We start from the raw sequence: 56,681 nt of genomic DNA on the forward strand, positions 1-56,681 counted from the left end.
ACGAACGGCACGCCGGTGGCCTTCGCCGCCGCATAGGCGCTCCAGGCCGGCGCGCGGGACCGGGCATGGACAAGGTGAACGCCCTCATTCCGGATGATGCGCTTCAGCCTGCCTTCATTGAGCTTCAGCACGACCGGGTTCTTGGATTTGGCATCCATACGAAAGAGCTCGCCGCCCAGTTTTTCGAACTCGTCCTCCAACCGCCCGCCGCGGCTGGCCAGCAGCGCCCGGCCGCCCGCTTCCACGATGGCTTCGGTCACTTCCAGCACGGTGCGTTCCACACCGCCTGCGGACAATTCGGGGGCGACCTGCAGGATGGTCTTGCCGGTCAGATCGGGAAAAGGTTCCAAGTCGCGTGCCACCCATTCGCTTGACAGGCGAGAGAGATGGCGGAACGGACAGGTTATGACAACCGAACATTTCATCTCCCCTCACGGCAGACAGCTGGCCTACCGCCGCTTCGCCCCTGCCCGCAGCGATCTCACCTATGTGTGGCTGTGCGGGTTCAAGTCCGACATTACCGGGTCCAAGGTCATGTGCCTTGAGCAATGGGCGAAAGAGAATGGCCACGGCTTCCTCGCCTTCGATTATTCCGGCCATGGCGAATCAGGCGGCGCCTTCGAGGACGGTACGATTTCCCGATGGCGCGAGGACGCCCTCGACGCCATCGATGCGCTGACGGACGGCCCGCTGGTGCTTGTCGGCTCCAGCATGGGCGGCTGGATGGCCCTGCTCTCAGGTCTCGCCCGGCGCGAGCGCCTTGCCGGCATGGTGCTGATCGCGCCGGCGCCGGATTTCACCGAAAAGCTGATGTGGCCGGAATTCACGCCGCGCCAGCAGGAAGAAATCATGGAGCACGGCCTCACCCTGCGCCCGTCTGACTATGGCGACCCCTATCCGATTACCAAAGCGCTGATCGAGGACGGCCGCGACTGGCAGCTGCTGGACGCGCCCATCGACCTCGAATGCCCTGTACGCATCCTGCAGGGGGCCGAAGATCCGGACGTCCCCTGGCGTCACGCCTTCCGGCTGGTCGAGGCGATGAGCTCGAAAGATCTCGTCTTCACCCTGATCAAGGATGGCGACCACCGCCTCTCCCGCGACCAGGACATTGCCCGCCTTTTGGCCACCTGCTCGGAAATCGCTGGTATTGCAGGCGCCTAGGCGCCCATCCGGTCCAGCCACCACTGGTTCATCTGCCAGATCGACTTCTCCAGCGGCGACAGCGGCCCGGCGCGGGATAGCGGCGCGTTGAGGCCTGCCCAGACAAGATCGTTCGCGGCAATGTCTTCCTCATGCACGCCCCGGATGGAGGCTTCGGCCCCGTCCACAATGGCGGCATAGTCATCGAGGCCCTGCATCCAGTCCGGGAAGCAGAGATGGATCTTGAGGTCCAGCCGGTCTGCCGCCAGCGGGGTCATCTGGTACCAGGCCATGAACGGGCCCTGGACGGCCAGCAGCAGGCCCGGAAAGGCATTGGCGGCGATCAGGTCACGCAGCTGCCAGTCTTCGAGCCCCGGCACCGGTGGCTGGGGCGTGTCCCGGTCCGCCGCCGGCATGTGCAGGATGGACCAGGGCTGGCCCGTATCCGGCACTTGCGAGTCGCGGGCATGGTAGCCCGGCTCCAGCGTCTTCGAATGGGCCGCGATGTGGTGGTAGGCTTCCATGAAATTCTCGGCCAGCACCTTCCAGTTCCAGCCATGCGAATAATCCAGCGTGCGCGCCACAAAGAAGCTGCCGAGATTGTAGTTCGCGAAATAGTCCGCAAACCCGCTGACCTGCGGGGCGAAGGCCGGCGCGTCGGCGTCCAGCGTCGCCATGACGAAGCCTTCCCAGATCTCGGAGCGGATCTCGCGCAGGCCGTGGGCCACCGGATCGAACTCCTCTGCGCCCTCCATCAGCGGCGCGCGGACGAGACTGCCTTTCGTGTCATAGGACCAGGCGTGGTAGGGACAGGTGAACAGTTTGCGGCAGCCCTGCCCTTCCGCCACCAGCGCGGCCCGGTGACGGCAGACACGCGACAGCACCCGCACGGCGCCGTCCTCACCGCGCACCACCATCACCGGCTCGCCGCCGAGGTCTGCCGAGAGATAATCCCCTGCCCCCGGCACCTGGTCGACCCGCGCCAGCGGCAGCCAGCTGCGCGCCAGCACACGCGCCTTTTCGACATGCCAGAGGCCTGGATCCGTATAAGCGACCGGCGGCAGGGTATAAGCTTGCGCCAACGGCCTTCGGCTCGCAGCGACGGCGGCGGGGGAAAGAAATTCCTGAGTCATACGTCACCCTCACGAAAGATGACGCAGGCGTCAAGTTTTGAATCGCCTGAATCTGGTCAGTGCCCGCCGGCCCCGCCCATATCGCGTTGCTCCAGCCGGACGAGCCGGGCCAGCATGCCGCGCGCGGCAATCGCGGGCGCGGTGGTGCGGACTTCATCGGTCATCGCCTGCATGCGGTAGCGGGTCGTCAGCAGATGGCCGTCGGTGCTGTAACTGCCTTTATAGGTCTCGCCATTGATCTCGATTTCGACCGGTGTCGGGGTCGCCATGAGGTTCCTCCATTTTTATGGCGGAAAGACTTCTTGTGTCCTTTCCTGCCACAAAGTCTAACATGGACGCCGCCATGACCCAATTACTGATCGTTTATCATTCCCGCACAGGTGGCACGCGCCAGATGGCCGAAGCCGCCCTGGCCGCCGCACAGGAAGAGGCAGACGCCGTGCTGATGCGCGCGGAGGAAGCCAGCCCCGAAGACCTGATGGCCGCAGACGGATACCTCTTCGCCGGGCCGGAAAACCTCGCCGCGCTCTCCGGCGCGATGAAGGAATTCTTCGACCGCTGCTATTATCCCGTCCTCGGACGGATCGAGGGCCGCTCCTACGCCCTGATGATCTGCGCAGGTTCGGACGGCGAAGGCGCCGCACGCCAGGCGGCCCGCATCGCCAAAGGTTGGCGCCTGCGCGAGGTCCAGCCACCCCTGATCGTGAACACCAGCGCTCAGACGCCGGAAGAGATTCTCGCAGAGAAAACCATCCCGGAGGCAGAGCTGGAGAAGTGCCGCGACCTCGGCGCCGCGCTCGGCGCCGGACTGAAGATGGGGGTGTTCTGAAGATGGGCGTGTTCTGAAGCCCCAGCCTCAGAACGACACTTCCACGCCCATCAGGAACTCGAACGGCTTGCCGGGCCGGAGACCCGCCGGGTCGATCGAGGCGACATAGACTTCGTCGAACAGGTTCTCGGCCTTGGCCCGCAACCGGATACGGTCGGCCAGGTCCACCCAGACAGCCATGTCGGCCACCCAGCGCGCTTCGATCAGTTCGCGCTCCGGGATGCTGCCCTGCCCGGCACGTGCCCGTGCGTCGGAGACATAATTGCCCGACAGGCTCGCGCCCCAGCGATCCGTTTCAAGGCCGGCGCTCAGCGTCAGCTGCTGGTCGGCGATGTAAGGCAGCTCATCTCCGGCGGCGACATCGCCCCAGGGCTCATAATCGCTCTCGAAGCTCGTCTGGAATTCGGCATCGGTCAGCGTGTAGACGAGGCTGACCGGAATGGAGAGATCCGTGTCCAGAACAGCGGCGGCATCCCAGCTGGCCGTCAGTTCCAGCCCCTGAACGTCGACTTCGCCGCCATTGAACTGGTCACCCACCGTACAGCCGCCGCCGGACGAGGCCGTGCACGTGCCCAGCAGGTTCGAATAGTCGTTGAAATAGGCAATCGCTTCCAGTTCGAACTCGCCGCGCGAGTAACGCCCGCCGAACTCCCAGTTCACGCTTTCTTCGACATCGGCGTTCGTGGTGCCGGGGCTGGCGATGGCGAAGCCGCGATGCACGCCGGCCAGCAGCGTCGTCGTCCCGCTGATCTCGTAAAGCGCGCTGAGGCCCGGCACGACCACCGTGTCGGAAAGCTCCCTCACCTGCGTCGGCCCTGCGGCGCGGGTCGGGTCGCTGGTCGCATAGTCTTCACGCGTCAGTTCGTAATCCTCGAACCGCGCCCCGCCCGTAACGGAGAGCCGCCCGATCGTGAACTTGTCCTGCACGAACAGGGCCAGCGCCTCGCCGGAGGAGATGCGGTTTGCCTGGCTGCCAGCCGCGCCTGCCGTGGTCAGGATCAGCTGCCCGCCCTCAAGGCGATAGGCATCCTCTTCCTGGAACCGGTCTTCCTCGTCCTGATGGACGCGGGCACCGATGGTCAGCTCATGATCCACGCCGCCAAAGGCCGTCTTCCAGTTCAGCACCGACTGGACGCCCTCGCTGTAGTAGGCCCGCCGGTTGGCCCGGTAGACGATGGAATCGTCGAGGCTCACAATGCCCACAGCGAGGTCATACTCCGCCGCATAGGTGACCGGATCGGTCAGCACGCTGGAGATGGAGACATCCCCGCTCGCGCCGGTGCCATCGGCATTGATGCCCTGCAGCTTGTACCAGTTGCGCGCGAAATCGTGATGATAGGCAATCGTCGTCAGGCTGAGGTCCGGCGTGAGGTCGATCCGGTGGGTCAGCTGGAACAGCTCGTTCTCGCCATTGAACACATCGTCCGTGCTCGCATCGTAGCGCCGGTAAGGATCGGCGCGGAAATCATCCAGCGTCAGGCCGAAATAGGTCTCGTTCGAGGTCTCTTCCCGCGTCTGGTATTTCAGCTCCACGCTCTGCGGCATCGGCCCATCGGCCTTGTAGGCGCCGAGCTTCAGGACAAGGTCGTCCGCGTCGAAGCCGGTCGGGCGGCCATTGTCCAGCCGCTTGAAGCCGTCCGTCTCGTCGGTGAACACTTCGACAAGGCCGCCCAGCTGCCAGCCAGCCGCTGCGTCCGTCTTGCCGCCCAGCCAGAGGTGCGCGCGCTGGCGGTCATTCGTGCCGAACATCACCTGTCCGTAGCCAGACGGCGCATCCGGCACGGGCGTCGAGAACATGTTGATCGCCCCGCCTGTGGTGCGCGGGCCGTAGAGGATCGCCGCCGGGCCCTTGGTCACCTCGATGGCGCTCATCCGGGCGATGGTCGGGAAGTAATAGGCCGATGGCGAGGCATAGGGTGCCGGCGAGATCGGCACGCCATCTTCCATCAGTGCCACGCGCGACGAGCGGTCAGAGCCGGAGCCGCGCAGGCCGATATTCGGGCGCAGGCCATAGCCGTCCTCTTCCTGGATGTTCACGCCCGGCACGGCGCGCAGGATGCGCAGCACGTCACTCTGGGCCTGCACCGACAGGTCGGCATCCGTCAGGAACGAGACCGAACCCGCCACTTCCAGCGCCGCCTCGGACGAGCCCGTGACCACGACCGTCGACAACAGGCGATAGGGGTCGTCCCCTTCTGCCGCTTCCGGCGCCTCTGCCCCGGCCGAAAGGGCCAGCACAGCCGCCGACGCCATCAGGAAACTGCTCTTCAAACCGCTCACGCTGCCCTCGCTCCGCTTATTTTCTATTCAGGTCGCGGCTGTTTATTGGAGACAGTTTGAGAATGCAAGTGCGACCTATTTGCAAAAATTGCGAGGAGTCCTGCTCATCCCCCGGCCACCCGCCAGGAGCAGAACGTCAAAGCAAAGGGGGCGCGGTCACCCGCCCAGCGGCTTCATGTAGGTGGCAAGGTCGAAATAGTCGCGCCAGACGGCGATCTTGCCGTCCTTCATCTCGAAGACGCCGCAACAGGGCAGGTCGATCTGCTTGCCATGCGCGACGGTACGGTCGAGGCGCTCGGCGATCACCGTGTTCCCGGCGGACATCAGCGTGAGGACATCCCAGACCGTCTCGCTCCAGCCATTGATGAAGCCACCGATAAATATGCGCAGCGCCTCATGCCCCTGCACCGGGCCCGTCGGCATGTTGTGATAGATGCCGTCCTCGGCAAAGAAGCCCACCAGCTCCTCCACATCCAGCCGCGACCAGGCCGCGATAAACTCCCGGATCACCTGTTCATTGCCCATGGCGTGCCTCCCTGTTTTTATGGCTGTGAAATCGCCAGATTAATGCGCGCGACTATTCAACTGCATAAATTTCAGCGCAATATTCTCGCACCTCTGGCGAAGCGGTCGCCTCGGTTTTGCGCAATAACTCTAAGAATTGTTCGGCTGTATTAAGAGAATAAACTCTCTGGCTCAGCCCAAGTTCCTCTGAAAGTGGTGCTTCAGATAAGAAGGTGGCGCATTCTTTGTCGATGAACATCGCATCGACATAAGGTCCATATGCCGAGATGGCTCTGATATCATTCAACATACCAGGATTTGGCGCCCTTTTCTGACCCGCCGCCATCTTCCGTGCTATCGCTGCGAACAAGTAGGACGAAATCTTGTGATGAGGCAGAAGTCTATTGCCCTCCCAGTCCAAAAAGGAAACCAACCGTTCCAAAACTTGATCCGTATTGCAATCGATCAACTCATGCTCGAAATACCTCTGCAACTGGAATACAGACATTCTTGCCGCTGTGTCGCTAGCCGTCACCATCGCTTCCTTATGAACGGGACCGAAACTAGACAATTCCACTTCAAGAACGTCTTCGAATGAAGGCCGCTCAGCGGCCCACCGTTCTGCAAGCTTTGCCAAACTCTGGTAACCGGCATCGCGATCATCCCTGATCGCCTCTGCGAGATCGCTAAAGTCTGCGTTCACCGTGATGTGCAAATCCGGTAGCCAAACATTTCTGTCTCGTTTCAGAACTTCGTCTACTGAGAAATCCAAATCGGGCACGCCTTGATCATTCATGAAAGCTTTGGCGAATTGAAATATCTGTGCGCTTTCCACTTCCCGAGAGTTCACTAGTGCAGCGTCTCCCAACATTTCGGTAAAGAGCCGAAGTTCGGTAGGATTGCGGGACACGATGGTCTCCATGGAGTGAACATCACTCATTGGGAAGATTGCTTGCTGCAGGTGAACGCATCTTTCGATCAGTCGAAATGCTTCCTTCCAAAAATCTTCATAAGGCAAATTGGGACGTCTTTGATCGTTCTTGATCAAGAATAGCTCGCTCAGCGCAAACTGGTCCAAATAGATCACTTTCTTATCGACGTTCGGAAGCGCCTCCCGTTGCTTGTACCGACATGCCGTACAACGTCGCACTAGTGTGCTCCCACCAACTGATAGAATCCCGAGGGAATCAGAAGCAGAACAATTTGGGCAATCAAGGAATGGTGCTCGTTCAAACATCGATACTACTCTGCTGCGGTAACACGTTACTTTCAAATCCTTGTTGGACAATCATCTATTGTTGCCACCCAAAAAACCTTGCAATCTTACCCATTATTGCGGGAGGGCACCCCACAGATGACGTGGACTGAAATCGCGGGCTTCGTCACCGGCGCGCTATGCGTGTGGCTGGTGGTGAAGCGAAACATCTGGAATTTCCCGGTCGGAATCGCGAACTATATTTTCTTCTTTGTGCTGTTCATTGGTGCTGGCCTCTACGCCGATGCCGGGCTGCAAGTGGTATATTTCGGACTGGCACTTTATGGCTGGTATTCCTGGCTGCGCGGGGGCGAGGACCACACCGCGCTGAAAGTGCACAATCCGACGCTGCCGCAATTCCTCGCCTGCCTTGCCGCCGTGGGCGCGATCTGGGCGGCCATCCAGTTCGGCCTCCACCGCTACACAGACTCTACTGTCGCCGGGTGGGACGCGATCACCACGGCGCTCAGCCTCGTCGCGCAGTTCATGCTGTCGCGGAAATGGATCGCCAACTGGTGGCTATGGATCGCAGCGGACCTGATCTACATCCCGCTCTATGCCGTGAAGGGCCTGTGGCTGACCGCCGGGCTCTACGGCATCTTCCTCACCATGTGCATAGTGGGCCTGATGGAGTGGCGCACCGCGCGGGCCAAGATGCTGGCGGCGGAAAATCCCGCCACCTGATCAGTCCGCCTCCCCCGCCAGAATCGCGGCGAGGCCTTCGCGGTAGGTGGGGTAGTTCGGGTGCCAGTTCAGGGCGGCCTTGGTGCGGGCGTTGGAGATGCGTTTGCACTCGGCATAGAAGCTGCGCGCCATGGGGCTGAGGTCTGCCTCGTCGAAGGGCACATCCGGCAGCGGGTCCATGCCGAGCAGGTCCGCAGCGTGGGCGATCACGTCCTGCGGCGGGGCGGGTTCGTCGTCGCAGAGATGGAACACGCCGCCTGCCCGCGCGGCCGCCTCCGGGCGCTGGTGCAGGGCGAGGAGGCCGCTCGCGATATCTTCCACATGCACGCGGGAGAAGACCTGCCCCGGCTTCACGATGCGCCGGGCCGTGCCGTCGCGCAGCCGGTCGAAGGCGGAACGGCCCGGGCCATAGATGCCCGGCAGGCGCACAATGCTCACCCGGCCGCCGGTCGCCGCGCGCCACTGGTCCTCGGCGAGGGCGCGGGCTTTCGCGCGGCGGCTCTGCGGGTGGGTTGCGCTCCACTCGAACGCCCAGCCGCCGCCAAGATCGCCATAGACGCCGGTGGTCGACAAATAGGTCACGGTGAGGTCATGGCTTAGTCCGGTATGGTCATGATCCGGTCCGGTATGGTCATGGCCTGGTCCGGTATGCACATGGCGTAACACGGGGCAGCCGGCCTCATCGGGCGGGATGGTGACCAGCAGCGCGGCCCCGGCGGGCACCTCCAGCGGGCCCTCGCCCGCCCACACGCGGGCATCGATGCCATCAGCCCGCAGCGCCTCGGCCTTCGCCTCGCTGCGCACGGTGCCGGCCACAGGCCCCGGCCAGATCCGCGCCAGATGTGTGGCACTATAGCCAAGCCCGGCGATAAAAAGCACAGATGGCTGAACTGTCATTTGCCTCGCCCGATCCCTTTGTATCTATGGGGTTTGTTACAGGTTCCGGAGTGTCCGATCCATGCCCCTTCTCACCGCGGCCGCCGTCTCGCTCGTCCTGCTGCAATCGGCCGGAGAGCGCATCGCCGCGCAAGAACAGGCCCGGCTGGAGGCCTGCCTCGCCAAGATCGAGACCGACCCCGACGACGCCTATGAAGACGGCCTCGCCTGGCTCTATCAGGGCAACCGTCTCGGCGCGCGCCAGTGCACGGCCATGGCCCTCATCGCGCTCGGCCACCAGGCGGAAGGTGCAGAACGGCTGAAAAACCTCGCAAATTCAACGGATGGCGGCACGCTTGAGCAGCGCGCGGCCTATCTCTCGCAGGCCGGAAATGCGTGGATCGAGGCCGAAGACCCGGACTCCGCCCTGCAAGCCTTCGACGGCGCCCTGAAGATCGCGCCCGATGCGCCGGAACTGCTGCTGGACCGGGCCTCGGCGCACATGCTGCTGGAAAACTATGACAAGGCCATCGAAGACCTCGACGCCGTCCTGCTGCGTGTGCCGGGCCATGGCGAGGCCTACCAGATGCGCGGCGCCGCCTGGCTCGCCAAGGGCGATCCGGACAAGGCCATGGCCGACGTGAACGCCGCGATGGAAGCCGATCCGGAAGACATCAACACGCTGGTCCTGCGCGGACAGGTGCGTGAGGCGCTGCGCCTGCAGGCCGATGCCGGCGGCCCGATCGAGCGGCTGGAGACCGACTAGGCCTCAGCCGACGCGCTGGCCGTTTTCGTCGACCAGCAGCTCGCCATCTTCCTTGTAGAACGGACCCGGTGGCAGGGTTTCCAGCAGGTCCAGCACTGCCTCGCTCGGCCGGCAGAGGCGTACGCCCTTCGGGCTGCACACAATCGGCCGGTTCACGAGCACCGGGTGTTCCAGCATCGCCTCGAAGATCGCCTCTTCGCTGACCCCCGGTTCCAGCAGGCCAAGCTCTTTGGCGGGGGACTTTGTTTCCCGCAGGGCGCTGCGCGGCGTGAGACCCGCCGCCGCGAAGAGCCCGAGCAGCTGCGGCCGCGTCCAGCCTTCCATCAGATATTCGATCACCACGGGCGTCTCACCGCTCGCCTCGATCATGGCCAGCACGTTCCGTGATGTGCCGCAGTCCGGATTGTGATGAATGACGATCATGGCGCGGCGGCCTCCCCTTCTGCAGTCACGAAAGCAGATCGCGTTCGGTTGGCGAACGCGACCAGCGACAGCATGACCGGCACTTCGACCAGCACGCCCACCACGGTCGCCAGCGCCGCGCCGGAGTTCAGCCCGAACAGGCTGATCGCGACGGCGACGGCCAGTTCAAAGAAATTCGATGTCCCGATCAGGGCGCAGGGCGCGGCGATCCGGTGCGGCACTTTCCAGGCCCAGGCTGCCGCATAGGCCAGTGCAAAGATCCCATAGGACTGGATCAGGATCGGCACGGCGATCAGCGCAATCACGGCAGGCCGTGCCAGGATCGTGCCGCTCTGGAAGCCAAACAGCAGGATCACGGTTGCCAGCAATCCGATCACCGAGAGCGGTTTGATCCGGTGCGTGAAGCCCGTCACAGCTTCCTCCCCGCCCTGCCGGGACAGGGCGTTGCGCGTGAGAACTCCGGCGATCAATGGAATGACGACATAGAGCGCTACCGATAGGAGCAACGTTTCCCACGGCACGCTGATCTCCGTCACGCCCAGCAGGAAGGCCACGATCGGGGCGAAGGCAAACACCATCACCGCATCGTTCACGCTGACCTGTACAAGCGTGTAGTTCGGATCACCGCGCGTCAGCTGCGACCAGACGAAGACCATCGCCGTACACGGCGCGGCGCCCAGCAGGATCAGGCCCGCAATATAGCCTTCCGCGTCCGCAGCCGGAATGAAGCCTGCGAAAATATGGCGGAAGAACAAGACACCCAGCATGGCCATGGTGAAGGGCTTGATCAGCCAGTTCACCACCAGCGTAATGATCAGCCCTTTCGGCCGCTCGCCAACCCGGCGCATAGCCGAGAAATCGATCCCGATCATCATGGGCCAGACCATCGCCCAGATCAGGATGGCGACGGCGAAGTTGACATTGGCATATTCCAGCGACGCCAGCGCCGAGAACGCGCCGGGCATCACGGCGCCCAGGCCGATCCCCGCAAGGATGCAGAGACCGACCCAGACCGACAGGTATTTCTCAAACGCCCCCATGACCTCAGCCGCAGCAGCCGGAGGATTTCGGTTCGGCGATCGCAGGCGCACAGCAGGCACCGGCAACGGCCATACCTGTCGGCGTCGAAGCGAGGCGTCCGTCATTCAGTTCCGCCCCCCCGCCATAGACAGCGCTGTCTCCGGTCGTGTGGAAGACTTCCCACGGCACGCCAGCGGGGTCAGAGACCCAGCTCTTCTCCGACTGGGCATAGCAGCAGACCGTCTCCCCCTCTTCCAGGACAGGGGCATCGGCGCGCTTCAGGCGGTCATAGACTTCGGCGAGTTCACCCGAGTCCTCTGCCTGAATGCCGAGATGCTCCACGCCGGGTGCTGCCCCGCGGGCACTGATGGCGAGGTTCACGCGCGGATCGTCCAGCATCCATTTCGCATAGTCGTCCTTCACCACGCTTGGCGAGGCGTCGAACAGGGTGGAATAGAAGTCGATCGAGCGTTGGAGATCATCCACCGCGATATGTACATGGAGACGTTTCATGAGGTTTCCTTTCCGGTGAAATGTCAGCAACAGGCAGATTGCGCGGCCGCCATGACCGGGCTGCAGACCTCTTCCCGGCCCTGGCAGCAGTCCTCCATCAGGAACACGATCAGTCCGCTGATGGCGTCATAGTTGGCGGTGTAAATGATGGACCGGCCCTGCCGGTTGCCTTCGACGAGGCCCGCATTCGACAGAATATTGAGCTGTGATGACAGCGTGTTCGGCGGCACACCAAGGGCCGCCGCGATGTCCCCGGCGGGCAGGCCGTCATGCCCGGCTTTTACCAGAAGACGGAACACAGCCAGCCGGTTTTCCTGGGCCAGCGCGGATAACTGCGAAAGGGCAAGTTTTGATTCCATATTTCCACGATACTGGAAATATGGAATTCGTCAACACCCTTCCGAGTTCGCACTCACTTTTTGATTTTTAACGGTAGCGCTTCTGCAGCATCGACCAGACGGCACGCAGGCCGCAGGCTGCCGCGCCTTCCGGCCGGCCATATTTGCCTTTACGCCAGGCCCAGACGTCGAAATGCGCCCAGCTCTTTGCATCGACAAACTGCTTCAGGAAGAGGCCCGCGGTGATCGACCCGCCAAAGCTGCTGCCGGAATTTACGAGGTCTGCAATCGGGCTCTTCAGCTCCGCAAGGTAGGGATCCCAGAGCGGCATGCGCCAGACCGGGTCTCCGGACTCAGCCGAGCCCGCGAGGATGTCCGCAACCAGCTGCTCATCATCGGAATAGACCGGCGCAAGATCGGCGCCGAGCGCGACACGGGCCGCCCCGGTCAGCGTCGCAAAGTCGATCAGCAGGTCCGGATCGAACTCCGAGGCCCGCGCCAGCGCGTCCGCGAGGATCAACCGGCCCTCGGCATCGGTATTGTCGATCTCGACGGTCAGCCCCTTGCGGGAGGACAGGATGTCCCCCGGCCGGAAGGCATCGCCGCTGATCGCGTTCTCGACCGTCGGAACGTAGAGCTTCAGGTGCACAGGCAGGTTCGTTGCCATGACGAGGCGGGCGAGCGCGATGACATGGGCCGAACCGCCCATATCCTTCTTCATGATCCGCATGCCGCTGCCCGGCTTGATGTCGAGCCCGCCGGAATCGAAGGTGACACCCTTGCCGACGAGGGCGAGGTGCGGCTTAGACGTGTCCCCCCATTCCAGTTCGAGGAAGCGCGGCGCAGCCTTTGCCGCACGGCCCACGGCGTGGACCATGGGATAGTTATGTTCCAACAGATCATCACCAATGATGGCCGTCAGCTTCGCGCCAAATTCACTGGCGAGCTTTTCCACGGTTTCATGGATGCCAGCCGGGGTCATGTCGCCCGCGGGTGTGTTCACAAGGTCTCTCAGAAGCGCGATGGAGTCGGCCTCGGCGGACAGCGCGTCGCCGGTCTTCCCGTCCGGGATCACCAGTTGCGGCGGGCTGGACTTGTCTTTCAGGTACCGGTCGAACCGGTAGGCCCCATCGGCCCAGCCTGCCGCAATGGACGCCATCGGCAGTCCGCCGTCGGCGGTGACCTTGTAAACACCCTCCGGCAGCTTCCCGGACAGCGCCGCAACCGCCAATGCATCCTTGCCATCGCCAATACCGCCCAGCACATGCGCCAGGCTGCCATCCGCGCCAGGCACCAGAACCAGTTGCCCTGCCCCGCCGGTGAAGCTCTGCGCTTTCGCAATAGCTCGGGCGGAAGGGAACGGATCGTTCTCGAGCGATTTGAACGCCTCAGCTGTGTATAGCCAGACACTGACGGCGGCATCGGCACCGGTGGTGAAACTCTTGTGCATGAAAATGGCCTCGTACGGGCAAGTGTTAATGGAGTCTGCGCTGGCGTTAACCCATCCTTGACGCCCACAGGTCCAGACTCACGCGGGAATGACCCTGATTCAAACCCGGAGCGGTCCCATGTCCAGAGCCAAAACCTCGCTGGCTGCACTTGCTTTCGCCCTGACCGGTGTGACGGCTTGCGCCACGGCGCCCGACCCGGATGCGGAAGCCAATGCCCAGCTGCAGGCTGCCATGGAAGAAGCGCTGAAGCCCGCAACGCCGGAAGAGATCGAAGCCGCCAACAATGCCGATCCTCTGACCAAGGCAAACTTCTGGGCCAAGGAATACTCCAAGAATGCCGAGAATCTGGACAATGCGCTGACCTTTGCCGACGCCCTGCGCGGCATTGGGTCAAACGAGCGCGCGATTGAAGTCCTGTCGGAAATCATGGTCATCCATCCGAGGGAACCACGCATCCTGATGCCGCTCGGCCGGGCCTTTGCCGCAAATGGGAATCCGCTGGGCGCCGCCCGCGCCTTTGAGGAAGTTGCGGCGATCGAGCCGGGCCGCGCTGAGGCCTGGGCTGCGCTCGGCACAGCACTGGACCAGCTGGAAAACCACAAGAACGCTCAGACAGCCTATGACAGGGCCCTGGCGATTGAGCCGCTGCGCGCCTCGACACTGGCCAATTACGGCCTCTCACTGGCGCTCAGCGGAGACCTTGCGGGCGCGGAGGCCAAACTTCGCCAGGCGACGGACCTCTCCCCGAATGATGTGCGGATCCGTGAGAACCTCGCGCTGATCCTGGGCCTGCAGGGCCGGTTCGACGAAATGCAGGAGACCAGCGCGGGATACGCGCCGGACAAGGTGGTCGAGCAGAATGTCGAAGTCCTGAAGGAAATGATCCAGCAGAGCCCAGGCGAAAAAGCTGTCCGAAGCCAGATCGCTGGTCAGACGGCTGCAGCGGACGCGAGTGAACCCGCTCCCCCCGCTGAAGCAACCGGCCTGCGCCTTCGACGCACCGGCGGCTGAGACACGTTTCAGAAATCCCGGCTAAACGCCGGATCAGACGACGACCCGCACCTCGACCCGCGGATCGATCCCGATCAGGTCCCCTGCATCCGAGCGGCGGTCATTGCTGCGCTCCTTGGTCAGCGCAGGCGCTGCTTCGTTTTTGCCCTGCATCTTCTGATACTTGATGTAGGCCGGGCCGAGCACGACCAGGAACAGAACCGGCAGGAAGAAAACAATCATTGGCACGGTCAGCTTGGCGGGAAGCGCCGCGGCTTTCTTCTCGGCTTCCGACATGCGCAGATCACGGTTTTCCTTGGCCATCACGCGCAAGGCATCGCCCAGCGGCGTCCCGTAGCGTTCCGCCTGGCCAAGCGCCATACAGACAGACTTCACGCCTTCATGTCCCGTCCGCTTGGCAAGATTGTCATAGGCCTGCCGGCGTTCCGGCAAGTAGGACAATTCCGCGACGGTCAGCCCAAATTCTTCTGCCAGCTCCGGAGAAGCGGAGCCGATCTCCTGACTGACCTTGTGAAAGCCAAGCTCAATGGACATACCCGCCTCAACGCAGATCAGCAGCATGTCGAGCGCGTCAGGAAAGGCACGCATGATGGACTGCTGACGTTGCTGCGCCAGATTCGAGACATAGATGTTCGGCGCATAGAAACCTGCGGCGGCGCCGAACAGGATGGAGCCATACTTCATCGCAGGCTGCATGCCGTGATCATTGATGAAGAAGACATAGCCGAAAACGAGCAGCATACCAACGAACGGCAGGGTCATACGCGCGAAGTAGAAGGCCGAAACCGGGCCCGGCCCTCGCAACCCAGCCTTGTTCAGCGTATCCTGCAGGTTCGGGTCTTCCAGCGCTTTTGCAAGGTTCAGCCGGGACGAGATCTCCCCGATGGCGGAATCGTCCTTGCGGCGCAGCCCCTTCTTGTTTTCGAGCGCGGCCCGGCTCTGTTTGCGAAGTTTTTCCCGCTGCGACGACACCGATTTGAGGCGGGTCTCCAGCTTGTTGCCCTGCAGATAGGGCATGAACATCGTCATGGCGGTGCCGAACACGGCCACCGCCACCAGGATGGAGGCCAGCGCTTCAGGTTTCGCGAGGGAAAGGAGAATCTCGTACACTGCGCCCGCCTAGATATCGAAATTGATCATCTTTTTCATCGTCATGATGCCCGTGAACATCAGGGTCGACCCTGCTGCCAGGATGACGTGGCCGGTTTCGGTCCGGAAAAGTTCGAGGATATAGTCCGGCGTCGTCATGAAAACGAGCAGACCCACAGCGAAAGGCAGCGAGCCGATGATCATCGCAGAGGCTTTCGCTTCCGACGACATGGCTTTGATCTTCTCGCGCATCATCTTGCGCGACCGGATAACGCTGGACAAGTTGCCGAGCGCCTCTGACAGGTTACCGCCGGCTTTGGCCTGGATCAGCAGCACGATCATGAAGAAGTTCACTTCCTGCAGCGGAACACGCTTGTAGAACATGTTCAGCGCCCGCTCGGTGCCTGCGCCCATCGCCAGGTTATCGGCGAGTGTCGCAAACTCGGACCGAAGTGGCTCAGGGCTTTCCTTCGCAATGATCCGGATACACTCATTCAGCGGCAGGCCGGACTTCACACCTCGCACGATGACATCCAGCGCGTCGGCGAACTGGTTGATCATCTTCTTGTGCCGGCCATTGATCATGAAATTGAGCAGGAAACGGGGCAAGCCGAAGCCGCCCCCGATGAATGCCCCGGCCACCAGGATGGGGCGGCTTCGAAATGAGATTCCCGATATGGTCAGGCCATCGAACCCGGACAGATAAATCAGCGCCGCACAGACCCCACCCAGAAGAATGGAAAACAACCAGAATGCAGACATCGGCACATCAAGTCCGGCCTGCACCAGTTTGCCCTTGATGGTCTGGGTACTGCTATTTTTACGTCGTGCTTCACCCTGCTTGCGCAGAGACTCCAGCATTTCCTGTGTCTTGGCGCGGCGCTTGGCCGACTCGTCCATGGCTTTGCCACCCCTGCCCTTTCCGGACATGGTTGCACCCGCGCCGATGGCCCTCGCCCGTTTGCGAGCCGCATCATTGTCGCCGCCTGAAAGCGCCATGCCGATGCCGGCAATTGCAAGGAATGCCAGAGCGGCAATGACAAGCGTGAGCATGTTTCCGTCCATGGATCAGCCCCCCAGCTCGTCGAGGGCCGCCGCCAGCTCGCGCTCAAGATTGTAGTAGGACGCCCGGTCCCAGAAGCGCGGTCGGCCGATGCCTGTGCCGCGGTGCTTACCGATCACGCGGCCATTCTCGTCCTCACCTTCAATCTCGTATTTGAGAACGTCCTGAAGCACGATCGTGTCGCCCTCAAGACCGAGCACTTCGGTCACATTCATAATCCGGCGGGAGCCATCGCGGAGGCGAGACGCCTGCACAACAACGTCGATTGAGCCGACAATCATTTCCCGGATGGTTTTTGCGGGAAGCGAAAAGCCGCCCATCGTGATCATGGATTCAACACGGCTCAGCGCCTCGCGCGGGCTGTTGGCGTGGAGCGTTCCCATGGATCCGTCATGGCCCGTGTTCATCGCCTGCAGAAGGTCAAACGCCTCTGGTCCACGCACCTCGCCGACGATGATCCGTTCCGGACGCATACGCAGACAGTTCTTGACGAGATCGCGCATCGTGATTTCGCCAGTGCCCTCAATGTTGGGCGGACGGGTCTCAAGACGCACCACGTGCGGCTGCTGTAGCTGAAGTTCGGCGGAGTCTTCGCAGGTAATGACGCGTTCGCCGGGCTCGATGAATCCGGTCAGACAGTTCAGCAGCGTCGTTTTACCGGAACCCGTACCACCGGAGATCAAGACATTACAGCGTGAGTGTCCGATGATCCGGAGCAGTTCGGCCCCCGGCTCGCTGATGGAGCCGAAATTCACAAGGTCCTGAAGGCGCAGCTTGTCCTTCTTGAACTTACGAATGGTGAGCGTCGGCCCGTCAATCGCCAGCGGGGGCGCAATCACGTTTACACGCGAGCCGTCCAGAAGACGCGCGTCACAGATCGGCGAGGAATCGTCGACCCGGCGGCCGACCTGGCTCACGATCCGCTGACAGATGTTCATCAGCTGCGCGTTGTCGCGGAACCGGATGTTCGTCCGCTCGATCTTCCCGTTGACCTCGATATAAGTTGTATCGGCACCGTTGACCATGATGTCGGCGATGTCATCCCGTGCGAGCAGCGGCTCCAGAGGACCATAGCCGAGCACGTCGTTACAAATGTCGTCGAGCAGCTGCTCCTGCTCCGACAGGGACATCACAACATTCTTGATCGAGATAATTTCGACCACGATGTCGCGGATTTCCTCACGCGCACTTTCGGAGTCGAGCTGAGCCAGCTGCGACAGGTCAATCGTATCGATCAGTGCATTGAAGATGGTGGTCTTCGTTGCATAGTACTGCTCGGACTGCTGCGAAACCTGGCGGACCTTTTCGGGCTTTGGCTCAGGCGGAGCCGGTGCGGGTGGAGGCGGTGCCTTGGGCGCACCTTTGACAGCGACCGGAGCCGGCGCGGATGGCTTTGCCGCAGCCTGTGGGCGGCGAGCCGCTGGCGCAGGAGCAGCCTTCGGCGCCGGCGCGGGCGTCGGTGCCGCTGTCGGAGATCCAGAAGGAGAACGTTTGCCAAATGCCATTCGTATGTCCCGCTCTGCCTGGCCTTATTTGCCCAGCAGTTTCTTGAAGAAGGATTTCTGTTGTGCGGCGACGGCGCGGCCGGTCAGCAGGGACGCCATGTGGTCGATTGCCTGAGCGGACCGCGACGCCGCATCTGTCTCCGAGATCATCTGGCCGTTGTTTGCCGCCGTGCCGAACAGTTCAGGCTCGAACGGCAGAATGACTTCCGGCTCAACCCCGATGGCTGCGCCAAAATCCTTGACCGGAATCTCAGGCCGCTTGGGCACACCGGACATGTTGATGATCAGGCGAGGCGGGTTGTCGTTCGGACGCGCCGCTTTCAGCTGGTCTATATAGTTCTTGCCGTTCCGCAGCGAGGCGAGGTCCGGCTGGCAGACGATGATGACTTCATCGGACGCAACCAGTGTACGCTGAACCCAGCGGCTCCACACATGCGGCAGATCGAGTACCAGGAAAGGTACATTCCGGCGAACCACTTCGATCACGGAGATATAGGACTCGTCCGGAATATCCATGATCTGGCCGATAGAGGCCGGGGCCGTGAACAGGGAAAGCCTGTCGCTGGCCTTGGCCAGCAGGCGTTCAATCACTGCGTCGTCTGCCCGCTCCGGCTGCAACAGGGCATCGGCAACGGTCTGTGTCGGCTCCTGATTGAAGTCGAGTGCCGTCGTGCCAAAGGACAGGTCGAGGTCGACAAGGGTCGTGTTGACCTTGGTATTCTCGGCAAGCGCCCAGGCCAGATTGTGCGCAATGGTCGAGGCCCCTACCCCGCCCTTGGCGCCGACTACGGAAATCTGCTTGCCAACGAAAGGTGCATCCGGATCCGCGAACAGGCCTGAGATCGTCCGCAGGATCTGCAGAGGCTGGAACGGCGGCACGACATATTCGCTGACACCGCGCGAAACCAGCTGGCGGTAGAGCGCAATATCGTTGATGGCCCCGATGACCATCACCTTGACCGTCTCATCGCAATGCTCAGCGAGCATATCGATTTCAGACAGCAGCTGAGCCGACCGCGCCGTGGATTCGATGATCAGCAGATTCGGCGTCGGGTTCTGGCTCATATATTCGATGGCCCCGGCGATCCCGCCAGAATGCGCTTCGATCGTGGCGCGCCCCATACGGCGGTCACGTTCACAGACTTCCATCAGAAGCCGTGTCTCATCCCGCTCGTAGAAGACCTGGATGGAAATCGCCGGAAGGACGGAATCGCCGCCGAGCCCATCCTCAGGAGCCGTGAACACCGGTTGATCGAACTCGACTTCACGGGCTGGCGTTTCAAGGTCCACCATGACAGAAGACTCTCCGGCCATATCAGCCGCAGGCTCTTCTTTCGGAAGCACCAGATCCGCCATCGGATCGTCTGCGAAGACGTCTTCGAAGTCAGACTCGAAATCGGATTCGTGGAGCGGTTTTTCGCTGGACATGGCTTCTCTATCCCTTGTCTTACGCTCTAGTTCGAAATGGCCTGAGAGACGGTGCCCGACTCATCGCTCGTGCGCTTCGATGCGGTCGTTTCACCTTGGCGGAATTTTTCAAGAATGACTGCGCGGCGGAGCGGATCGCCTTTTTCCAGCGGCCGGTTGCCAAGCAGGTCTGCCGGGTCAGCGATCATCGCCGCCATGTTCGACCGGACGGCACAGCCGAGCGTCGGCATTTCATTGTTCGATGTGACATCCGAGAAATCGACCTCTGCGAGCGACCGGCATTCAGGCGCAACCGCCTTGTAGCTCTGGAAGGCAAGGATCATCGGTTCGGCGACATCGGATCCGGCGCCGTGATTGGTGCCGGAAATCTCGCTGTACTGAACACCGCGCTCATATGCGATCGCGCGCGCTTCGGCGACGGCTGCCACTGCAAGCTGCGGATTGGACGAGGAGGCTGGCAGCGACATGATCAGTGGCCCATGGCCGTGATCGCGGTAGGCCGCCACGAAACTGGAAATGCTCGCCTTGTCCGTCAGGCTGAGTTCGGACGCCTCGGGGTGGATCGCGATCTCGAGGAATTCCGTACTCTTTTCGACGCCGATTGGGTTACGGTCGAGGGCCGTACCCTGCAGGTAGGCCTTCGGAACACTGGTTGGCGCCGCGCTGGAACAGGCCGCAAGAGCCGTCAGGCAAAGGCTGGCGGTCAGCAGCGTCTTGGCAGGTTTCAGGATTCTGGTCACCTTCTGGTCCCCTATTCCTCAATAAAGCCCACAGGGGCACGATAATCCGATGCCGAAACGGGCGCCCCGTCGCGGCCATATTGTTCGTTCAGCTTGCCGAAGAAGATCGTTTTTGCGTCCGATGCATTGGCAAAACCATCTGCCGGTGTACGAAGCATGTTCTTCTGCGTCGGGTCGACGAGGTAAGGCGTCACGATGACAACCAGTTCCGTCTCTTCATTAAGGAAGTCGCGTGACTGGAACAACGCACCCAGAATCGGAAGCTTGTTAAGGCCCGGCAACTGGTCCAGAGACTGGCGCGTCCGGGTCTGTATGAGACCAGCCAGCATCATGGATCCACCGCTCGGCAGTTCGACCGTGCTTTCCGCACGCCGGACAGACAGAGCCGGGATCGTCAGCGTCTGGGCCGTGATCACGTTGCCCTTGTCATCAACACCCGCAATCGACTGCCCCTGGAAGGAGCCCTGATTGGTCAGCTCAGAGACCTCTGTCGAAACCTTCAGGGAGATACGCCCTTCCGACAACACGACCGGCGTGAAGCCGAGCCCGACACCATAAGGTTTGAACTCGATGGTGATGCGGCCATTATTATCCTGGCCGACAGGTACAGGAAACTCACCGCCGGCAAGGAACTTCGCCGACTCCCCTGACACCGCCGAGATATTGGGTTCGGCAAGGGTACGGACGATGCCGATCCGCTCGAGCGCATCAATTGCCGCGCCTGCAGAGGACTGGAAACGGCCATCATTGTAATTGGTGTAGCCTACATCACCGGAAAGGCCGCCAAGCCGGTTCCCCGCCACATTGTAACCATTCGCACTGCTGAACCCGACACTCCGGCTGAATGGAAGGTCCGGCTGCATCTGCTGAACGGCCGTACCTTGATTGGTCGTATTGTAGCCCGCGCCGGGAATAACCTGAACGGTGCCGTCGGCCAGGACCCGCGTCGTATCCGGTTCGAAAAAGAGCGGAAAGCCGTTCTGGAAAACCTGCTGTAGCGACTGGCTTGCCAGATCGCCAAAATTAGTCGCACCCGACAGATTGATGCCCAGCTGTTTGATGACAGAACGCTGCATCTCGACAATGCGCACTTCCAGCATCACCTGGTCTTTTGCGGCAATGTCGATCATGTTGACGATCTTGGTCTGATCGTTTGCGTTCAGGTAGGCCTCGACAAGGCGCTGGACAGCATCTGCCTCTGAGAGGCTGTCGGTCGTCCCGGTAATGACAACATTTCCGTTCAGGCCTTCGACCTTGACTCTCGCGCCCGGTACGTGACGGGAGATCATGTCTTCGATACTGCTCATATCCATCTCGACATTGATTTCGAGATTGAGGATCTGATTGCCGGAGCGGTCAAAGACGAACGCGTTGGTCTGTCCGTATTTCATCCCGCGGAATATGATGCGTTGAGACGTCTGCACGACGGCATCGGCGATGTCAGGATTGGTAATCACCACGTCCGCCGCCGGCGCCCCAAGATCGACAATGGTCGATTTGTTCAGTCCGAGCGTGACCCGCTTGCTGAAAGCAGACTCACCTGGTTGGGTGATTTGCGTATCGAGCCCGCTCGGCCCGGCAATGGCGACCGGCGCCGCCAGCAGAGGCAGAACAAGCAAAGCTGCCAGTCTGGTTGTCAGGAAGGCCTTCATACTCAGCTACCCCCGAGGCCGGCAGTTGCCCGGCCATTCCGATAGATTGTGACACCATTGCCAGGAGAGCTCCCGCCTCTCAGCAGATCGGTCCGCGCACCACGCGAACCAGTGTCGCCCGCATCCGACCAGGGCCGGAGAGACAGCGAAAGCGTACCCAGCCGCTGCGAGTGCGCGATCAGTTCAGCTTCTTCAGGCGTCACCTCAAGTGTCGCCGTATTACCAATCTGGGAAGCCGATTCGGAGTCTCCCTGGTAGAACACCTGATCGATCGCCAGCACTCTGACGTTTTTGAGGATGGTTTCCGTTATCGGCCGATCGATAACCGCTTCAGCCATGGCCACCTGCGCCTGATAGGTCAGGATGACATCCACCCGGTCATCCGGCAGAATGAACCCACCCGAGGCCGACTCTGTCGAAATCTCAACGGAAATGGCCCGCATGCCGGGCTTGAGGAGCGCCGCCATAAAGCCGGTCTCCCCTTTCATGACCAGTTTCTGTGGAAGAATGGGTTCTTCCGCATAGATCGGGATACGAACCACACTGCCGGACAATTCGTTGATCGCGTCAGCATCATTCTCTTCGGTCTTGTACCCCGAGACGATGTTGTTTTCCGGCCAGGCCGCCCATTCGAAGTCATCTGGTGACAGAAGGTCCCCGACCAGCAGGTCCCGCTTGGCGACAAGGACATGCGTCTCGGACACTTCCCTTTCCTGCACCACGGGCTGCTCTATCGCGGTTTGCGGCTGCATCAGCCCCCGCACAAGAAATGCCGCTGCGATCGCTGCAACAGCCGCGCCAATCAGGATAATAAGACGCATCGGAGACATGGAGTGCAACTCCCTTTAATTACGATACACGGGGACACTCGCCTGCCGGCTTCAATCCCCATCCATGTGCCAGATTCCCACAGCACGCCTAAAGCAACGTTAACCGATTATCCCGGCTGCTCTTAAGGTTTCGGAAAGGATTGGTGAGCTGGCGCTCGCAACAAAAGCGCCTGCGGCAATTGCCACGCCGTACGGCACCCCGGCTTTTTCCTCGAACGGAGCCCGGATCGGACCCGGCACAACGGCCGCCGGAACCGTATTGCGGACCAGAACGATGAGCAGCGCGCACGCACCGCCGACAAGCGCCATCGTGAAAACGAATTCGAGTGAGGCGGAAGGACCGATCCAGAGCATGACTGCCGGGATCATCTTCGCATCCCCTCCCCCGAATACCCGGAAAGCAAAGAGGGCAAATCCGATGACAAATGCCGCAAGGCCGGCGAGCACGTGGCCGATCAGGATTTCAACGGGCAGACCGGAAAAGACTGCCGCCGGGACGAACAGGCCGGCAATCGTCAGGTTGAGCCAATTGGGAATCGTCAGGCTGTTCACATCGTGAAGCGCCGCGAAAAGACACAAGGCCAAAAACAGGCCACCAAGGATGATCAGAATCATGTCCGCATTCCCCAAATCACAGGACTGCGCCGGACCCTGACCGGTAATTCCTAACGAATGCTGAGCACCTGTTCCAAAGGGCACCGCATAGAAAAAGGCCGCCAGGTTTCCCTGGCGACCTCTTCTTAGTCCTCTGAGGGTCTATTAGACCATCTCAGCAGCAACCGTGTTGAAGGTCGCCGAAGCGTTGGAGCCAAGAGCGGTGACACCACCGATGATAGCAACAGCGATCAGAGCGGCAATCAGGCCGTATTCGATAGCTGTGGCACCCGACTCGTCTTTCAGAAAACGTGCAAACATTGGAAACTCCCATCATGCATTTGTTAGCGCCCCGGTTCTCATTTGTGTGCCGGAACAGTTCGAACCCTACGCGATTATTGTTCACATCGAGTTGAGAGAAACAGAAATTCCATGAAGGGGTTACAGGGATTTGTTTACTACCTGAATCCGGATGCGGACAGGTTCGGCCCCTGCGGCCGGGTGTGGATTCCTTATATACATATACGCGCCCGAAAAGCGAGCCTTTTACCGGTTAGCACTCGTGAAACTTTCTTCAGACAAATTGCGAGAAATAATTCCTGGAGTGACCGGACATGAGAAATTCCGCACGCATGTGTGCTTTTGGCCTGGCCGCCAGCCTGATGGTCCTGCCAGCAATCGCTGAGCCGCTGACCGTCGAGGCCAACAAGACTGTCCCGCTCAAACTGAAAGGGAGCGCCGCAAGCGTTGTCCTGGGCAACCGGAACATCGCAGACGTCGCCGTTCATGACGAGCACATGATCTTCATCACGGGCAAATCTTTCGGAACCACCAATCTGATGGTCTTCGACCGGGCCGGAAACCAGCTCGTGAACACGGAAGTGGTCGTCACGGTGAACTCGTCCAATCTCGTCACGGTAAACCGCAGCGGCGCCAACTATACGTATGACTGTGCCCCCGCCTGCCGATCGGTCGTCAGCCCTGGTGATGATCCTCAGTACTTCAATGGCCTGATGCAGCAGCAGCGGGGCATGCAGTCTCTCACAGACGCTGACTGACAAAGCGCCTGCCGGGGTGGGTTAGAACATCCGATCTGAATTCGATCAAATTTACCCGACCCCGGAAACGAGCGGCAAACCCAAGTCTGATACGCATAAGACTGAGCGGCTCTGATAGAGGGGTTTGGGATGCGTTCGCCAACCGCAGGAATTCTGACATCCAGACTGCAACGAAAGCTTGCAGAGTGGGCTACTGAGCGCCGCGGCCAGACCGCGGTGGAATTTGCGCTGATCGCGGCGCCCTTCTTCTTCATTATTTTCGGCCTGATGGAAATCTGCCTGATCTTCATCATGTCGACCGTGCTGGAACACGCAGTGTCGGATTCTTCCCGTGAGATCCGTACTGGTCAGGCACAGGAAGCCGGGTTTTCCAAGGTCGAGTTCCGCAACTCCGTCTGTGACAAGATGTTCGGCCTGATGGGGTGTGATTCAAACCTCCATATTGATGTGAAACGCCTCAGCAATTTCAGCTCGGCTGATCTCGGTTCCCCGCTCGATGCCGACGGGAACTTTGATGACAGCAGCTTCGACTTTCAGCCCGGCGGCTCCAACGACATTGTTGCCGTCCGCGTCTATTACGAATGGAGCCTGGTGACCCCGATCATGTCCGCACCGCTGGCCAACATGGCGAACGGCAAGCACATGATTCAGGCCAGCACCGTCTTCCGGAACGAGCCATTCGGAGACTGATCCATGTCCAGGAAAACGCTTCTCTCCCGCCTCAATCCCCGTCTGAAATGGCGCGGTATCCGTGGCTTGCGGTATAATGAACAGGGCATTTCCGCGGTCGAGTTTGCTCTGATTGCGCCACTGCTGATCATTCTGTACCTCGGTGCGATCGAACTCAGCCTGCTGATGGAGGTGGACCGCCGGGTTACCCAGACCAGCGCCAGCCTGGGCGACCTCACGGCGCGCCTCTCCACGGTGACCGATTCCGACATGGCGGAAATGTTCGCCGCCGCCAAAGTGCTGATGTACCCCTATGAAGCTGACTCGGCTCAGATGCGTATTACCAGCATTGTCGACAGCGGTGACGGCAATCCAAAAGTCACCTGGTCAGATGCTCACAACATGACCGCATATACCAAAGGGACGACCGTGACGCTGCCAGACGGCATCATGCCCTCCCCTGGCTCCATCATTATGGCTGAGGTCAGCTATGAGTATGTGAGCGAGTTCGGTTACATCATTTCGACGTCGAAAACGATTAGCGACAAATTCTATCTGCGGCCCCGGCGCGTGTCCGAAATTGCACGCGTATCAACGGCGGGCGCAGGTTCCAACCCCTTCGGCCCCACCAGCTGAACCAACTCCTCTCCCAGGAGCATTTACCGGAAGGCCAGCCTCTCAGGAGGCTGGCCTTCTTTACATTCAGCTATGCATCAAAGCCGCGTTTCGGCGCATGAACTTTCCAGAGGATGATCAATCCAGCCAGGAACATGAAGCCGATACCACCCATGCCGATCCGCTGGTTTCCGGTCACCCATGTGAGCAGGCTGACGATGCCTGGTCCCATCCAGACCGTCACCGTGCCTGCAATCGCGTACAGACCGAAGAACTCCCCGATCCGGTCGCGCGGGGCGATGTGCACCAGCATGTAGCGGCTGGAGGAAATAGACGCGACCACAGCGATTGCGACCGGGATCACGAACAGGAAGTAAGCAATGTCGGAAAGCGTACTAAAGAACGGGCTGTCCCATACCGGCGTGTTGGCAGGCATCAGCCCAAAGAACAGCGCGTCAGGCGTAATCGAAAGCTGGGCCAGCAGCAGGATGACCAGCGCCGAGATCTCCCAGACCAGGGCAAGCTTTGGCCCGAGCAGGCGGTCGAGGTAACCGCCCACGAATCCACCGACCGCACCGAAGAGAACACCTGTGATGCCAAAGAACAGGATCTCCACCCCGCTCCAGCCAAGGAAAGTCCCCGCATAGACCGCGCCAAGTGTCAGCAGCGCCGACATCGCATCTGCATAGATCGTCCGGGCAATCAGGAACCGCATGGTCTGCGGGTGTTCCTTGAACAGTCCCTTGAGATAACCGAACAGCACCCTGATCCGGTCAGCCGGGTTCTGGGCCTTGCCGGAATGGCGGTCTTCCCCGCGGAAAACATCCGCCGCAGCCTGTTTCCAGGTCATGCTTCGGCCACCCTTGATGCCATCTGGCATGAAAATGAAAAACGGGATCAGAAGGACGGCCATCCAGACAGCCACAAAGGGCCCGGAAAAACGTTCCGGCGCAAAGGTTTCGCGATCCAGCTTGATCACCTGCTCAGCCGGTGCAAACGGCAGCCCGGAACCGGGCAGAAGCAGACCGAACAGGAAGAAAATGAGGATCCCGACACTCAGAATGTTGCCCATCGAAAGGCCGAGACCGGAGATGTAAGGCAAGGCACTTGGCCGCCCTGCATTCGGCAGCATCGCATTGTGCAGCACTTCGGAATAGCCATAGCAGCAATAGGCCACCGCCAGCACGCCCATGGTTGGCCACATCGTCAGCGGTCCGTCCGGGCGGGCCCACCACAGACTGAATGAACACACGAACATGAGCGACATGAAGAAGGCGATCGGTGGCTTCCGCCGTCCGGCCTTGTCTGCGATGACACCCAGGAAGGGTGCCGTCAGGGCCGTCGCGATGCCCGCCAGCGTGATCGTCAGGCCCGACAGGCTGAGCCCATGCTCCCCGCCGCCAGCCAGCTCTTTTGCGAAATAGGGCGCGAACACATAAATGACGATCAGGTTGTAATAGGGATTGCGCGCCCCTTCGAAGACTGCCCAGGCCAGCCCTTTGATACCGAACGGTCCGCCATCGGCGTGCGTCGTTTCGGATCCGGGGACCGCAACCGCCGGTCCGACAACCTGCGTGTCACTCATGTATTCTCACTCCCATGGCCATATGCCGCCTCTTGCCGGGCGGTTTTGTCCAGCCTGCGACATCGCAGGCCAAAGGGGAAGTGTCCGGCAGCTGTACCTGCCGCGAGGTCAGCCTGCAGAATCGAGCTTCGAAGCAAGCTCTCCGGCATAGCGGGTGATGTCCCCTGCCCCGAGGCAGACGACCATGGCCCCTGGCTGGGCATGCGACCGGATAATCTCTGGCAGACTGTCGAGGGAATCGAGCAGAGAGACGGTCCGATGGCCATGCCGCCGGATGGAAGCAACCAGCGATTCCGCATCGAACCCCTCAATCGGGCTCTCCCCTGCCTCATAGACCGGCGCAACCAGCACTTCGTCCGCCTGATCGAAACAGCGCGAGAATTCCTCGAACAGATCCCGCAGGCGTGTGTAGCGGTGCGGCTGGCAGACGGCGATCAGCTGGCCCTGCCCCTGCATGGCCCGGGCCGCTTTCAGCACAGCGGTGATCTCCACCGGATGGTGGCCGTAATCGTCGATGATGCGGACCGGGGCCTCGCCCTCAACAGGTGTCCACTCCCCGACCGATGTGAACCGGCGCTTCACGCCGCCGAAACTGATCAGCGCGTTCCGGATCTGCTCATCTGTCGCGCCAAGCTCCAGCGCCACGGCAATCGCCGCGAGCGCGTTCTGGACATTGTGCTCACCTGCCATGGGCAGGGTCAGGCCTTCGATCATGCGCGGCATCGCCGATCCCGGCCGGCGCAGGGCCACATCGAAGTGCGCGCCCGCCAGATCGGTTTCCAGATTTACGGCGCGGATGTCAGCTTGCCGGTTGAAGCCATAGGTGATCCGGCGGCGGTCTGTCACACGCGCGGCGAGCGCCTGCACTTCCGGGTGATCCGTACACAGCACGGCGAAGCCATAGAAAGGCAGGTTCTCGACGAAAATGTCGAAGGCTTCGCGCAACTTTTCCATGGAGCCGTAATGGTCCATATGCTCCGGGTCGATATTGGTGACGATGGCGCAGGTCGGGTGCAGCTTTGCAAACGTGCCGTCGCTCTCGTCGCTCTCAACGACCATCCAGTCACTTTCGCCCGCCTTGTAGTTCGAACCATAGGCATGGATGATCCCGCCATTGATAACGGTCGGATCGATCCCCGACCCATCCAGCAGGGCCGCGACCATGGAGGTCGTCGTCGTCTTGCCATGGGTACCCGCCACGCAGACCGTGTATTTAAGGCGCGTGATCTCGGCCAGCATGTTCGCACGGCGCACCACCGGAATACCTGCGGCGCGGGCAGCCGCGACTTCCGGGTTGTCGCCCTTGATCGCGGAGGAAATGATCACCGTCCCGGCGCCTTTGACGTTCTCCGCCTTGTGCCCGATGAACACTTTCGCCCCGCGCTGGCGCAGGCGTTCGATATTGTCGGAATCCTTGATGTCGGAGCCCTGCACATCATAGCCCATCGTGATCATCACATCGGCGATGCCCGACATGCCGATACCGCCAATGCCGACGATATGGGCCGGGCCAAGATCAAAAGGTGTGGGGGAAGCCATTTTCTAAGGTCTCCGGGGTCTGGTGTGTGTCATGCTGCGCCAAGTCGGGGTGCCGGTCGAGACCTCAGTGCAGGGCCACGGCTTCGGCCAGGTCGGCAAGGTCTCCTGCCGCAGTCACCTTGGCAGAGTTCTTCGCAGCTTCGGCGCGTTGTTTCAGTTCGTCCGCGTCTGACAGGCGCGCGGCGATCAACTCGCCCAGCAATGCGGGATAGAGGTTTGCCTCAAGAATCATGTCGGCCGCGCCCACATCGGTCAGCGCCTCGGCATTGGCGGCCTGGTGGTCGTCCATGGCAATGGCGAGCGGGATGAGAATAGAGGGCCGGCCGACAGCGGCGAGCTCGCTGACGGTCCCTGCCCCGCTCCTCGCGATGACGAGATGGGCCGCGGCGAGCTTCTCCGGCATATCGGAAAAGAACGGTGCCAGCTCTGCCTCGACCATGACCTTGTCGTAAATGGCTTTTACCTTCTCCAGCTGTTCGGCCCGCACCTGCTGGATCACTTTCAGGCGGGCACGCAGCGGCGCGGGGATGTGATTGGCAATCGCCAGCGGAACACTCTCGCCAATGATCTGCGAGCCCTGACTGCCGCCGGTGACGAGAATGGTCAGCTTGCCGTCCGTAGGCGGATACGGCTGGTCCCTCACGGCCAGAATCGGCGCGCGGACCGGATTGCCGACCGCCTTGTGCGGCTTGCCTTTGGGCAGCCGGTCCAGCCGGTCAAAGCCGCTGGCAATCACGACGGCATTTGGTGCCATGTTGCGGTTCACGCGGCCAAGGACGGAATTCTGTTCATGGATCAGGATCGGCACCTTACGCGCTTTCGCAGCCGCCAAAGCCGGGAAGGCCGGATAGCCGCCGAAACCGGCGACGAGCGCAGGCTGCTTTTCCTTCATGATCCGCTTGGCCATCCCGATACCGGCCTGGATTTTCAGGAAAGCGCCCGGCAGGGTCCACGGTTTGCGGAAGTTGGGGGACGCGGCAAACACTTCCTCCTTCCATTCGGCCGGAAAGTCGCTGGCATAGTGGAGGCCTCGGCTGTCGGAGATCAGGCCGACGCGCCAGCCCCGCCGCCGCATCTCATCGGCAAAGGCCCGCGCCGGGAACATGTGCCCGCCGGTGCCGCCAGCTGCGATAATGACCAGCTTTCCGCCCGGTTCTTCGTTTGTCTCGTCAGCCATACCGGCCCCTTGTGCGCGTACCTTGTCCGCGCACAAGTGCCAGCGCAAGGCCCAGAGTCAATGCCGTGCCGAGCATGGATGAACCACCATAGGAGACAAATGGCAGTGTCATCCCTTTCGGCGGGATCAGGGCCAGATTTACCGCCAGGTTTATGGCAGCCTGAAGACCGAAAAGCGTGAAAAGTCCGGCACTTGCCGCCCGGGCATAACCATCCTCCACCCGCGCCGAAGCCCGGAAGCCGCGCAGGATCATCAGCGCGAAGGCCGCCAGCAGCACAATTGCGGCGATAAGGCCGAACTCCTCGGCCATGACGGCGAAGATAAAATCCGTGTGCGCATCAGGCAGGCGCGCCTTGACCAGCCCTTCCCCCGGACCGACGCCAAACAGGCCGCCGCGCCCGATGGCTTCCGCCGCACGGTCAATCTGCGAGTGGTCGCCATGCTGGACATTGGCAAAGCCGCGGATCCGGTCGCGCACGTGCGGCAGCAGCGCATAGAGCAGGCCGCCCAAGGCAACTCCGCCCCCGGCAAAGGCCGCGCCCCAGCGCCAGGGCAGGCCGCTGACAAAGAAGGTGACGATAAAGGCCGCCGTCAGCAGGAAGGACTGGCCGACATCCGGCTGCAACAGGAACAGGCCCACAGTGACCGCAAAGAAGATGAACGCCACAGTTTCCCAAATCCGGTTCGGATAGAGCTCCCGCTGCGCCAGCAGCCAGCCGGACATGACGATCAGCGCTGGCTTGGCCGCCTCGGACGGCTGCAGGGAAAAGCCGGCAATCCGGATCCAGCGATGCGCGCCCTTTGCCTCATGCCCGCCGCCGACGAGGATGTAGACCATCAGGCCGATACAGCCGAGCAGCAGCACCGCCGCAAAGCGCCTCGCCCAGGCCCGGTCCAGCATGCTGGTGCCCAGCAGCAGGATCACGCCTGCCGCCGCGAACATCGACTGGCGCATGGGGAAGAAATACGGGTTGTCATAACCGATGCGCGCCGCTGCGCTTGGGCCAGCCGCCAGCGACATCAGAAGGCCGATCGCCATCAGGAAGAATGCCCCCGCCAGGAGGCCCCAATCGACTGTGCGCCGCCATTCCGTGAACCAGGACGTATCTGACCGGGCAAGAAATGGCGCTGTGGCTGTATAGCTCAAGCCAGTTCCCTCAGCTCTGTGGGCATCATCGCCTCCACGATCGACCGGAACGTATCGCCCCGATGCTCAAAATCGCGGAACTGGTCAAAGCTCGCACAGGCTGGTGAAAGAAGAATGACCGGATTGTCGATTCCGGCGTTTCTGGCGTCACGGAAAGCCGCTTTCACGGCATTTTCCAGGGTTCCGCAGCCCTGGGTCGGCACCTTGCCCTTCAGCGTGGCGGTGAAGGCTTCCTCCGCCTCGCCGATCAGATAGGCTTTGTTGATGCGCGGGAAGTAGGACGCTAGCGGGCCGATACCGTCGGATTTCGGCACGCCGCCAGCGATCCAGTAGATGTTGTCGTAAGACTTCAGCGCCTGCTCTGCGGCCTGCGCATTGGTGGCCTTGGAGTCGTTGATGAAGCGCACGCCTTCAATCTCGCCGACGCGCTCCATGCGGTGCGCGAGGCCCGGGAAGGTTCTGAGGCCTTCCATGATGGTCTGCGGATCGAGGCCGAGCGCCCGGCAGGCGGCATAGGCCGCAACCGCATTCTGGTGATTGTGTTTGCCGGGCAACGCGGCACACTCAGCAAGATTGCCGATGAAGGCAGCATTGCCGCTATTGGAATCATAGAGCCGTCCGTCTACGGCGCTTACGCCGCGGCCCAGCGCATAGCTGGACGAAGCCTGGACCACACGCGCAGGTCCACGTGCCGCGAGGCCGATGGCGATGGACTGTGAGATCACATCATCAAAGCCGACCACGGCGGTGTCACGCTCGGTCTGGTTCTGGAAGATGCGCATCTTTGCGGCCTGGTAGCCTTCCATGCCACCATGGCGGTCCAGATGGTCCGGGCTGATATTCAGAAAGACAGCCACATTGCAGTGCAGGCTTTTCACAAGGTCCAGCTGGTAGGAGCTGAGCTCCAGCACATAGATCGCATTGGCATGCAGGGCGGCGAGGTCCAGCACGCCCGTGCCGATATTCCCGCCGATCCGGGCATCGCGGCCGGCATGTTTCAGGATATGTCCGATCAGGGCGGTCGTCGTCGACTTGCCGTTCGTGCCGGTGATGCCGACAATCTTCGGGCGGCCGCGCTCCGGCAGGCTCTGCACGGCGCGGGCGAACAGTTCCATGTCACCGACGACCGGCACACCGGTCATTTCCGCCATGCGCACGATCCGGTGCGGTTGCGGGAATTTGTAGGGAATGCCCGGCGACAGGACCAGCGCGGCGAAGGTCTGCCAGTCGCGCTTGTTGATGTCGGACAGGGTTAGCCCGGCTGCCTCCGCCTTGCGGCGGGTGTCTTCATTGTCATCCCACGCATGAACACGCGCGCCGCCGGCCTTCAGGGCCTTGGCAGCGGAAAGGCCGGTGCGGCCAAGGCCGAACACCGCAACATCCCTTCCTGCGTATTCCGTGATCGGGATCATGCGCGCTCGCTCACCTCAGCTTCAGGGTTGCAAGGCCCGCAAGGGCGAACAGGACGGACAGGATCCAGAAGCGGACGACGACGCGGGTCTCCGGCCAGTTCTGTTTCTGGAAGTGATGGTGCAGCGGCGCCATCAGGAAAATGCGCTTGCCTTCACCGGTCAGGCGCCGGGTCAGCTTGAACCAGCTGACCTGCATGATCACGGACAGCGCCTCGATCACGAACAGGCCGCCGATGATGACCAGGGCGAACTCGTGTTTGGTCGCCACAGCCACGACACCCAGCATGCCGCCGAGACCGAGCGAGCCGGTATCACCCATGAAGACTTTCGCCGGATAGGCATTGTACCAGAGGAAGCCCATGCCAGCGCCCATCATGGCACCGAGCAGCACGGCCAGCTCCCCTGCCCCCGGTGCGAACTGGATGCCGAGATACTCGGCAAAGACGAAGTTACCGGTCAGGTAGGCAATCATCGCATAGGAGGCGGCCGCAAACATCATCGGCACGATGGCGAGGCCGTCGAGGCCATCAGTGAAGTTCACCGCATTGGCGCTGCCGACGATAACGATCATGCCGAACAGGATGAAGAACATGCCAAGCGGCAGGAAGTAGTTGTTGACGAAAGGCACCGCGACGCCGCCCGAGAAATCCGGATCGGCCGGCGTCACGCTGGTTTGCGGGGCAAAGGCGGCGATCTTCTCAGCCAGCCCGTTCAGCGCGCCCCACTCTGCATGGCCTTCAGGAGTATGCGCCCCATGGAGCCCCATGATGAAGGCGCAAGCGAGCGCGGCGATGCCAAAGCCCGCCAGCAGGCGTACCTTGGCTGAGACGCCCGCATCGGTCTGCTTGGTCACTTTGGCATAGTCGTCCAGGAAGCCGAGGAAAGCGTAGGACACGGTCACGAACAGGGTGACCCAGATGTAGGGATTGTGCAGGTTTGCCCAGAGCAGGACGCCGACGACCAGGCCGAGCCAGATCAGGAAGCCGCCCATGGTCGGTGTACCGCGCTTTTCCAGCTGCTGCTCCAGCGAAAGGTCACGGATCGGCTGGCCCTTGCCCTGACGGGCGCGCAGGAAATTGATGATGGCGTCCCCGAACACCACCGTCACGAGGAATGCCGTCACGACGGCCGCACCCGTGCGGAAGGTGATGTAGTTGAGAACGTTCAGGATGCCGCTGTCAGCGGCGAGCCATTCGTACAGCATCAACTGACCCCTGCAGCACCTTCTGTGCCGCTTACCATCTTGCCCATGTCCGCCGCCGCGCTCCATTGGCGCAGACGGTCTGCTAGTCTTCCCATCCCGGATGCATTCGAGCCTTTGATCAAGACCACGTCGCCATCCCGGAGTGCATTTTCCAGTGCATTAAAAAGTTCGTCGGCCCTGGGTGCCCATACCTGCTGGAGGTCTGAGGGCAGCGCCTCGGCCAGGTGAGTCATATTGTCTCCCGCCAGGAAAACCCCTTCGGCGCCGGTCGCCACAACGGCCTCCGCCAGGCCGGCATGTTCCGCATCCGATCTTTCGCCGATTTCCAGCATTTCGCCCAGCGCCACGAGCCGGCGGCCAGCACCGCGTTGTTTCAATGAGGAAAGCGCGGCCCGCATGGAGCCCGGATTGGCGTTGTAGGCGTCATCAATCAGCGTAAAGCTGCCGCCGCCGGGCAGGGCGAGGCGCTCGGCCGTGCCGCGTCCGGGCGGCGGGGCATAGCCCGACAGGGCCTCGGCGCAATCGGCAACGGCTGCGCCACTCTGCGTCGCGGCCAGCAGGGCGGCGGCGACATTCATGGCCCAGTGCTCACCCACGGCATTCACAGTGACGAGAACCGGCTTGCCGACGACATCCACCTGAATCCGGCTCGCCGTGCCGTCCGTCTCGTAACCGACGATACGGGCCGTTGCGTCCTTGGCATGACCGAAGGTTTCGAGATTGCCGGTCGGGCAAAGGGTCCGCGCCCGGTCTGCGAGATATTCAAAGAACGTATCGTCCGCCGGCAGGATGAAGGTGCCGCCTGCCTCAAGACCCGCAAAAATATCGGCTTTCTCGCGCGCGATGACTTCCAGGCTGCCCAGACCTTCGAGGTGCGCCCCGGCGATACAGGTGATGAGGCCCGTATGCGGGCGGACCATACGGCTGCGCGGGGCAATCTCGCCCGGCGTCGACATGCCGATCTCGAACACGGCCCGTTCGGTCTCTTCCGGCATGCGGGCCAGTGTCAGCGGCACGCCCCAGTGATTGTTGAAACTCTTCGTGCTCCAGTGCGCCGGGCCGAGCGCGCGATAGATGCGTGCCAGCATTTCCTTGACGCTGGTCTTGCCGGCAGAACCGGTGATGGCAGTACGATGCGCGCCACACCGCGCGCGGGCGGCGACGCCGAGCTGCTCCAGCGCAGTCAGCGTGTCCTCGGCAACGACCTGCGGGCCGTCCCCTTTCTTGCGGGAGACGAGCGCGCCGGCGGCACCTGCCTCGAAAGCGGCTTCGACGAAGTCATGGCCATCGCGCTGGTCTTTCAGCGCAACGAACAGGTCACCCCGTTCCAGCGACCGCGTGTCGATCGAGACCGTGCCGGTCACCGTGAACGGCGCGGTTGCCACGCCGCCGGTGGCAAGAGTGATGTCGTCGGAGGTCCAGAGTGGCTTCGTCATGCACGCCCCGCTCCCAGCGCGTCACGCGCCGTGTCCTGGTCGGAAAAAGGATGGACTTCCTTGCCGATGATCTGCCCGGTCTCGTGGCCCTTGCCGGCGATGACCAGCGTGTCGCCTTTCTTGAGCTCCGCGATGACAGTGCGGATCGCTTCGCCGCGATCGCCGATCTCGCGAGCGCCCGGACACCCGGCGAGCACCTGCTTGCGGATCCCGGCGGCGTCTTCCGTCCGCGGATTGTCATCGGTCACGATCACGTCATCGGCCTGCCGGGCGGCAATCTCGCCCATCAGCGGACGCTTGCGGGCATCGCGGTCCCCGCCGCAGCCGAAGATGACTTTCAGGTTGCCGGCGGTGTGCGGGCGCACGGCGCGCAGTAGCACGTCCAGACCGTCCGGCGTGTGAGCATAGTCGACGAACACGGCAGCGCCGGTTTCGGTCTTGCCGACAAACTCCATCCGGCCTTTAACCGGCTGCAGATGTGTCAGGCCGTCTGCGACCTGGTCGAATTCCATGCCCAGCGACAGGCAGATGGCCGCCGCTGCCAGTGCGTTCAGCGCCTGGAACTCCCCGATCAGCGGCAGCTCCAGCGGCTTCTGTTCCACATCGCGCCAGAACAGGTTCAGCACCTGCCCGGTGGCACGCGGCATGATCTCGTCGATCCAGAGGTCCTCACCGCGCCAGCCGAAGGAGACGATCGGCATCAGATTGCCGAGCGCAGCTGCCTCGAAATCATTGCACTGTTCGGAGTCGGCATTGACGATGGCCGGCAAGCCCGGACGGCCAAGCTCGCGGAAGAGGCGCAGCTTGGCGGACAGGTATTCTTCCATCGTCTGGTGATAGTCGAGATGGTCCTGCGTGAAGTTCAGGAAGGCAACGGCGGACAGGTCCACCCCGTCGAGGCGGTGCTGCTCCAGGCCATGGCTGGAGGCCTCCATGGCACAATGCGTCACGCCCTGCCGGGTCAGCTCCGCCAGCGTCTCATGGATGGTCACCGGATCCGGCGTCGTGTGGCCGACATCGATATGGCCTTCCGGACCGATGGCGCCGAGCGTGCCCATTGAGGCAGATTTCAATCCGGCGCGCGCCCAGATCTGGCGGCAGAAATCGACTGTCGAGGATTTGCCGTTCGTTCCCGTCACCGCCACGACAGTGCCCGGTTGGGAATTGTAGAAACGCTTGGCCGCCAGGGCGAGCGCGCGGCGCGGCTCTTCATCGATGATGTGCGCGACGGACACGTCTTCGGCGCCGGCGTCGGACAGGATGGCCACAGCGCCCTTCCCGATCGCGTCCGGGATGAACTGGCGCCCGTCGGTGACGCTGCCCTTCAGGGCCGCGAACAAATAGCCCGGTTTCACGCGGCGGCTGTCAGCCGTCATGCCGGTGATCTCGATGTCGCCATGGGGCGCGTCCGGGAACAGGTCTTTGAGTTTACAGGTCACAGCGAAGTCCTCTCATCCGATCGGGCGCGGTAGCCGTCACCTGCAGGGCGGAGATCTTCAAAGCGTGGGGCGATGCCGAGCAGCGGCGCGACACGTTCTATGATGCGACCTGCGGTCGGCGCCGCATTCTGGGAAGCGACAGAGCCTCCCGGTCCGGCTTTGGGATCATCCAGTGTCACAATCATGGCGTACTGCGGGCTGTCATAGGGAAATATCGCCGCAAAGCTGGAGATATTGCGTCCGTCATCATAACCGCCCGGCACCGGCTTCTCGGCGGTGCCCGTCTTGCCTGCCACGCGATAGCCCGCCACTTCGGCATTCTTGCCCGTTCCGGTCAGCACGGCTTCGCGCATCATGGCGTTCACGAGGTCTGCCGTGATCGCAGACATGACGCGGACAGGCTGCGGCTTGCGGGTCTCGTCCACGATCAGGGTCGGCGTCACACGTTCCCCGCCATTGGCGAAGGCGGCAAAGGCAGAGAGGAACGTCATCGGCGTCACCGCGATGCCGTGGCCATAGGCCATCGTCGCAGCGGTCAGGTCGTCCATGCGTTCTGGCAGGATCGGCGCGGCACTGCCGGCGAGTTCCACCGGCGAGCGGTCGAGCAGGCCGGCCCTTTTCAGGAAGTCCTGCTGGCGGCGCGGGCCCAGTTTCTGGTTGATGTGTACCGTGCCAATGTTCGAGCTCTCGGCAATGATGGTCGTCACATTCACCCGCGTGCCGATGGGGTGCAGATCCGAGATCGTGTAACCGCGCATCTCGATCGGATCGTGGACATCGAACATGTCGGTCGGGCGGATCGCGCCGGCCTCGAGCGCGGCCGCAACGGTCAGAGGCTTGAAGACGGAGCCCAGTTCATACAACGCGCCTGTCGCCCGGTTCATGCGGGACGGATCGTCGATGGCGATGTCGGAAGACCGGTTCGGATTGAAGGGCGGCCAGCTGGCCATGGCGCGGACCTCACCGGTGCGCGCCTCCAGCAGGATGACGGCAGCGCCTTCGAACCCGTCTGCGGCGGCAGAGGCGGCCAGTTCGGCTTCGACAGCTGCCTGCACACCATTGTCGATGGTCAGGCGCAGCGGCTCCCCGCCCGCAGCGAGGCGGTCATTCTGGCTGAACTCGATGCCGCCGGCGCCGACGCCGTCGATATTCACGAAGCCCAGCACCTGTCCGGCCAGCGTGCCGCGCGGATAGGCCCGGCTGATCTCTTCCTTGAACCAAAGGCCTTCGAGGCCCAGGTCGAACACGGTCTGGCGCTGGCGGGGCGTCAGGCCCCGCTTCACCCAGACAAACTCTCTGGACTGATCGGACAGGCGGCTGGTCAGACTGTCCGCATCGAGATCGGGCAGGACACCGGCAAGTCGGGTCGCCACTTCACGCGGGTCCCAGATCAGCTGCGGGTTGGCGACCAGCGAATAGACCGAGACGGAAGTTGCCAGCTGTTCCCCATTGCGGTCGACAATGTCGGCGCGGGCAATCTGTTCCCCGGCGCGCGCAGCATACCCGCCGGAATCGCGGTCAGGCGACAGCGCCAGGTAGCCGGCCTTGCCGGCCAGCACCACAAACAGCGCGCTGAGGCCGAGGCCGACCAGCCGTGTCCGGTGGCGCGACGCCTCGGTCATTCAGGCGCCTCCATGGAACGGGGCGCCGCATCGGCAGCCGGGTCTTCGGGCAGGCCGACCAGCGCATCCAGATCACGCTCATTGGCCATCTGTTCCGGGCGCGGCGGCGCCATGCCCAGCTCGTTGCGGGCATATTCCTCGATCCATTCGCGGCGGCTCATATGGGAGAGTTCGGTCTCCAGCAGCGCCTTTTCGTGGCGGGCGTCCTCGATCTGGGCCTCAACCGCCATCAGTTCAGCGGCCGTATCCTTGGCGCCATATTTCGCCCGGTAGAGGCTGAACACCAGCAATCCGACAATGACGAGACCCAGAATGAATGCACGGCGGCTCATGACACATCCTCCAGTTTCGAAAGCGGGGGCAGGTTCATGCCGTCATCCGCCTCTTCCTCGATTGCAGGCGCCTCGGTCCGGATCGCCGCCCGCAATTTTGCGGATCGTGCACGTGGATTGCCTTCCACTTCCTTATCCTGAGGCAGGATCGCCTTGTTCGGGCGCAGTTCGAAGGTCGGTTCCGGGCCTTTGGCCATCAGGGGCATGTGGCGAGAACCGCCGGCATTCTTGCCGGACCGGTTGCGAAGCCACTGCTTCACCATCCGGTCTTCGAGGGAATGGAACGTCACAACGACCAGACGCCCGCCGGGCTTCAGCAGCTTTTCCGCGGCCACGAGCGCCCGGGCCAGTTCGCCCAGCTCGTCGTTCACATACATGCGGATCGCCTGGAAGGTCAGCGTGGCGGGGTGAATCCGGCTGCCTTTCCGGCCGCCCACAGCCGCCTCCACCGTCTGGGCGAGGTCCAGCGTGGTTTCGAAGGGCTGCTCCTTGCGGCGATTGACGATCTGGCGGGCGATCCGGCGCGCCTGCTTCTCTTCGCCGAGGCGGAAGATGACATTGGCGAGATCGCCTTCTTCCATATGGTTCACGACATCGGCCGCGGTCGGACCGGCAGCGCCCATGCGCATGTCGAGCGGGCCGTCCTTGTTGAAGGAAAAGCCGCGATGGCCTTCGTCGATCTGGAAACTGGAGACGCCAATATCCAGCACCACGGCATCAACCGTGTCGCATCCGGTGGCCTCAACCAGGGCGTCCATCTCGCCAAACCGGCCCAGTAGCGGGGTAATGCGGTCGGTCTGGGCGGCAAGGGCCTCGGCCCGCATGATGGCATCGAGGTCGCGGTCGATGGCGAAAACAGAGCACTTCGCAGCCGTCAGGATGGCGCGGGTATAGCCGCCGCCGCCGAACGTGCCGTCGACGATCTTGTCACCATCCTTGATGTCGAGGGCGGCGAGCACCTCGTCCAGCATGACGGGCTTGTGCCCGGAAGCGGGGGATTCAGGCCGGGGTTTGGTGGTCATCATCCATCCCCTCCCTCAACCAGTTTGAGGTCCGGGTAGAGACCCATTTCGTGCTGGCGCAGCACTTCATTATAGGCCTCGCCCAGCGCTTCCAGCGTCTCGGGTTTCGCAGCCGTTTCGGCCATGGCCGTGGTAAATTCGGCGTGCTTTTCGGGGTTCCAGATCTGGAAGCTGTCGATATTGCCGGCGAACTTCACACGGCCGTCCAGCCTGGCCGCAGCGATCAGCTCGTCGGTCAGCTTGATGCGGCCGGTATCGTCCATCTTCAGGTCCGCAGACCCGGCGATGATCGAGGACACGAGTGCTTTGCGGACCGGAGATTGCGGGGGCAGGCGGGTCAGGGTCGCGCGGTACATGGCCATCAGGGCTTCGCCGCCGCCTTCCAGACAGCCGGATCCGTCGAGGGCAGGCCACAGGAAAATCCGGTTTCCACCACCAAGCGCAGCGCGAAAGGGAGCCGGGATGGAGACCCGCCCTTTAGCGTCAATTGCACTTTCATAGGTGGATACAAACACCCGCCAGCCCGTTCTTCGTTTGCCTAAACCCCGCATGGGTAAACCATGTCTTAATTTGGAGTATCATGGGCAGACGTGGGCCTCAATGGGCCACAGACCGGAATCGAAATATCCACAACAGCATCGAACAGGAACAATAAGCGACTGAAGAGTGAACAAACCGGAACAACAGGGTGGGATCGTATGGGCGCCGGATGAATTTCCTTTTTGAATCAGCTCGATGCCGAAACAGACTCGGTTATCCACAGGCAGATGAAAAGTTACTGAGTTTTTAATATTTCCCGCCCGGGATTTGCCCAGGGCCTCAAAGGCCAGTTTGCGGAGTCTCGGATTTACTTGCCGGAGACACGCCGTCGACTTGCCGACCGCAAGCAACAGGAACGGTTCAGCACGCACATACGCAGATCACGTTCGGGCCACTCATGGTCCGTTATGATCATGCTGAAGTCAGGAGATGGAAGGAAATAGGCCCGACAAGCCATCTGGCTTGGGAGGGGGACGGTGCCGAGCGCCCTGATGGGTGGCGGGCGCTGTGTTCCGGCTTGCCGGGCCATTTTCGCCGTTCGAAACGAGGGTCTTGGGTGGGGAGTTGAGATGTCCCGCCCCGAACGGTTCATGAGCAATATGTCTGGGAGAGCCAAACGGTTCCAAATTTTCTCGCCTTGGCTGAACTTTTTTTCGTCAGGTGTCACCCAAGGTGACTTCGGGACTGCCAACAAACCCTCAAATAGCGAGATCTCCATTGTTTTTATGCGATTATTTCTGAATCCGGCCCCGTTCCGGATTCTGCATGCGACAAAAAGAAATTTTGATGGTTTACCGTTATGCCATAGATCGAACCTATGATTATTCCCACACTCCGCCAGTTGCAGTTCCTCGTCGCCCTTGGCGAGACCGGCTCCTTCTCCCGGGCGGCCGAGGCCTGCCATGTCACCCAGCCCACGCTTTCCGCCGGGATCCGGGAACTGGAGGACCTCCTCGGCGTCAAACTGGCCGAACGCGAAGCCCGCGGCGCCAGCCTCACCCATGCCGGCGAAATTGCCCTCGCCCGGGCCTCTGCCCTTCTGAACGACGCCCACGCCCTGGTGCAGGCGGTCCAGAGCGCCGGCGCCCTTCTGACGGGCCCCTTTCACCTAGGCGCCATCCCGACCATCGCCCCTTTCGTGCTCCCACAGACCGTACGGGCGTTGAATGCGGCCTATCCCGACCTCAAGCTCTACTTGCATGAGGACAAGACCGGGCGCCTGATCGACCAGCTGCGCACACGCACGCTGGACGCCGCCCTGATCGCGCTGCCCTGGGACACGCCCGGCATCGAGACGATGACCCTGCTGGACGATGAGTTCCTGTTCGCCGCGCCGGCCAATCACCCGCTCGCCTCAAAGAACGGGCTCGCCCCGGAAGACCTGGCGGACGAGAACCTCCTCCTGCTGGAAGACGGGCACTGCCTGCGCGACCATGCGCTATCGATCTGCCGCATGCCGACCGGCGCCCGGAAAGACCAGGTCGCTGCCACCTCACTCGGCACGCTGGTCAACATGATTGCCGGCGGGCTTGGTGTATCGCTGCTGCCAAAGCTCGCTGTCGATCATGGCCTGAATGTCGGCAGCGACGTCGCCGTGCGGGAGTTTGTCCAGCCGGTGATCGGGCGCCGCATCGGCATCGCCTGGCGCGCCGGCAGCCCGCGCGAAGCCGATGCAAGGAAAGTGGGCGAAGTCATCCGCGAACAGCTGACCGCCACCGCCGCCTGACAGCCGCTGCGGATTTTTCCGGACACGGTCAAATTCCGCTATCCCGGACCTCATAACCGGGCTAGTGCGGATTCCGTTCTCGACACAGCCTACGGACTCCCAAATGCATACCGGCCCGTTTCCCGCCAGCAGGCCTGACGCATGCGCCTGAACGATGCCTGGCTGGCCTCGCTTTCGGCGGGCGCGGTCAACCTCGTGCTCGGGGCAAACCTGCCCTACCTGCCGGTGTGGATGGAAAAAGCGGGCGGCATGTCGGGCGCGGAAATCGCCGGGGCAGGCACGCTGGCCGCCCTCATCCGCATCTTCGCCGGGCCGCTCGCCGCAGGCCGGGCCCAGTCTCACGGGCTGCGCGCGACGCTGGCTGGCACGATGGCTGTCTGCCTTGCCGGCTATGCCCTGTTGTTTCCGGACCTGCCACAGGCGGCCGCCTTCCTGGTCTGCGTCGCCATCTACAGCGCAACCAATGTGTCCGGCCCGCTGTTCGAAGCGGTACTGATTTACGGCACACGTAATGCGCGGCCGGATTACGGGCAGGGCCGGGCCATCGCCTCGCTTGCCTTTGTTGTCGCCAACCTCGCTGGCGGGGCCGTCCTGTCTGCTTTCGGACCCGATGGCATTCTCGTCTACCTGCTGAGCGCCGCCCTGCTGGCCACGATCGCGCCCCTGTTCACGCGGCAGGGCGCCCGGCAGGTACTGCCGAAACGAACGGTCCTCAGCACGTTTGCGGAAGGCTTCTCGCTGTACCGGCTTCCGGCCCTCTTCGCCTTCATCCTGGCCGCCGCGCTGATCCAGGCAAGCCACGGCGTCTATTACGCCTTCTCGTCCGTGATCTGGGTATCGCAGGGCATTTCCGGCTCAAGCATCGGGGCGCTCTGGGCCGTCGGCGTGGTGACCGAGATCGGGCTCCTGCTTCTGTCCGGACGGTTACTGCGGGGCTTCAGCGCGGTGAACCTGTTATGGCTGGGCGGCCTTGGCGCAATGGTGCGCTGGACAGCGGCGGGGTTCGTGCTGCCGGTGGCCTTCGCCGCCATGTTCCAGACACTGCACGCGGCGTCCTTCGCCCTGACGCACCTCGCCACCATGCGTTTCCTGCAGCAGGCCCTGCCGGATGAGCGCCTGCCGCTGGCCTATGCGGTAAACGGCGCGCTGGTGTTCGGCCCGATCCTGGCATTGTCGACCTTCCTGTCCGGCCTTGCCTATGACGCGCTTGCCCCCGGCGGCGCGGAAGCCCAGACGCATATCTACTGGCTGATGGTAATCGCCGCAGGTGCAGGCCTTGCCGTCGCCGCCGTGACACGGCCCGCGCCCGCCATCGTCGCCAGCTCCATTGAAGACGACGCCTGAAGGCATCCAGGCCCTGAAGTCACGCTTGACAAATCCAATTACATAACACGTTATATATCATGTTCATCGGATGGAGAGCGGCATGGCGCGTGATGTTCTTGCGGAAATGGGCCCGCTGGCCCTGGGCAGCCGGCTGAAGCGGCTGGCCGAGCGGATGCAGGCAGACGCAACGAAAGTGTTCGCCGACCGGGGCCTGCCCATTCAGGGCACGCATTTTCCGCTTCTGGCCGCGCTCGCGACCTATGGACCGCTTAGCGTCACCGAAGCCGTGGAGGCCGTCGGCATAAGCCAGCCGGCCGTCACCCGTATTCACAACGCGCTTCAGAAGATGGGGCTCACCACGGTTTCGCCGGTGGAAGGTGACAGCCGCCAGAAACAGATCCGCCTGACGCCGGACGGCGAAGCACTGGTCAATGAATTGAAACGGGACCTCTGGCCCCAGGTACGCCGCGCAGCCCAGCAATTATGTGAGGGGCCGGACGCTGATTTCCTGACCCAGATCGGCCGGGTCGAGGCGGCCCTGCAGGAACGCTCCCTGCACGACCGGATCCTCGATGAAGGCGCCGGGCCGGCGTTGAGGCTCGTCGAATATGATGACCGGCTCGCGCCGGAGTTCGACGCGATCACCCGCGAATGGGTGGAGGACATGTTCACGCTGGAAGAAAAGGACATAGAGATCATTGAGCACCCACGCGAGATGATCATCGACCGCGGCGGCGTGATCCTGTTCGTGGAGGCCGACGGGCTCGGCATCATCGGCACCTGCGCCTTGATGCCGGTGGACGGCGACGCCTTCGAGCTGACCAAGATGGGCGTGCGTGCCAGCGCCCGCGGCCTGAAGGCGGGAGACTTCCTCCTGCAGCGGACAATCGAGCGCGCCCGGCAACTGCCCATCGGCAGCCTGTTCCTGCTGACCAACAAGAAATGCGCCGCCGCCATCCACCTGTATGAAAAGGCTGGCTTCGTCCACGATGCAGACATCATGGACCGCTACGGCAAACGCTATGCGCGCTGCGATGTGGCCATGTCCTACGACCTGTCGAGGCCGCCTCAGGGCTGAGACGACCTCGTAAAGTCAGAACAGGAGAATCAGCTCGCTTCGCGCTCGTGCATGTCGAGATCGTACTCGCGCACCTTGCGGTAAAGCGTGGAGCGGCCGATACCGAGGCGGCGGGACACTTCGCTCATATGGCCCTGATAGTAGTCGATCGCATACTGAAGGATGTCACGTTCGATGTCCTGCAGGGCGCGCATTTCGCCATCCGGGTCCATGATCGGAACAGGCCCCTCTCCCGTAGCGAGCCCAGCGGACGGCACACCGGCAACGACCGAAGCAGCGTCAGCCGGGGCAACCGCCGGAGCGGCCGGCAGGCTGGCAATGTCCGGCATCTGGCCGGAAATCTGCGGGAAGTCCTGCGGACGAAGCTTGTCGCCATCGCAGAGGACCACGGCGCGGAAGACGGCATTCTCGAGCTGGCGGACGTTGCCCGGCCAATCGAAAGCATACAGCATCTTCATCGTGTCATCGGCCACGCCGGACACTTTCGTGCCTTCGCTTGCATTGAAGCGGCCAATGAAATGCTCGACCAGGGCCGGGATGTCGTCGCGGCGTTCGCGCAGGCTCGGCATGTCGATCGGGAACACGTTGAGACGGTAGAACAGGTCTTCGCGGAACGTGCCTTCGGCCACCTGCTGGGACAGGTCGCGGTTTGTGGCGGAGATGATCCGCACGTCCACCTTGGTCGGCCGGCGGGACCCGACGGCATCGACTTCCCCTTCCTGCAGGGCGCGCAGCAGTTTCACCTGCGCATCGAGCGGCAGTTCGCCGACCTCATCCAGGAACAGCGTGCCGCCATCGGCCTCGACGAACTTGCCCAGCGCTTTGGAGACAGCACCGGTAAACGCGCCCTTCTCATGGCCGAACAGGATCGACTCAACCAGGTTTTCCGGGATCGCCCCGCAGTTCACCGTCACGAACGGCTTGCCCACACGGGTCGAGGCCCCCTGAATGCAGCGGGCAACAACTTCCTTACCCACACCACTTTCACCGAGGATCAGGACCGGAATGTCGGACACAGCGGCCCGCTCGGCAAGACGAATCACCTGACGCATCGGAGCCGCCGACGCAATCATGTCGTCGAACGCCATGCCGCCTTCTGCCTTGCGGGCGAGGCGCTTCACTTCTCCGGTCAGCGATTGCATCTTCAGGGCGTTCCGGATGCTGACGACCACACGCTCCGGATTGGCCGGCTTCACGATAAAGTCAACCGCGCCACCGCGCATGGACTGGACGATCGTGTCGATGCCGCTGGTTGCAGTCAGCATGATTACCGGCAGGTCCTGGCGTTTGGCCGCAAGACGCTCCAGCGTTTCCATCCCGGACAGGCCTGGCATGGTCAGGTCCAGAAGAACGACATCAATGCCATCCTTCGGGTCCGCGGCCAGCGCAATGCCGGCTTCACCGTCCGGTGCCGTGCGGCAGGCAAAGCCCGCCTTTTCCACAGCAGCCTGCAGCAGGCGGCGTTGCGTCGGATCGTCATCGATAACGAGGACCGTTTTTGCCATGATTTCATCACCCTGTTGTTTGCCAGGCAGGTCTTTTCGCCCGCTCAGGCATGGTCATTTGTTCAATCCGGCACAGGAAGCGTGCCACATCGTTACGGCCCGTTCTGACACAGGGGGATGGAGTTACGGTTGAAGGAATAGATGAAATTTGCCCGATCCGGAACAATTTCGCGTTTGCGTGGAACCACTGCCAACCGACTTTGTCAGGCCACTGACCCTGACTGGTCGCGGCAGGTCCCGGGGGGCACTGCACAATTTTCAGATTCCGCCGGTCCGGTTCGTGCGCAACTTGCAACCTGCAGCACTTGCCGGCCAGCCGATCCAAAACTTTTGCCACTCCGATTGCAAATACCGGTTGCGATCACCCCACCGCCTGATATTGGTTCTGCCCAAAATATCCAGAGGAAACCACCCGAACCGGAACATCCGGGAAGCAGTCTCATGAAGGACAGTTCGCAGGAGCAGGACCCGCCTGAACGGCCACCGAAAGAATTGCCCGGCGGTGCGGCGCAAGCCCTCAGCTCTGCCCTGAAGAAAACCTTCGATTCCCTGCTCGAGGAACCTGTTCCCGAAAAGTTTGACGCGCTGATCGCCCGTATTCGCGAGGAAGAAATGCGCCGGAATGCCGGAAATGACGGCGACAAAGACTGACCGTTACATCAACCTTTGTGTCTCAAATTCCATAATCTGACAGCGCCCTGCCCCGTATCGGTTCAGAAAGATTGACGGGGCAGCCGTCCCTGTCTGGGGCACCGCCCCGTCAGGTGCCAGCCGTCTTCACCAGCCAGGCCGCATGCGGGGCCAGGTCCAGACCTTCGCGCGCGATCCAGTCCGGATTATAGCAGGTGTCGAGATAGCGCTCCCCGCCATCACAGATCAGGGTCGCTACGGAGCCGGCCTTCCCGGCGTCGCGCATCTCACGCATCAGGTGCAGCGCCGCCCAGACATTGGTTCCGGTCGACCCGCCGCATTTGCGGCCCAGCACCTTTTCCAGCCAGTGGATGGTGGCAATGGACGCTGAATCCGGCACCTGCATCATACGGTCGATGACCCGCGGCTGGAACGAAGCTTCCACACGCGGCCGTCCGATCCCCTCGATTCGGGACTTGGTCTTGATCTTCAGGGACGGATCGCCGGTGCGGTAATGGTCGTAGAAGACCGAGTTTTCGGGGTCAGCCACACAGAGCTGCGTCTTCGCGGCAAGGTCACAGCGATAGCGGATATAACGCCCGATCGTGGCCGACGTGCCACCTGTGCCCGCGCTCATCACAACCCAGTCGGGGATCGCATGGTCCTCCAGCGCCAATTGCGCAAACAGGCTGTCGGCGATGGAGTTGTTGCCCCGCCAGTCGGTCACCCGTTCGGCATAGGTGAACTGGTCCATGAAATGGCCGCCGGTCTCACAGGCGAGCCGTTCGGCTTCGGCATAGATGTCGCCGGGCTCCACCTCATGCGGCTCACCGCCATAGAAGGTGATCTTCTCAATCTTCGACGGCGCCGTGCCCTTGGGCATGACGGCGATGAAGCGCAGGCCCAGCAGCCGCGCGAAATAGGCTTCCGACACGGCCGTGGAGCCGGACGAGCATTCCACGATCACTGTCTCCGGCCCGATATGTCCGTTACACAGGCCATAGAGGTACAGCGAGCGCGCCAGACGGTGCTTCAGGCTGCCGGACGGGTGGATGGACTCATCCTTCAGATAGAGCGTCTGATCCGGAAAGGCCGGCAGCTCCACCTTGATCAGGTGGGTGTCGGCAGAGCGGTTGAAGTCCGCATTGATCTTCTGGACCGCCTCGCGCACCCAGACGCGATCCATGATGGGCACCGAACACCCTTCCGCCATACCAGCCTCCTGCATTCCAAACTTCGTTGCCCTCAATGCGCCAGAAGCACCAGCGCGACAACACCGGCAGCCACCAGCAAGACACCTGCGATCTCTCTCGGCGTGACTTTCTCCCGGAAGAAGAGGATCGAGATGGCCAGCGTGAAGATCACCTCCACCTGCCCCACGGCCCGCACATGGGCGGCATTCTCCAGCGTGAACGCCGTGAACCAGCCTAAAGACCCGAGCATACCGGTAACGCCCACCAGCGACGCCACACGCCAGGCTCGCACCAGATGGGCCACCTGCCCGCGCTCGCGCCAGGCCAGCCAGATGAGAATGGCGATGGCCTGGAACACGGTCACGAAGGCCAGCGTGGCAGACGCCCTCAGAACGACGCCCCCTTCCGGCAGCGACAGCGAGGCCCCGCGATAGGCCACCGCAGAAAGCCCGAACAGGCCGCCGGAAAGCACGCCGATCCAGACCTTGCTGTCGATCCGGAAACGCGCCCGCCCTTCGCCGCCCGGCATGGAAACGAGGATCACGCCCAGAAGGCTGATCAGGATCGCGATGGCCGCGCCGACCGTCAACTGGTCGCCCAGCAGGACGATCCCGAACAGGGCCGTCTGCAACGGTTCGGTTTTCGTGAAAGCCGTCGCGACAGCGAAATTCGTATGGGAGAAAAGATGGATCAGCAGGCCGGTCGCCACGATCTGCGCAAGGCCGCCCAGCATGCCCCAGCCATAGAAACTGCCCGGCGGTACGCCGACGCCCTGCCCCGTCGCGCCGCGAAAGACGACAAAGAACAGCACCGCCAGCGGCGCCGCGAAGACAAACCGGCTGGCCGTCGCCCCCCATGTGCTGAGGCGGCCTTTCAGCATCTTCTGCAGCGCATTGCGCAAATTCTGGGAGAAAGCCGCCGCAAGGGTGACCGGGATCCAGAGTTCCATGAGGCGGTCTCGTCAGCACACAGCCGACCTGCCTCCCGTGCGCGCTGCACGGGAGAAAGGGGCTGTTTTCAAGGATTTGGTCAGGCCGCCTGGCGCTTGGCCTTGCGGTTTTCCAGCTTGTTGACGGCGTGGAGATAGGCCTTGGCGCTGGCCACCAGCGTGTCCGGGTCGGACGCGCGGCCGGTCGCCATGAAACCATCGGCATCGTTGAGACGCACAGATACGGTCGCCTGCGCATCTGTTCCGCCGGTAACCGCGTGCACCTGGTAAAGGTCCAGCTTGCCGGAATGCGGGATCAGCGACCGGATGGCGTTGAAGACCGCATCCACCGGGCCGTTGCCGCGGGCAATCGCGAATTTGTCCTCGCCGTCCATGACCAGATCGATCTCGGCCGTCTGCGGGCCTTCGGTGCCGGCCACGACGCGCAGGCGCTTGAACATGGCGCGCTCGCCATCTTCCGCCAGCTGATCGTCGACCAGGGCCACGATGTCATCGTCGAAGACATGCTTCTTCTTGTCGGCGAGTGCCTTGAAGCGCTTGAAGGCATCGTTCAGCGCGTCCTGCTCCAGCACATAGCCCAGCGATTCCAGCTTGTCGCGGAAGGCATGGCGGCCGGACAGTTTGCCCATCACCAAAGACGTTTTGGCGACACCGACATCTTCCGGCTTCATGATCTCGTAGGTTTCCGAGTTCTTCAGCATGCCATCCTGATGGATGCCGCTTTCATGCGCGAAGGCGTTCTTGCCGACGATGGCCTTGTTGTACTGAACCGGGAAGCCCGTGATGCGGCTCAGCATGGCGGAGGCGCGCGAGAGATATTCGGTTTTCACACCGGTCGAATAGGGCAGCGTATCGTTACGGACGCGCAGCGCCATGACGACTTCTTCCAGCGCCGCATTGCCGGCCCGCTCGCCGAGGCCGTTGATCGCGCACTCCACTTGACGGGCGCCATTGGCGACGGCGCTGATGGAGTTGGCGACCGCGAGGCCCAGATCATTGTGGCAGTGCGCCGACCAGATCACTTTATCCGAATTGGCGACATTCTCGATCAGGCGGCGGAACAGCGCGCCATACTCGTCCGGGTGGGAATAGCCCACCGTGTCCGGAATATTGATCGTGGTTGCGCCACTCTGAATGGCGACGTCGATACATTTGCACAGGAAGTCGAACTCGGTGCGCGTGGCATCTTCAGCGCTCCACTCGACATCGTCGACGAGGTTGCGAGCCTGGCTGACCGAGCGGCCAACCGCTTCCAGCACGGCATTCGGCCCCATCTGCAGCTTGTGCTTCATGTGCACGGGGCTGGTGGAGATGAAGGTGTGGATACGCGGGCGCGCGGCATGGCGCACGGCCTCGCCGCAACGCGCGATGTCCGACTCGGTCGAACGGGAAAGGCCGCAAATGATAGCGTCTTTCGAGCGGCGGGCAATCTCGCTGACGGAGGCAAAGTCACCTTCGGAGGCGGCGGGGAAACCGGCTTCGATCACGTCGACGCCCATCTCTTCCATCAATGCGGCGAGTTCGAGTTTCTCGCCATGAGTCATGGAGGCGCCGGGCGATTGTTCGCCGTCACGCAAAGTGGTGTCGAAGATACGGATATGGTCTGATTTGGTCATGGCAGGGCCTGGATCTGGGGAATGTCGGAAATTGTCTGGCTCAATATCCCCTGACCGTGCGCCTACCCCGGACTCAGTGCGGAGCAGTCGGCACCGGCCAGGGGCCGGTAAGAAGCAGGCGTAGAGGCAAATTCTTGCGCATGATGCGGTTATTCCGGCAGATCGCCCGAATTGTCAACCGCGCCTGCACCGATCAGGGCAACAGATTGCCCCGTTTTTCGCACGCGCTGGCGCACCCAGACGGCAATGACCGCATAAACGGCAACCGCCGCCAGCGCCGCGAGGATCGCAGTCACGGGATTTCCCGACAGCGCGGCCAGCAGGCTGCGCCCCGCAAAGGCGACCAGGATGATCTTCGGGATCGTGCCGACGCCCATACCTGCCCAGAAAGGCAGGAAGCGCGCATGGCTGACGCCGAACGCCATGTTGACCAGCAAGAGCGGCCCGGTCGGCACATTGCGCACCACGGCGCTCGCGACGAAGGCGTTGCGTCCGATGAACCCCGCCAGACGGTTCGCCGTCTTGCCGGCATAGCGGCGGAAAGCCTGTTCCCCCGTCAGCCGGCCGACATAGAAGGTCAGCGCCCCCGACACCATGGTCGCGATCCAGGAATACGCCCCGCCGGCCCAGGGGCCGAAAACCGCAACGGCCGCGGCGATCAGGGCGAACTGGGGCACGCCCAGAAAGGCGGCGACGCAGAAGACGACGATCAGCGCCGGCAGACCCCAGGGGCTGTCGGCCATGCCGTCCATCCAGGCCGTCATCGCCTCTCCGCTCGGCAGCACACCCAGCTTGCCGAGCCCGAAAACGAGCAGCACGACCGCCAGCAAAACACCGCCCAGCACCATGGCGCGGCGCGCCGGTGTGTCTGCATTCTGAGGGGGCTGGACCGCATCATTCATACGCGCAGCGTTTGATCCGACAGCGCCGTTGCGTCAAGCAGCAACGATCCGCAAAACTGGTGTCCGGATTATGGCAACCCACCGCAGCTTGTTTATTCCTGTACACCCATCATCGCCTTGTGCCGGTTGACCAGTTCGAACAGGACGACGGCGAGGCCGTGCCCGGCCGTTCCGACCGTCCACCAGATCATCGCCCACATCATGACATAGCTGCCGGTGCCGATATTGATGCCGGTGAAGAGGACCATGCCGAACAGGTAGCAGGCGAGGCTGATCCAGAAGGACAGGCGCAGGGCGGCCCCTTTGCGGGCGGCTTTCTGCTGCACCGCGGCCCGGGCTTCCGATTTGGGATCCACGGTCAGCGCCATGACATCGACATTGAACGCCGCCGCCAGTGCCATCAGCGACTCGCGCGAGGCCTTTTCCCCCTGCTCAATCCGCTGAACGGTTCGCAGGCCGATCCCGGCCAGGTCCGCCAGATGTTCCTGAGACCAGTGGCGCTCCTCGCGCCAGCGTTTGATCTTTGCGGCATCGGCGTGAAATTGCATGGCTCATACTCCATCTGAAGGGTTGCGTTATGTCCACCCGAAAGAGCGGAAAAAACGGTCCCCGGCCACGCCAGGCGGGCGTCACGGGCCCGCCAGAAGGCCGCCAATGCCCCGCCGTCCACCCGGGCGGCCATCGCCTCCCCACCCGGCAGGATGCTCGGCTTGCACAGCACGAAAACAAGCAGCAGCGCCCCGCAAAACGGGTGTCCGGATTGAGGCAGCCCCTGCAATCAGGATTTTTTACGCCGCCCGCCCCGTTTTTTCATCGCCCGCTCGCTGGCTTCGGACATCGGCGCCATCAGGCCGGCGGTGATCATGTCGATCAGGGTTTCGACCTGAAGTTCGAAATCGGGTGAGGCGCCCGCCTGCTCCGCTTCGAACGCGGCGAGGCAATTCACGCACTGGTCGCTCGCTGCCAGCAGCCGTGTGCGAATGACCTGTTCCGGCAAATGGGTCATCAGCTGTTTCAGCCGGTCGGCCGCAAGGAACCAGCCGGTCATCAGGTCTGCCGGAGCGAGCTGGATCACGAGTTGTTTTTCCCGCGTCGCCCGCGCCATGAACTGGACATAGTGATTGCCCTCCTCTCTCGGCCGCAACTCCTCGGCCAGCGGCCAGACCCAGGTGCTGACCAGCGCGCGGGCTTCCTCAGTCCCGCCGGTCGGCTGGACCTCCTCCAGCAGGGCCAGGCGCTTCGGGTTCACATAGCGCATCCGGTTTTCGAAAACGGCTTCCACCAGCTGGTCGCGCGATCCGAAATGATACTGGATGGCGGAAGCGTTCTTCTGGTTCGCCGCCTCGCTGATCTGACGGAAAGAGGCACCGTGCAGGCCATATTCGGCGAACAGGGATTCTGCCGCTTCGATAATCGCCGTCCGGCCGTTTTTCGTTTCGCTCTGACGGGTCAATTCCCTGTGCCCCTTGCCTGACATTCTGGGTCGCCGCCTCTCTATGCCGCGATCCCGGTCATTATGACAGTTGCCCAATTAATGCATATACATTAAATGTGACCTCACAACAGGAGAGAGGCGGCCACGCGCACGTCTCCACACGACGGAAACTCAAGCGAAACAGACGAGGACCCAACACAATGCCGGACCACACTTTCACACTCTCGGACGCACTCTGGGTCTATCTGGCGACGCTGATCATCTTCATTATCGAGGCCCTGACCGGCCGGCTGCGCACCTATACCAGGCGCGACTTCGGTCTGACGGTGCTGACCTTCCTGACAAATTCGGCCACGACGCGGCCCCTGATGGCGCTGGCCGTCGGCTACCTGGCCGCATGGCTGGTCCCTGCAGGCGCGGGCTTCGCCGCCTCCGTTCCGATCTGGCAGGCGGCGCTGATCGTCTTCTTCACCGTGGAGTTCGCCTTTTACTGGATCCACCGCTGGGGACATGTCGGCCAGAAGAAAGGCCACAAGCTGGCCTGGCTGTGGAAGATCCACCGCACGCACCATTCCGCGACGACCATGAATTCGTCCATCGTGCAGCGCCAGAACATCTTCTGGGCCGTGTTCACGCCGCACATCTGGATGATTGCGCTGTTCATCTATGCCGGCATGGAACCGGGGGTCGCCATCTACATGGTTGTCTTCTATCTCTGGAACACATTCACCCACATGCACTGGCGCGCAGACGCCCGCCTGCTGTCGAGCCCCGCCTTCCGCGCCCTGTCGCATGTCTTCATTATGCCGACCATGCACCACGCCCATCACGGCTATGGCAAGAACGGCAAGATGTACTGCAATTACGGCCTGTGCCTCTCCGTCTTCGACTGGATGTTCGGCACGCTCTTCCTGCCAGACGACCAGCCGTCCCGCTACGGCGTACCGGGCGGACAGGTTCACTGGGCCGAAGAAGCCTTCTACCCGCTGAACCTGTTCGGCAAGCGCCCGAAGGAACAGCCGGCCTACAGCACCGCGACCGAAGGGGACCTTCCGTAAGCGACGTGAAAGCCTGCCCCGGACAGACCACTGGCGGGCAGCGCTCATCCCGCAACGGGGCGCATTGTCCTGCGAGCCGAAAATGGCGATTTCCTCGCGGCACGGCTTGACGCCGGGCCGCGGGACGTCGTCTGCTTCCCTAAAAGAAAAGGGAGGAAATCATGGCCGACGGAACAGCCGCCTTTCCGGGCTTCAAACGGGACACGCTGGATGACGAGATCGTCCATCCGGACCTCTATGCCAGCTGGGATATCCACGAGGTCTACACGAAGCTGCGGCGGGACGACCCGGTGCACTGGACCCAGCCGGACGGGTTCCGCCCCTTCTGGTCGATCACCAAACATGCAGACATTCTGGAGGTCGAGAAGAACAACAAGATCTTCATCAATCACGACCGCACCTATCTGAGCCCGAAGGCCGGAGAGGAGTGGATCAAGGCCACGACCGGCGACACCCACCTCTTCCGCACGCTGGTCGATCTCGACGACCCGGTGCACATGAAGCTGCGCGCCCTGACCCAGTCCTGGTTCATGCCGCCAAACCTGCGCAAGCTGGAGACCCGTATCGCCGCGCTCGCCAAGGAGCATGTCGACCATATGGCAAGCCTCGGCGGGGAATGCGACTTCGTGAAGGAAGTCGCCCTCTGGTATCCGCTGCGCGTGATCATGGAGATTCTCGGCGTTCCGAGGTCTGATGAAAAATTCATGCTGAAGATGACGCAGGAAATCTTCGGTCCCGGCGACCCGGACGTGGCGGGCGAAAGCGACAACAAGTCCGAAGACGGGCAGACCATGACCAGCGACCAGGGCGTCGACCTGCTCAAGACCGCGCAGGAACTGTTCCAGTATTTCGGCGCAATCACGGAAGACCGGCGCGCCAATCCGCGCGACGATGTTTCCACCGTCATCGCCAATGGCCAGATCGACGGCCAGCCGATCGGCGAACGCGAAGCGATGAGCTATTACATCATCGTCGCCACAGCCGGGCATGACACGACCAGCTCCACCGTCTCCGGCGGCATGCTGGAACTGATCCGGCGCCCGGACCAGCTGGCGAAGCTCAAGAACGACCTCTCCCTCCTGCCGAATGCCATCGAGGAAATGATCCGCTGGACGACGCCGGTGAAACATTTCATGCGCACGGCGACGGAGGATTACACGCTCCGTGACAAGACGATCAAGAAAGGCGACGGGCTCGCCCTGTTCTACTGGTCCGGCAACCGCGATGAAGAGGTCTTCGACGATCCGTTCGAATTCCGCGTCGACCGCGACGTGAAGAAACAGGTCGCCTTCGGCTATGGCGTCCATGTCTGTCTGGGCATGCACCTCGCCCGGATGGAGATCAAAGCCCTGCTGAACGAGCTGCTGCCGCGCCTTGAGTCGATCGAACTGGCCGGGGAGCCGCAAAGCACCCGCGCCAATTTCGTCTCCGGCCTGAAAAGCCTGCCGGTGAAGTACAAGCTCAGCTAACGCGCTCGGCGGCTGCGGCGGCGCTCGCCCAGGCCCATTGGAAATTGTAGCCACCGAGCCAGCCGGTGACGTCGACGCATTCGCCGATGAAGTGGAGGCCCGGCACATGACGGCTCTCCATGGTGCGGGAGGACAAGCCCGCCGTGTCCACACCGCCGGCCGTCACCTCCGCCGTGCGATAGCCTTCGGTCCCGGCCGGGCGCACCTGCCAGCTTGTGAGGGCGGCGGCGAGCCCCTCCAGCGTGGCATGTGACAGGTCCGCCAGCCGCGCAGCCGGGGCGAGCCCTTCGCGTCGCAGGATGAGCTCGGCCAGCCGCTTGGCGAACAGGCCTTCGAGCGCCGTCGCCAGCGTCTGCATCGGCCGGTCCTGCTTCGTTTCTTTCAGCTGTCCGGCAATGTCCGTATCCGGCAACAGGGTCAGCGCCACCGCCTCCCCCGGTTGCCAATAGGACGACACCTGAAGGATGGCCGGACCGGAAAGACCGCGGTGCGTGAACAGCATCGCTTCCTCGAAGGCCGCTCCGCCCGCAGCCGCGCGCACGTCGCAGGCAACACCGGAGATGGAGGCGAAGTCTTCATGGTCTGCGCCGGTGAACACGAAGGGTACGAGCGCCGCCCGCGTCGGCACGATGTCATGCCCGAACTGGCGGGCGATGTCATAGGCAAGGCCCGTCGCGCCCATCTTGGGAATGGAAAGTCCGCCCGTCGCCACGACCAGTTTCGGCGTGGAGAACGTGGCCCCGGAAGTCTCAACCCGGAACCTGCCAGCGGCATGGGTCACTGCCTCAATTTTCGTTTCGAGGCGCAGCTCCCCCTGCCCCTTCTCCAGCTCGTCCAGCAGCATCTGGATGATCGCGCCGGATTTCTGGTCACAGAACAGCTGGCCGAGGGTCTTCTCGTGCCAGGTCAGGCCGTGGGCGGCCATGAGGCTGGTGAAGTCCCACGGCGTGTAACGCGCCAGCGCGGATTTCGCGAAATGCGGGTTCTGGCTGATGAACCGGTTCGCCGCGGTTTCCAGATTGGTGAAGTTGCACCGCCCGCCGCCGGAGATGCGCACCTTCTCCGCGGGCTTGGCAGCATGGTCCAGCACCACCACGCGCTGGCCCGCCTGTCCCATGCGCGCGCCGCAGAACAGGCCCGCCGCTCCGGCGCCCAGCACGATCGCATCATATTCAAGGGGCGGCGCCGCAGACATGCCGGGCCTATGCCGCACACTCGCCCCCGGAAGCAAGCGGCGATGATTCCCCTAAGGCGTGAAAATCAGCTGCAACTGCTACAGATCTTCGCATTCCCGGCGGCATCGCATTGACTTTCAACGCCCAAGGTTTTCTAGCTCGGGGAAACGGGGGACACTGCGTGAAGTTGAATTTCTGGCTCAATCCGTTTGCCGCTCTGGCAAGCGATGATGTTCTGTTCGGAACCGGCCTGTTCCGCCCGCTCTTCCCTTTCCAGATGGACGCGTCCGCGCTCCAGTCCAGCAAACTGGTTGCAGCAGAGGCCGCTCCGCCCATCGAGGGAACGGAAGGAAACGATGCGCTCTACGGCACGGATGGCGACGATGTCGTCTATGGTTATGGCGGCGAAGACTATATCCGCACCTATGAAGGCGACGACCTGATCTATGGCGGGGATGACCGCGATTACATCCTTGTCGCTGGCGGCTCCAACACGGTCTATGGCGGCAATGGTGACGATGAAATCACCATGTCGACCTATGGGGTGACGCAGCCTTCCGACTTCGTTGACCACTTGTATGGCGAGGACGGCAATGACGTTATCTACGGAAATGTCGGGGACGACTTTCTGGATGGCGGTGCAGGCGATGACTATTTGCTGGGCGGACGCGGGAATGACTCCCTGACAGGCGGCA

General features: G+C 62.3%; 56 protein-coding genes (2 of these 56 only partly in view). 15 read left to right on the forward strand and 41 right to left on the reverse strand.

The features are described 5' to 3' along the window. A protein-coding gene (locus HJA_RS01910; RefSeq protein ID WP_035577986.1) for a glycosyltransferase family 4 protein crosses the window boundary here: on the reverse strand, positions 1-350 show its 5' portion. Its footprint begins 811 nt before the window's first position; the window shows 350 of its 1,161 coding nt (coding positions 1-350); its start codon is at positions 348-350; its stop codon lies beyond the left edge, outside the window. Between the two features lie 55 nt (positions 351-405). Between HJA_RS01910 and HJA_RS01915 the strand changes: the two genes are divergently transcribed. Further along, complete coding sequence (locus HJA_RS01915) at positions 406-1,164, forward strand: alpha/beta hydrolase (RefSeq protein WP_035577447.1); 759 nt, start codon at positions 406-408, stop codon at positions 1,162-1,164. On the opposite strand, the gene HJA_RS17745 is transcribed toward HJA_RS01915, so the two are convergent. Together HJA_RS17745 and HJA_RS01925 are read right to left on the reverse strand one after the other, a co-directional pair. Then, entirely contained in the window at positions 1,161-2,276 is a 1,116-nt protein-coding gene (locus tag HJA_RS17745; RefSeq protein ID WP_081814463.1) for an aromatic ring-hydroxylating oxygenase subunit alpha, read from the reverse strand. The two genes, HJA_RS01915 and HJA_RS17745, sit on opposite strands and share 4 nt — an antisense overlap. Before the next feature lie 56 nt (positions 2,277-2,332). Continuing rightward, positions 2,333-2,545 carry a hypothetical protein gene (locus HJA_RS01925; protein ID WP_035577449.1) on the reverse strand — a complete coding sequence of 71 codons (213 nt, stop codon included), beginning with the start codon at positions 2,543-2,545 and terminating at the stop codon, positions 2,333-2,335. 74 nt (positions 2,546-2,619) lie between these two features. On the opposite strand from HJA_RS01925, the gene HJA_RS01930 reads away from it, so the two are divergent. Beyond that, positions 2,620-3,105, forward strand: a complete 486-nt coding sequence (locus tag HJA_RS01930; protein ID WP_035577991.1) for a flavodoxin family protein — start codon at positions 2,620-2,622, stop codon at positions 3,103-3,105. Positions 3,106-3,132: 27 nt separating this feature from the next. Here HJA_RS01930 and HJA_RS01935 read toward each other — a convergent pair whose 3' ends face one another. The 3 genes from HJA_RS01935 to HJA_RS01945 form a co-directional block, all read right to left on the reverse strand. Then, positions 3,133-5,385 (reverse strand): TonB-dependent receptor family protein, encoded by a 2,253-nt coding sequence (locus tag HJA_RS01935; protein ID WP_155839831.1) that lies wholly within the window; start codon positions 5,383-5,385, stop codon positions 3,133-3,135. Between the two features lie 156 nt (positions 5,386-5,541). Beyond that, on the reverse strand, positions 5,542-5,910 hold the full coding sequence (locus HJA_RS01940) for a nuclear transport factor 2 family protein (protein ID WP_035577451.1): 369 nt from the start codon (positions 5,908-5,910) through the stop codon (positions 5,542-5,544). A gap of 52 nt (positions 5,911-5,962) precedes the next feature. Then, positions 5,963-6,967: a hypothetical protein gene (locus HJA_RS01945; RefSeq protein WP_155839832.1), complete on the reverse strand. Its 1,005-nt coding sequence runs from the start codon at positions 6,965-6,967 to the stop codon at positions 5,963-5,965. Positions 6,968-7,243: 276 nt separating this feature from the next. On the opposite strand from HJA_RS01945, the gene pnuC reads away from it, so the two are divergent. Then, positions 7,244-7,828 (forward strand): nicotinamide riboside transporter PnuC, encoded by a 585-nt coding sequence (gene pnuC / locus HJA_RS01950; RefSeq protein WP_035577455.1) that lies wholly within the window; start codon positions 7,244-7,246, stop codon positions 7,826-7,828. Here pnuC and HJA_RS01955 read toward each other — a convergent pair whose 3' ends face one another. Next, positions 7,829-8,725: a Rossmann-fold NAD(P)-binding domain-containing protein gene (locus tag HJA_RS01955; protein WP_035577465.1), complete on the reverse strand. Its 897-nt coding sequence runs from the start codon at positions 8,723-8,725 to the stop codon at positions 7,829-7,831. It abuts the gene before it with no gap. Positions 8,726-8,786: 61 nt separating this feature from the next. Between HJA_RS01955 and HJA_RS01960 the strand changes: the two genes are divergently transcribed. After that, positions 8,787-9,470: a tetratricopeptide repeat protein gene (locus HJA_RS01960; RefSeq protein ID WP_051597250.1), complete on the forward strand. Its 684-nt coding sequence runs from the start codon at positions 8,787-8,789 to the stop codon at positions 9,468-9,470. Between the two features lie 3 nt (positions 9,471-9,473). On the opposite strand, the gene arsC is transcribed toward HJA_RS01960, so the two are convergent. The 5 genes from arsC to HJA_RS01985 all read right to left on the reverse strand — a co-directional run bounded on the left by arsC (position 9,474) and on the right by HJA_RS01985 (position 13,214). Continuing rightward, positions 9,474-9,893, reverse strand: a complete 420-nt coding sequence (gene arsC, locus HJA_RS01965) for an arsenate reductase (glutaredoxin) (protein WP_035577467.1) — start codon at positions 9,891-9,893, stop codon at positions 9,474-9,476. Next, entirely contained in the window at positions 9,890-10,933 is a 1,044-nt protein-coding gene (gene arsB / locus HJA_RS01970) for an ACR3 family arsenite efflux transporter (RefSeq protein ID WP_035577469.1), read from the reverse strand. The genes arsC and arsB overlap by 4 nt, the downstream gene beginning before the upstream one ends. 4 nt (positions 10,934-10,937) lie before the next feature. Then, the gene (locus HJA_RS01975; RefSeq protein WP_035577471.1) at positions 10,938-11,426 is read right to left on the reverse strand and encodes an ArsI/CadI family heavy metal resistance metalloenzyme; all 489 of its coding nucleotides are present in this window, start codon (positions 11,424-11,426) and stop codon (positions 10,938-10,940) included. A gap of 23 nt (positions 11,427-11,449) precedes the next feature. Beyond that, positions 11,450-11,785 (reverse strand): ArsR/SmtB family transcription factor, encoded by a 336-nt coding sequence (locus HJA_RS01980; protein WP_035577474.1) that lies wholly within the window; start codon positions 11,783-11,785, stop codon positions 11,450-11,452. 67 nt (positions 11,786-11,852) lie between these two features. Next, positions 11,853-13,214 carry a leucyl aminopeptidase family protein gene (locus HJA_RS01985; RefSeq protein ID WP_035577478.1) on the reverse strand — a complete coding sequence of 454 codons (1,362 nt, stop codon included), beginning with the start codon at positions 13,212-13,214 and terminating at the stop codon, positions 11,853-11,855. 118 nt (positions 13,215-13,332) lie between these two features. On the opposite strand from HJA_RS01985, the gene HJA_RS01990 reads away from it, so the two are divergent. Continuing rightward, positions 13,333-14,226 (forward strand): tetratricopeptide repeat protein, encoded by an 894-nt coding sequence (locus HJA_RS01990; protein WP_051597251.1) that lies wholly within the window; start codon positions 13,333-13,335, stop codon positions 14,224-14,226. A 33-nt stretch (positions 14,227-14,259) separates the two neighbouring features. Here the strand turns inward: HJA_RS01990 and HJA_RS01995 are convergent, their stop codons facing one another. The 9 genes from HJA_RS01995 to HJA_RS18290 all read right to left on the reverse strand — a co-directional run bounded on the left by HJA_RS01995 (position 14,260) and on the right by HJA_RS18290 (position 23,448). Beyond that, positions 14,260-15,336, reverse strand: coding sequence for a type II secretion system F family protein (locus HJA_RS01995; protein WP_051597252.1), 1,077 nt, complete (start codon positions 15,334-15,336; stop codon positions 14,260-14,262). Between the two features lie 9 nt (positions 15,337-15,345). Then, positions 15,346-16,368, reverse strand: a complete 1,023-nt coding sequence (locus HJA_RS02000; RefSeq protein ID WP_035577480.1) for a type II secretion system F family protein — start codon at positions 16,366-16,368, stop codon at positions 15,346-15,348. Positions 16,369-16,383: 15 nt separating this feature from the next. After that, positions 16,384-17,883: a TadA family conjugal transfer-associated ATPase gene (locus HJA_RS02005; protein WP_035577482.1), complete on the reverse strand. Its 1,500-nt coding sequence runs from the start codon at positions 17,881-17,883 to the stop codon at positions 16,384-16,386. A gap of 24 nt (positions 17,884-17,907) precedes the next feature. After that, positions 17,908-19,311 carry a CpaE/TadZ family protein gene (locus HJA_RS02010; RefSeq protein ID WP_035577484.1) on the reverse strand — a complete coding sequence of 468 codons (1,404 nt, stop codon included), beginning with the start codon at positions 19,309-19,311 and terminating at the stop codon, positions 17,908-17,910. Positions 19,312-19,337: 26 nt separating this feature from the next. After that, positions 19,338-20,051, reverse strand: a complete 714-nt coding sequence (locus HJA_RS02015; RefSeq protein WP_035577487.1) for a CpaD family pilus assembly protein — start codon at positions 20,049-20,051, stop codon at positions 19,338-19,340. An 11-nt stretch (positions 20,052-20,062) separates the two neighbouring features. Continuing rightward, positions 20,063-21,703, reverse strand: a complete 1,641-nt coding sequence (locus HJA_RS02020) for a type II and III secretion system protein family protein (protein WP_035577489.1) — start codon at positions 21,701-21,703, stop codon at positions 20,063-20,065. Between the two features lie 2 nt (positions 21,704-21,705). Then, on the reverse strand, positions 21,706-22,533 hold the full coding sequence (gene cpaB, locus HJA_RS02025) for a Flp pilus assembly protein CpaB (RefSeq protein WP_035577491.1): 828 nt from the start codon (positions 22,531-22,533) through the stop codon (positions 21,706-21,708). A 99-nt stretch (positions 22,534-22,632) separates the two neighbouring features. Further along, on the reverse strand, positions 22,633-23,148 hold the full coding sequence (locus HJA_RS02030; RefSeq protein WP_051597253.1) for an A24 family peptidase: 516 nt from the start codon (positions 23,146-23,148) through the stop codon (positions 22,633-22,635). A gap of 144 nt (positions 23,149-23,292) precedes the next feature. Further along, positions 23,293-23,448, reverse strand: coding sequence for a Flp family type IVb pilin (locus tag HJA_RS18290; protein ID WP_081814466.1), 156 nt, complete (start codon positions 23,446-23,448; stop codon positions 23,293-23,295). Positions 23,449-23,741: 293 nt separating this feature from the next. Here HJA_RS18290 and HJA_RS02035 point away from each other — a divergent pair, with 293 nt between their 5' ends. The 3 genes from HJA_RS02035 to HJA_RS02045 all read left to right on the forward strand — a co-directional run bounded on the left by HJA_RS02035 (position 23,742) and on the right by HJA_RS02045 (position 25,490). Continuing rightward, a complete protein-coding gene (locus HJA_RS02035) occupies positions 23,742-24,185 on the forward strand; it encodes a pilus assembly protein N-terminal domain-containing protein (RefSeq protein ID WP_081814467.1) in 444 nt (147 codons plus the stop codon). Between the two features lie 129 nt (positions 24,186-24,314). Next, complete coding sequence (locus HJA_RS02040; protein ID WP_035577497.1) at positions 24,315-24,875, forward strand: TadE/TadG family type IV pilus assembly protein; 561 nt, start codon at positions 24,315-24,317, stop codon at positions 24,873-24,875. 3 nt (positions 24,876-24,878) lie between these two features. Beyond that, entirely contained in the window at positions 24,879-25,490 is a 612-nt protein-coding gene (locus HJA_RS02045) for a TadE/TadG family type IV pilus assembly protein (protein ID WP_051597254.1), read from the forward strand. A gap of 70 nt (positions 25,491-25,560) precedes the next feature. On the opposite strand, the gene HJA_RS02050 is transcribed toward HJA_RS02045, so the two are convergent. The 12 genes from HJA_RS02050 to HJA_RS02105 form a co-directional block, all read right to left on the reverse strand. Further along, positions 25,561-27,054 carry an MFS transporter gene (locus HJA_RS02050; RefSeq protein ID WP_035577499.1) on the reverse strand — a complete coding sequence of 498 codons (1,494 nt, stop codon included), beginning with the start codon at positions 27,052-27,054 and terminating at the stop codon, positions 25,561-25,563. A 108-nt stretch (positions 27,055-27,162) separates the two neighbouring features. Continuing rightward, positions 27,163-28,593: a UDP-N-acetylmuramate--L-alanine ligase gene (murC, locus tag HJA_RS02055; RefSeq protein ID WP_035577502.1), complete on the reverse strand. Its 1,431-nt coding sequence runs from the start codon at positions 28,591-28,593 to the stop codon at positions 27,163-27,165. Positions 28,594-28,657: 64 nt separating this feature from the next. Then, complete coding sequence (gene murG / locus HJA_RS02060; RefSeq protein WP_035577504.1) at positions 28,658-29,770, reverse strand: undecaprenyldiphospho-muramoylpentapeptide beta-N-acetylglucosaminyltransferase; 1,113 nt, start codon at positions 29,768-29,770, stop codon at positions 28,658-28,660. Then, entirely contained in the window at positions 29,763-30,917 is a 1,155-nt protein-coding gene (locus HJA_RS02065; protein WP_035577506.1) for an FtsW/RodA/SpoVE family cell cycle protein, read from the reverse strand. Before HJA_RS02065 ends, murG begins: the two co-directional genes overlap by 8 nt. Further along, positions 30,914-32,329, reverse strand: coding sequence for a UDP-N-acetylmuramoyl-L-alanine--D-glutamate ligase (gene murD, locus HJA_RS02070; RefSeq protein WP_035577509.1), 1,416 nt, complete (start codon positions 32,327-32,329; stop codon positions 30,914-30,916). Before murD ends, HJA_RS02065 begins: the two co-directional genes overlap by 4 nt. A 10-nt stretch (positions 32,330-32,339) precedes the next feature. Further along, positions 32,340-33,533, reverse strand: coding sequence for a phospho-N-acetylmuramoyl-pentapeptide-transferase (mraY, locus tag HJA_RS02075; protein ID WP_035577511.1), 1,194 nt, complete (start codon positions 33,531-33,533; stop codon positions 32,340-32,342). Continuing rightward, positions 33,533-34,969, reverse strand: a complete 1,437-nt coding sequence (locus tag HJA_RS02080; protein ID WP_035577513.1) for a UDP-N-acetylmuramoyl-tripeptide--D-alanyl-D-alanine ligase — start codon at positions 34,967-34,969, stop codon at positions 33,533-33,535. Before HJA_RS02080 ends, mraY begins: the two co-directional genes overlap by 1 nt. Next, positions 34,966-36,408: a UDP-N-acetylmuramoyl-L-alanyl-D-glutamate--2,6-diaminopimelate ligase gene (locus tag HJA_RS02085; protein WP_051597255.1), complete on the reverse strand. Its 1,443-nt coding sequence runs from the start codon at positions 36,406-36,408 to the stop codon at positions 34,966-34,968. The genes HJA_RS02080 and HJA_RS02085 overlap by 4 nt, the downstream gene beginning before the upstream one ends. Beyond that, positions 36,405-38,030, reverse strand: coding sequence for a peptidoglycan D,D-transpeptidase FtsI family protein (locus tag HJA_RS02090; protein WP_035577515.1), 1,626 nt, complete (start codon positions 38,028-38,030; stop codon positions 36,405-36,407). Before HJA_RS02090 ends, HJA_RS02085 begins: the two co-directional genes overlap by 4 nt. After that, positions 38,027-38,362 (reverse strand): cell division protein FtsL, encoded by a 336-nt coding sequence (gene ftsL, locus HJA_RS02095; protein WP_051597256.1) that lies wholly within the window; start codon positions 38,360-38,362, stop codon positions 38,027-38,029. The genes HJA_RS02090 and ftsL overlap by 4 nt, the downstream gene beginning before the upstream one ends. Further along, complete coding sequence (gene rsmH / locus HJA_RS02100) at positions 38,359-39,387, reverse strand: 16S rRNA (cytosine(1402)-N(4))-methyltransferase RsmH (protein WP_241764274.1); 1,029 nt, start codon at positions 39,385-39,387, stop codon at positions 38,359-38,361. Before rsmH ends, ftsL begins: the two co-directional genes overlap by 4 nt. Then, a complete protein-coding gene (locus tag HJA_RS02105) occupies positions 39,384-39,899 on the reverse strand; it encodes a division/cell wall cluster transcriptional repressor MraZ (protein ID WP_051597257.1) in 516 nt (171 codons plus the stop codon). Before HJA_RS02105 ends, rsmH begins: the two co-directional genes overlap by 4 nt. 842 nt (positions 39,900-40,741) lie before the next feature. Between HJA_RS02105 and HJA_RS02110 the strand changes: the two genes are divergently transcribed. The 3 genes from HJA_RS02110 (at position 40,742) to HJA_RS02120 (ending at position 44,054) form a co-directional block, all read left to right on the forward strand. Beyond that, complete coding sequence (locus tag HJA_RS02110) at positions 40,742-41,650, forward strand: hydrogen peroxide-inducible genes activator (protein WP_035577518.1); 909 nt, start codon at positions 40,742-40,744, stop codon at positions 41,648-41,650. Positions 41,651-41,791: 141 nt separating this feature from the next. Further along, positions 41,792-42,994, forward strand: a complete 1,203-nt coding sequence (locus HJA_RS02115; RefSeq protein WP_035577520.1) for an MFS transporter — start codon at positions 41,792-41,794, stop codon at positions 42,992-42,994. Between the two features lie 82 nt (positions 42,995-43,076). Next, positions 43,077-44,054 (forward strand): bifunctional helix-turn-helix transcriptional regulator/GNAT family N-acetyltransferase, encoded by a 978-nt coding sequence (locus HJA_RS02120; RefSeq protein ID WP_035577523.1) that lies wholly within the window; start codon positions 43,077-43,079, stop codon positions 44,052-44,054. Positions 44,055-44,083: 29 nt separating this feature from the next. Here the strand turns inward: HJA_RS02120 and HJA_RS02125 are convergent, their stop codons facing one another. Beyond that, positions 44,084-45,559, reverse strand: coding sequence for a sigma-54-dependent transcriptional regulator (locus tag HJA_RS02125; protein WP_035577526.1), 1,476 nt, complete (start codon positions 45,557-45,559; stop codon positions 44,084-44,086). A 441-nt stretch (positions 45,560-46,000) separates the two neighbouring features. Between HJA_RS02125 and HJA_RS02130 the strand changes: the two genes are divergently transcribed. Next, entirely contained in the window at positions 46,001-46,210 is a 210-nt protein-coding gene (locus tag HJA_RS02130; RefSeq protein ID WP_035577529.1) for a NepR family anti-sigma factor, read from the forward strand. A gap of 109 nt (positions 46,211-46,319) precedes the next feature. On the opposite strand, the gene HJA_RS02135 is transcribed toward HJA_RS02130, so the two are convergent. The 6 genes from HJA_RS02135 to HJA_RS02160 all read right to left on the reverse strand — a co-directional run bounded on the left by HJA_RS02135 (position 46,320) and on the right by HJA_RS02160 (position 52,302). Next, positions 46,320-47,402, reverse strand: coding sequence for a PLP-dependent cysteine synthase family protein (locus HJA_RS02135; RefSeq protein ID WP_035578013.1), 1,083 nt, complete (start codon positions 47,400-47,402; stop codon positions 46,320-46,322). Between the two features lie 32 nt (positions 47,403-47,434). After that, positions 47,435-48,331: a DMT family transporter gene (locus HJA_RS02140; RefSeq protein WP_035577532.1), complete on the reverse strand. Its 897-nt coding sequence runs from the start codon at positions 48,329-48,331 to the stop codon at positions 47,435-47,437. Between the two features lie 80 nt (positions 48,332-48,411). After that, positions 48,412-49,947: a 2-isopropylmalate synthase gene (locus tag HJA_RS02145; RefSeq protein ID WP_035577535.1), complete on the reverse strand. Its 1,536-nt coding sequence runs from the start codon at positions 49,945-49,947 to the stop codon at positions 48,412-48,414. 149 nt (positions 49,948-50,096) lie between these two features. Next, a complete protein-coding gene (locus HJA_RS02150; protein ID WP_051597258.1) occupies positions 50,097-50,849 on the reverse strand; it encodes a TVP38/TMEM64 family protein in 753 nt (250 codons plus the stop codon). 92 nt (positions 50,850-50,941) lie between these two features. Beyond that, a complete protein-coding gene (locus tag HJA_RS02155) occupies positions 50,942-51,397 on the reverse strand; it encodes a helix-turn-helix domain-containing protein (RefSeq protein WP_035577538.1) in 456 nt (151 codons plus the stop codon). Between the two features lie 230 nt (positions 51,398-51,627). Continuing rightward, a complete protein-coding gene (locus HJA_RS02160; RefSeq protein WP_035577540.1) occupies positions 51,628-52,302 on the reverse strand; it encodes a TetR/AcrR family transcriptional regulator in 675 nt (224 codons plus the stop codon). A gap of 182 nt (positions 52,303-52,484) precedes the next feature. Between HJA_RS02160 and HJA_RS02165 the strand changes: the two genes are divergently transcribed. Then, positions 52,485-53,342 (forward strand): sterol desaturase family protein, encoded by an 858-nt coding sequence (locus tag HJA_RS02165; protein WP_035569173.1) that lies wholly within the window; start codon positions 52,485-52,487, stop codon positions 53,340-53,342. A gap of 161 nt (positions 53,343-53,503) precedes the next feature. Further along, a complete protein-coding gene (locus HJA_RS02170; RefSeq protein ID WP_051597259.1) occupies positions 53,504-54,811 on the forward strand; it encodes a cytochrome P450 in 1,308 nt (435 codons plus the stop codon). Here HJA_RS02170 and HJA_RS02175 read toward each other — a convergent pair. Next, complete coding sequence (locus tag HJA_RS02175; RefSeq protein WP_035577542.1) at positions 54,804-56,006, reverse strand: BaiN/RdsA family NAD(P)/FAD-dependent oxidoreductase; 1,203 nt, start codon at positions 56,004-56,006, stop codon at positions 54,804-54,806. The two genes, HJA_RS02170 and HJA_RS02175, sit on opposite strands and share 8 nt — an antisense overlap. Positions 56,007-56,167: 161 nt before the next feature. Between HJA_RS02175 and HJA_RS02180 the strand changes: the two genes are divergently transcribed. Then, positions 56,168-56,681, forward strand: the beginning of a protein-coding gene (locus tag HJA_RS02180) for a calcium-binding protein (protein ID WP_035577545.1). 2,426 nt of this gene lie beyond the right edge of the window; the window shows 514 of its 2,940 coding nt (coding positions 1-514); its start codon is at positions 56,168-56,170; its stop codon lies off the right edge, out of view.

Source organism: Hyphomonas jannaschiana VP2 (genome assembly GCF_000685215.1).
In the GTDB taxonomy this organism is placed as follows: Bacteria; Pseudomonadota; Alphaproteobacteria; order Caulobacterales; family Hyphomonadaceae; genus Hyphomonas; species Hyphomonas jannaschiana.

Coding starts and splice junctions, on each gene's coding strand:
- HJA_RS02035 (WP_081814467.1), top strand. CDS start 23,742: ATGAGAAATTCCGCACGCATGTGTGCTTTTGGCCTGGCCGCCAGCCTG.
- HJA_RS02155 (WP_035577538.1), bottom strand. CDS start 51,397: ATGCAATTTCACGCCGATGCCGCAAAGATCAAACGCTGGCGCGAGGAG.
- rsmH (WP_241764274.1), bottom strand. CDS start 39,387: ATGATGACCACCAAACCCCGGCCTGAATCCCCCGCTTCCGGGCACAAG.
- HJA_RS01930 (WP_035577991.1), top strand. CDS start 2,620: ATGACCCAATTACTGATCGTTTATCATTCCCGCACAGGTGGCACGCGC.
- HJA_RS02020 (WP_035577489.1), bottom strand. CDS start 21,703: ATGAAGGCCTTCCTGACAACCAGACTGGCAGCTTTGCTTGTTCTGCCT.
- HJA_RS01990 (WP_051597251.1), top strand. CDS start 13,333: ATGTCCAGAGCCAAAACCTCGCTGGCTGCACTTGCTTTCGCCCTGACC.
- HJA_RS02145 (WP_035577535.1), bottom strand. CDS start 49,947: ATGACCAAATCAGACCATATCCGTATCTTCGACACCACTTTGCGTGAC.
- HJA_RS01915 (WP_035577447.1), top strand. CDS start 406: ATGACAACCGAACATTTCATCTCCCCTCACGGCAGACAGCTGGCCTAC.
- HJA_RS02050 (WP_035577499.1), bottom strand. CDS start 27,054: ATGAGTGACACGCAGGTTGTCGGACCGGCGGTTGCGGTCCCCGGATCC.
- HJA_RS02165 (WP_035569173.1), top strand. CDS start 52,485: ATGCCGGACCACACTTTCACACTCTCGGACGCACTCTGGGTCTATCTG.
- cpaB (WP_035577491.1), bottom strand. CDS start 22,533: ATGTCTCCGATGCGTCTTATTATCCTGATTGGCGCGGCTGTTGCAGCG.
- arsB (WP_035577469.1), bottom strand. CDS start 10,933: ATGGGGGCGTTTGAGAAATACCTGTCGGTCTGGGTCGGTCTCTGCATC.
- HJA_RS02090 (WP_035577515.1), bottom strand. CDS start 38,030: ATGACCGAGGCGTCGCGCCACCGGACACGGCTGGTCGGCCTCGGCCTC.
- pnuC (WP_035577455.1), top strand. CDS start 7,244: ATGACGTGGACTGAAATCGCGGGCTTCGTCACCGGCGCGCTATGCGTG.
- ftsL (WP_051597256.1), bottom strand. CDS start 38,362: ATGAGCCGCCGTGCATTCATTCTGGGTCTCGTCATTGTCGGATTGCTG.
- HJA_RS18290 (WP_081814466.1), bottom strand. CDS start 23,448: ATGTTTGCACGTTTTCTGAAAGACGAGTCGGGTGCCACAGCTATCGAA.
- HJA_RS02115 (WP_035577520.1), top strand. CDS start 41,792: ATGCGCCTGAACGATGCCTGGCTGGCCTCGCTTTCGGCGGGCGCGGTC.
- HJA_RS02175 (WP_035577542.1), bottom strand. CDS start 56,006: ATGTCTGCGGCGCCGCCCCTTGAATATGATGCGATCGTGCTGGGCGCC.
- HJA_RS01960 (WP_051597250.1), top strand. CDS start 8,787: ATGCCCCTTCTCACCGCGGCCGCCGTCTCGCTCGTCCTGCTGCAATCG.
- murD (WP_035577509.1), bottom strand. CDS start 32,329: ATGATCCCGATCACGGAATACGCAGGAAGGGATGTTGCGGTGTTCGGC.
- HJA_RS02110 (WP_035577518.1), top strand. CDS start 40,742: ATGATTATTCCCACACTCCGCCAGTTGCAGTTCCTCGTCGCCCTTGGC.
- HJA_RS02040 (WP_035577497.1), top strand. CDS start 24,315: ATGCGTTCGCCAACCGCAGGAATTCTGACATCCAGACTGCAACGAAAG.
- HJA_RS02010 (WP_035577484.1), bottom strand. CDS start 19,311: ATGTCCAGCGAAAAACCGCTCCACGAATCCGATTTCGAGTCTGACTTC.
- HJA_RS02045 (WP_051597254.1), top strand. CDS start 24,879: ATGTCCAGGAAAACGCTTCTCTCCCGCCTCAATCCCCGTCTGAAATGG.
- HJA_RS02120 (WP_035577523.1), top strand. CDS start 43,077: ATGGCGCGTGATGTTCTTGCGGAAATGGGCCCGCTGGCCCTGGGCAGC.
- HJA_RS01975 (WP_035577471.1), bottom strand. CDS start 11,426: ATGAAACGTCTCCATGTACATATCGCGGTGGATGATCTCCAACGCTCG.
- HJA_RS01955 (WP_035577465.1), bottom strand. CDS start 8,725: ATGACAGTTCAGCCATCTGTGCTTTTTATCGCCGGGCTTGGCTATAGT.
- HJA_RS02135 (WP_035578013.1), bottom strand. CDS start 47,402: ATGGCGGAAGGGTGTTCGGTGCCCATCATGGATCGCGTCTGGGTGCGC.
- HJA_RS01940 (WP_035577451.1), bottom strand. CDS start 5,910: ATGGGCAATGAACAGGTGATCCGGGAGTTTATCGCGGCCTGGTCGCGG.
- HJA_RS02030 (WP_051597253.1), bottom strand. CDS start 23,148: ATGATTCTGATCATCCTTGGTGGCCTGTTTTTGGCCTTGTGTCTTTTC.
- HJA_RS01980 (WP_035577474.1), bottom strand. CDS start 11,785: ATGGAATCAAAACTTGCCCTTTCGCAGTTATCCGCGCTGGCCCAGGAA.
- mraY (WP_035577511.1), bottom strand. CDS start 33,533: ATGCTGTACGAATGGCTCGCCGCTGACAGCGGCATCCTGAACGTTCTC.
- HJA_RS02140 (WP_035577532.1), bottom strand. CDS start 48,331: ATGGAACTCTGGATCCCGGTCACCCTTGCGGCGGCTTTCTCCCAGAAT.
- HJA_RS02000 (WP_035577480.1), bottom strand. CDS start 16,368: ATGCTCACGCTTGTCATTGCCGCTCTGGCATTCCTTGCAATTGCCGGC.
- HJA_RS01925 (WP_035577449.1), bottom strand. CDS start 2,545: ATGGCGACCCCGACACCGGTCGAAATCGAGATCAATGGCGAGACCTAT.
- HJA_RS02005 (WP_035577482.1), bottom strand. CDS start 17,883: ATGGCATTTGGCAAACGTTCTCCTTCTGGATCTCCGACAGCGGCACCG.
- HJA_RS02125 (WP_035577526.1), bottom strand. CDS start 45,559: ATGGCAAAAACGGTCCTCGTTATCGATGACGATCCGACGCAACGCCGC.
- HJA_RS02170 (WP_051597259.1), top strand. CDS start 53,504: ATGGCCGACGGAACAGCCGCCTTTCCGGGCTTCAAACGGGACACGCTG.
- HJA_RS02150 (WP_051597258.1), bottom strand. CDS start 50,849: ATGAATGATGCGGTCCAGCCCCCTCAGAATGCAGACACACCGGCGCGC.
- murC (WP_035577502.1), bottom strand. CDS start 28,593: ATGGCTTCCCCCACACCTTTTGATCTTGGCCCGGCCCATATCGTCGGC.
- HJA_RS02080 (WP_035577513.1), bottom strand. CDS start 34,969: ATGACGAAGCCACTCTGGACCTCCGACGACATCACTCTTGCCACCGGC.
- murG (WP_035577504.1), bottom strand. CDS start 29,770: ATGGCTGACGAGACAAACGAAGAACCGGGCGGAAAGCTGGTCATTATC.
- HJA_RS01985 (WP_035577478.1), bottom strand. CDS start 13,214: ATGCACAAGAGTTTCACCACCGGTGCCGATGCCGCCGTCAGTGTCTGG.
- arsC (WP_035577467.1), bottom strand. CDS start 9,893: ATGATCGTCATTCATCACAATCCGGACTGCGGCACATCACGGAACGTG.
- HJA_RS02130 (WP_035577529.1), top strand. CDS start 46,001: ATGAAGGACAGTTCGCAGGAGCAGGACCCGCCTGAACGGCCACCGAAA.
- HJA_RS17745 (WP_081814463.1), bottom strand. CDS start 2,276: ATGACTCAGGAATTTCTTTCCCCCGCCGCCGTCGCTGCGAGCCGAAGG.